Genomic DNA, 53,253 nt, shown 5'->3' on the forward strand with positions numbered 1-53,253 from the left:
GAGCATCCACTGGACCGCAGCCGCACCAGCAACCTCACCCGCCTCAGCTACCGACTCACAGCCTGACCACCCACCCGGAATTGCGCACCAGAGTCGAAGACCGCAGCAAAGTCGATGTCCAGCTCCGTGAAGCCGACGGACGGCTTCGAGACTTCCCCCGAGTGCAGCACCTGTTCGCCCTGCCGCCCGGCCACGAGGGCCCCCGGCAGTGCGGCTCGCCCCCGGCCAGTGGGCGCGCCGGCAGCTCAACTACCGATTCAGCAGCGCAGCCGGGAGGCAGGACTGGTCGTACTGGCTGGACACGTTCAACATCGCCTACGGCCCGGCGAACGCCGATGTGCTCCTGTCCACGCTCACCCTGTTCGTGGACGAGCAAGGGCCACTGCGATAACGCCGTCCCGGCTGTCACCGACGAAGCCGCCAGAAACACCCTGGAGAGCCCGTCTCACGCAACATAGTCCACGCAGGTCAGCGGGACCCAGCCGACTAACTTCGCTGCGACAGGTCACGGAGGCCGCGCCCGGACCTTACGGCCTCCCCCACGACAGGGAGTGGGGGAGGCCGTTACGCGAAGCCGTCCGCGCGACAGGCTCGACAGCGGGCATGGGCGCACCGGGGCCGGCCGTGGAGAAGCAGTCAGGATGTGTTCAGGTTCGCCGTGCCAGCCTCACCGTTCATGACGAACGAAACAGTTGCGTATCCGGCACGTGCCGGGGCTCGGCAGATGCTGAACAAGGTCCCCGAAGTCACGGTCTACTTCTGGGTGATCAAGGTGCTGTGCACGACGGTGGGCGAGACCGCCGCCGATCTCCTCAACGAGAACCTCGGTCTGGGGCTGACGAACACGTCGCTGGTCATGGCTGTGCTGCTGATCGGCACGCTCTGGTTCCAGTTCCGGGCCAAGAGGTACGTCCCCGGGCTCTACTGGCTCGCCGTGGTGCTGATCAGCGTGGTCGGCACGCTGGTGAGCGACAACCTCACGGACAATTTCGGGGTCGCGCTGGAGACGACGACAGCCGTCTTCGCCGTGGCGCTCGTCGCGGTGTTCGCCGCCTGGTACGCGAGCGAGCGGACGCTGTCCATCCACTCCATTCACACGGTCCGCCGTGAGGCGTTCTACTGGGCGGCGATCCTCTTCACGTTCGCTCTCGGCACCTCGGCGGGCGACCTCACGGCGGAGCGGATGGACCTCGGGTACTGGGTGTCCGCAGTGCTGTTCGCCGTGCTCATCGCCGCCGTGGCCGCCGCCCACTACGGGCTCGGCCTCGCCGCCGTCCCGGCATTCTGGATCGCGTACATCCTCACCCGCCCGCTGGGAGCCTCGTTCGGCGACTACCTCTCCCAGGCGCGCGCCGACGGCGGTCTTGGCCTCGGTACGGTCGGCACCAGCGCGATCTTCCTCGTCCTGATCCTGGCCCTCGTCAGCTATCTGACGGTGACCCGGCGGGACGCGACCCCCGCTCCCGTCAGCCCGTCGGAAGGCTGACCACGAACCGTGCTCCGGCGGCCGGGTCCCACTCGATGTCGCCGCCGGAGGCGCGGGCCAGCCGCCGGGCCAGGGCCAGCCCGAGACCGGCCCCGTCATGACCGTCGTCCGGGTCGGCGCGGCGGCCCGGCTCGAAGACGTCCGCCCCGGTCTCCGGGGGCACACCCGGGCCGTCGTCGGTCACGGCGAGCTCGACACCGGCCGGGGTCTGCGCGTACGTCAGGGTGACGGCCGTGGCGGCGTAGCGGCGGGCATTGTCGAGCAGCGGCATGAGCATGCGTTCCACGAGCGCGGGGGAGACCCCTGCGGTGACGTCGGCGCCGCCCCGTACGGACAGCGGCGGGGCGTCGGGGTGCTGCTGCGCGTACTGCTCGGCCACGTGATGGACCAATGCGGGCAGTCGGCAGCGGCCGGGCGGCTGCCCGGTGCGCGCGCGGGCTTCGGACAGCAGGGTGTCGCAGATGTGCCGCATGCTCGTGGCGGCGGCAGCGATCGCCTCGTGGGAGGCGTGCTGTCCGGCCGCGTCCCGTGGCCGGGCGGTGAGCCAGTCGGTCTCGGCCACGATCCGGGCCAGCGGGGTGCGCAGCTCGTGCGAGAGCTCGGCGGTCCGCAGCTGTTCGTGGCGCAGTACGGCGGCCAGCCGGTCCAGGAGTTCGTCAAGGTTGGTGGCGAGCGAGGCGAGCTCGTCCGGGCGGTGGCCGGCACCGAAGCGTTCCGCGGCGCCGAGCTCACTCCAGCGGGCCGCCTGGGTGCTCATCTCGGCGACCGGGCGCAGGGCCCGCTCGACGATGGTGCGGGTGAGCAGATACACCCCGGCCAGGAGCAGCAGCCCGAGAACCGCCGAACCGGCGAGGGCGGCGCGGGCGGTGCTGCGGTATGGGTCGAGGGAGACGGCGACGACGACGGTGCCGGTCTGCCGGTTGCCGGCGCGCACCGGCAGGGCATAAAGCCGGGAGGCATTCCTGCCGCCCGACTCCTGGTACCTGATGCCCTGGCCGGCGAGCCCGTCCGCCTGCCGCTGGAGCGCGGCGGGCGCGCTCGGCCGTTCGACGGCCGTGCTGCCGCGGTAGATCCACGTGCCGACATCCAGGGCACGGTCGTCGGCCGGTTCATGGACGACGATCCCGCCGTCCGGGCGCGCCTCGACGGTGGCGGCCACCGCCGCGGCACGGGTCTGCAGCAGGTCGGCAGCCTGGCTGTTCAGCCGTCCGGCGAGGACAATGTTGAACGCGACGGTGAGCGCGGCGACCCAGGCAGTGGCGGAGGCCAGGGCGAGCAGGGCGAGGCGGCCCCGCAGGGTGCGGGGCAGTGCGGCGCGGAGTCGTCCGATGACGCGGAACCGTCTCATATCAGTCGGTACCCGACGCCTCGTACGGTACTGATCTCCTGTGGGCTGTCCGCCTCGCGCAGCTTCCGGCGCAACCGGGTCAGGTACTGGTCGAGCGTGTTGTCGCTGACCTGAGCCCCGTCGGGCCAGGCCGCGCGCAGCAGTTCCCGTCTGCGTACGGTGGTTCCGGGCGCCGCCATCAGTGCGGCCAGCAGGCGGAACTCGGTGGGGGTGAGCGCCACCGGCTTGCCGCGCACCTCCAGGAGGTGGCGTACGGGATCGAGCCGCAGCTCCGCCAGCTCGACCACGGGGTCGGGTCCGGCGCGGCGCAGCGCCGCGCGGATCCGGGCGGCCAGCTCGGCCAGGTGGAAGGGTTTGGCGAGGTAGTCGTCGCCGCCCGCCGAGAAGCCCGAGAGCCGGTCGGTGAGCGTGTCGTGCGCGGTGAGGAAGACCACCGGGGCCTGCAGCCCCGCCGAACGCATGGCCTGGCACACGTCCCGGCCGTCCGAGTCGGGCAGCCCGATGTCGAGGACGACGGCATCCACTCGGTCGTCGAGGGTGCGCAGGGCGCCGGCTCCGCTGGCGGCGGTCACGACGGCGAAGTTCTCCTCGCGCAGTCCGCGGGCGAGCACGTCGCGCAGCCCGTGGTCGTCCTCGACGACCAGGACGCGGCGTTGCAGAAGTTCCGTCACGGCAGTCGAGTCCTTCGTCGGGGGCCCGCAGCCCGGTCGCAGCACTTTCGTCTACAGGACTGTAGACGAAAGTGGCGGCTCATGCTCCGCCGTGATCGTGACCGGCACCGTCGGCCTCCAGACGGTAGCCGTGTGCTCCAGCTCGCCCGCACACAGCAGCCCGCACCCGTTCCGGCAGCCCCTGAGCCGCTCGGGCGGTTGCTCGACGATCTGGAGAACCGGCGGCACGGACTCTTCGCCCGCGACGGCCGGCGCCTCGACTTCCCCGTCGCCCCTGAGCTCCGCAGCGTTCCGGTACCGGGACGGCCCCTCGCTCAGATCCTGGACATTCTGCTCGACAACGCGCGCGGCCACGGCAACGGCCACGGCTCGGTCGAGGTGAGCGCGCGGGACCTCGCGGACGCGGTCGCCCTCGACGTCCGCGACGAGGGGGCGATCCGTACCGACCCGACGGCGCTGTTCGCCCGCGGGCACACGACCGGCACCGGAGCGGGTATCGGCCTCGCACCGGCCAGGGAAATCGCCGAAGCGGCGGGCGGCCGGCTTGTCCTGGCGAACCACGAACCCACGACGTTCACCCTGTTGATCCCGCTGTGCGGATCCGAGTGACCGGGGTCGGACGAAGAGCGACAGCGAGTGAGGTATCCGTGGTAGCGCTGATCACCGGGTTCGCTGACTGTTGTGGGTCATGAGGCTGTTGACGGTGGGGTTGTGCCGGCCACCGGGGCGGGATCGGCCGTAGACGGTCTCGCGCGGACGACTGCTCGGTCGCCTCGTGGCCCGAACAGGTGCAGGATTTCCACGGCGCTCGTGCTCGCCGGACCGAACCAGTGGGGTTCTCCGGTGTCGAACTCGGCCACTTCGCCGGGGCCGAGGGTGAATTCGTGTTCTCCGAGAATGAGGCGCAGCTCGCCTGCGAGGACGTAGAGCCACTCGTAGCCGTCATGAGTGACCGGCTTCGGTTCGCGGGGAGCCAGTACCTGCTTGAACACCTGCACCCGGCCTGGGTACTGCGTCAGGGGCACGAGGGTGCTGCCGTGCCCCTTGCGCAAGGGGGTGAGATGCACCCGTGGGTCACCGCTGGCCGGTGCGGCCACCAGTTGGTCGAGTGCGATGCGGTGCGCACGCGCGAGCGGGATGAGCAGTTCCAGGGTCGGGCGCCGTTTGCCTGACTCAAGACGGGACAGCGTGCTCACCGAGAACCCGGTCGTAGCGGCAAGCGCCTCCAGCGTGAGTCGACGGTCCCGGCGCAGCGCGCGCAGGCGGGGCCCGATGCCGTCGAGTATCTGCTCCAGTTCCTCGTCCATGGAGACCATTTTGCAGTCTTCGCAAATCTGCTGGGCAGTGGTCGTCCTCCGGCCCGAGCATGGCCGGACAGATGCTTCCGGACTTGAGAGGTAGGCCGTGACCGCGACGATTCACGCTGTTCAGCCCGTTCTGAGCGCACGTAGACGCTGGACGGTGCTGGCCGTCTGCTGCTTGAGCATGTTCCTGGTGGGTCTGGACACCACCATCATCAACGTGGGCCTGCCGGCCATCGGGCGCGGCCTGGATGCCGGGACTCGCCGGCTCGAGTGGACCGTGGACGCCTACACCCTGGTCCTGGCCAGTCTCCTGATCTCCTCCGGTGCGCTGGCGGACCGCTTCGGACGCCGACGGGTGTTCCAGTTCGGGTTGGTCGTGTTCGGGGTGGCCTCGCTGGTCTGCGCGATCGCCCCTTCGGTGGGCGTGCTCATCGCGGCCCGTGCTCTCCAGGGAATCGGCGCCTCGATGCTCAGTCCCGTGGCTCTCGCGATCGTGGTGAACGCGATGCCCGACCCTAGGGAGCGAGCGCAGGCGATCGGCGTCTGGGCGTCGGTCTTCGGGCTCAGCATGGCCGCTGGTCCTGTTGCGGGCGGCGCTCTCATCGCGGGTATCGGCTGGCGCTCGGTGTTCTGGGTCAACGCGCCGGTCATCGTAGTCGCCCTGGCGCTGAGCGCGGTGTTCGTGCCGGAGTCCCGGGCGAAGCGGGCGCAGCGGCTCGACATGCCAGGTCAGGTCCTGCTGACAGCGGTCATTGGGGTCTCGGTCGGTGTCCTCATCGAGGGGCCGCACATCGGTTGGACGTCGCTCGCGGCGCTTTCCGCGTACGCGTTCGCCGCCGTGGCGGCGGTCGGATTCGTGTGGGTCGAGTCCCGCCGACGCGAGCCGCTGATGGATCCGGGGCTCTTCCGGAGCCCGGTCTTCAGCGGTGCGGTCCTGGGCGCCGTGGCGGTCTTCGTCGCCTTGAACGTGACGCTGCTGCTCAACACCCTCTACCTGCAGCACACCCGGGGATGGACGCCACTCGCCGCCGGGGTGGCGACCTTGCCCATGGCTGCCGGAGCGACCGTCTGCGCACCCCTGTCCGGTCGGCTGGTCGGTCGTCTTGGAGCGCGGCCGCCGCTTGTCCTGGCCGGCGGCTTCATCACGGCAGGCGGACTCTGCCTGGTCAGGCTCGACGTGCACACGAGCGTGCCACTGCTCCTGCTTGCCTACTTGCTCATCGGCATCGGGTTCGGGTTCGCCAACGCTCCGATCACCAACACCGCAGTGAGCGGACTGCCTGCGACCCGTGCCGGCGTGGCCGGAGCGATCACGTCCACCGCACGGCAGTTCGGCTCTGCGGTCGGCATCGCCATCGCCGGCGGACTGGTCGCCGGTACAGGCCCGGCAGGGCTGGCACACGCATCCCGTCCGGGCTGGATCCTGGTCGCCACCTGCGGACTGTTCCTGTTCCTCGTGGCCCATGCATCGCGGCTGCCATCACGCTCGTGACCCTGCGCCTCACCCGGCGAACCACCCACCTGCCAGCAGTGGTTCTCTGGCCGACCGCCGACCGCCGACCGCCGACCGCCGACCGCCGACCGCCGACCGCCGACCGCCGACCGCCGACCGCCGACCGCCGACCGTGGAACACCGGGAGGAGTCCGAAGGCGCCTCAGCGGGGGCCGCTACTGAACGTGGTCGGAACGCTTGCCAGCCGGTCGTCGGTGCCGCGCCGCAGTCGTATCGATCTCCTGACGTTCCGTCATCAGTGTTGCGTCCGTGTCGTATGCACCGTCCGCCTCTGGGGGCTCAGTCACGGCGGTCGCCCGGCGGCTGTCGACGAGCCCCTCTTGAAAGCAGGTGGGATGCAGATCCGGCAACGCGCAGGACGGAGGAGGGGGTGGCCCGGTCGGGGCCGTCCCCTGAGCCCCTCCCGCTATCGGCCCTTCGCGGCGAGGAACCGGGCCGGCACCTCGCCGCCGCCGTGCACCGCCAGATCGGCGCCGTTGACATACGCCGCGAGATCGCCGGCCAGGTACAGGCAGGCGCGCGCGACATCGTCCGGCACCGCCATCCGCCGCATCGCAATGACATCCGCCACCACCGCAGCGCCGTCCTCGCCGTACACCGACGCCGCGCTCTCGGTGCGGATCAGTCCGGTCGTGATGTGGTTGACGCGCACCTTCGGCGCCCATTCCAGGGCCAGCGCCCGGGTCAGTGCCAGTAGCCCCGCCTTCGCCGCCGAGTAGGCGGCGGTGCCCGGCTGCGGGGTGTGTGCGGAGACATTGCCGATGTTGATCACCGAGCCGCCGCCGTCCTGTCGCTGCATGACCCGGTTCGCCGCCTGCGCCACATAGAACGGCGCCAGCAGATTCAGCGCGACGACCTTTTCGACGAACCGCGGCGACACGGTCGCCGCGTCGGCGTCGGGGGAGCCGCCTGCATTGTTGACGAGCACATCCAGCCGTCCGTACCGCTCCACCGCGGCGTCGACGAGTGCGGCGGACGCCCCCGGGTCGCGGACGTCGACCGACCGGAAGCGAGCGGTCCGCCCACCGGCCGCCGGCAGCTCCGACGGTTCATTGCGTCCGCAGACCAGCACTTCCGCGCCCGCGGCGAGGAACGCCTCGGCGATCGCGGCGCCGATGCCCTTCGTGCCGCCGGTGACGATCGCCGTTCGCCCGGTGAAGTCGATGGGGCTGCCGATGCCCATGGTCCTCCTCTGCTGGTGCCGAACTCGTCGCCGAAATGAATCTACCAATCGTTTGTTTGATGGACTAGCCGGTGAGCGCCCCCGGAGCACGGGCGGCCGGTGACTCCCGAAGAAGTCACCGGCCGGCCGGAGGGTGCGCCGCCCCCGTCCCCACGGTGCGGCGCAGGCGGGCCCTCGCCATCCGCTTGGACGACGGCCCACGTTCATCAGGACCCGGTATCGGCCGGGCCCAGTCCCAGTGCGGGCAAGATGGCGCTCTCCACGAAGCGGGTGAGATATGCCTCATCCGCGATCTTCGCCTCCAGTAGCGGCCTGGCCCGCATCACGCCCAGCAGCTGTGCGGAGACGAACTCCGCCGCGGGGTTGTCCATGGGGATCTCGCCACGCTCCATGGCCTGTCGGACCATGGCGTCGATCGCTGCGATCTCCGGCAGGATCAGCGCCTCGCGCAGCGCGCAGAGCAGCTCCGGGCTCTGCAGCGCGGCATGGCTGAGTGCGTGCATCAGCCGGGTGTCCCGTCCGGAACCCGCGCCGATGGCCCGGGCCGCCTCGCGCAGGTCACCGGCGAGCGAGCCCGTGTCGATGTGCGAGAGCGGCATTCGCCGGGTGCTGTGCAGCGCCGCGACGACCAGCTCCGTCTTGGAGCCCCACTGCCGGTAGAGCGTGGACTTCCCGCACCGGGTGCGGGAGGCGACCCCCTCCATGGTGAGCGATTCGTATCCGCTCTCCCTGAGTATGTCGAGCACAGCCGTGTAGAACTCTTGCGCCCGCTCTGGCGTGATCTTCGAGCGACGCGAGGTGTGGGTCTGTTCCTGCACGGAATTGTGCGACGACATGTGCTTTCCCTCTCTGCGACTGTGCGACGAGGTCTTCCGATACGCCAGTGTACCGAAACGCGCGTGTACCGATACGTGAACGTATCGGTACACTGGCGTATCGATATGGCACGGACTGGACCATGCCGCCGTAACACCGCTTCGTCAGCAAAGGGGCACCGGGTGATGTACGCCCGTAGCGAGCCCGCAGATCGGGAGCCGGACACTTCTGCCCGACCGCCCCTCGTCCGCGAGCTCCTTCTCGTCGTAGGGCTCTTCGTGGTCTACAAGTTCGGCCGGCAGGCCGCGAACGGTCACGTCGAGGAGGCGTACCGCAACGCCGGACACGTCTGGGACTTCGAACGCGCGGTGCATCTGCCGAACGAGGGCGCCGTGCAGGGCGCGCTGCTGCACAGCGAGACGCTGATCCGCCTCGCGAACACCTACTACGCGACCGTGCACTTCCCGGCCACGCTGCTCTTCCTGGCCTGGCTGTACTGGCGCCGCCCGCGCCACTACGTCTGGTCGCGCCGGATCCTCGCCGCGCTCACCGGTGCCGCTCTCGCACTCCACCTGCTGTTCCCGCTTGCCCCGCCGCGGATGCTGGACGCCGCCGGACTCGTCGACACCGGCCAGGTGTACGGGCCGACGGTGTACGGAGACACTCCGGCGACCGACTCGATGGCGAACCAGTTCGCCGCGATGCCCTCGCTGCACTTCGGCTGGGCGCTGATGGTCGCCGTCGGACTGATCGTCGCGACGCGTTCGCGGTGGCGCTGGCTGTGGCTGCTGCACCCGCTCGTCACCCTGCTGGTGATAGTCGGAACCGCCAACCACTACTGGCTCGACTCGATCGTCGTCAGCGCGCTGCTCGCCGTGGCGCTCGCGACGCTGCGGCTCCAGCGGACGGAGCCGGTCCGAGGGCATCTGCCGTGGCCTTCCGGTGCAGGGAGCGAGCCCGCGCCCGCCCGTACCGCGCTGCCGGAGTCCCGTGTTCCCGACCCGGCCGCCTCCCAGGCGTACGCCTCGTCGTCCGGGGGCCGGCCATGAACGCCACGCTGATCGCTGTCGCCCTCTCCCTGGTCTCCGCCGTCGCGTACGCCTCGGCTGCGGTGGCTCAGTCCCGGCTCGCCGGACGCACCGATCCGGGCACCGGAGTGCTCCGGATGCTCGGGCGCGGGGCGTGGTGGTCGGCGGTCGGACTCAACGCCGGTGGCGCGCTGCTGCATGTCGCGGCGCTGAAATACGGGCCCCTCACCCTCGTCCAGCCGCTCGGCGCGCTGACGCTGGTCGCCGCCGTACCGCTGGGTGCGCGCGCCGCCGGGCGCCGGGTGACCGGGACCGAGTGGCGCGGCACGATCCTCACCCTGCTCGGCCTGGGTGCCCTGCTGCTGACGGCGGGCGGCTCCGCACCGCACGAGACGCTGAGCCTGGTCGAGGCGCTCGCGGTCGGTGCGGCGACCATGGCGGTCGTCGCCGGACTCAGCCGGCCGGGGGCCCGCCCCGGACTGAGGCACGCTGCGGCATCCGGTATCACGTCGGGCGTCGCCTCGGCACTCACCCAGACACTGACGGTGGCGGTCACAGACCACACGGGCCCGCTGTTCAGCTGGCGCCTGGTGACAGTGGCGCTGCTCGTCTCGGCCTTCGCGATGGGAGGCCTGCTGCTCTCGCAGACCGCCTACCAGGGGGGGCTCGGCGCGCCGCTCGCGGTCGTGACCCTCGCCAATCCCGTTGCCGCCGCGGTGATAGGCCTGTCGCTGCTCGGCGAACGCCCCCAGGGTGGGACGATCGCGCTGGTCCCGGCGCTGCTGGGGTCGGCGGCGGCGGTGCGGGGAGTCATTCTGCTCAGCCGGGCGCAGGACAGTACGACGCCGTCGGCGTACCGGGCCAGGGTCGAGGCGGGGCCGGCGCCGAGTGTGCCGTCCCGGGTTGTGACCGGCAGCCCCCGGGCGACGGATCAGCTGACGCTGCGACCGGAACTCGGCAGGACGCCGGTCGGCGGGCCATAAGGGGACCGGCGCCGGGGCATCCGGTGGCTGTTTCCTCCTTGATCTCCCCAACACCCCAAGGACATGGGGGAGATCCCCTACCCCGCCGACAAGCCCGACCCGGTGGCCGGGGTCCCGTCCAGAGCGCGTGTCAGCCAGCCGATCCAGAAGTTCTCCAGATCGATGCCGCCGCGGAGTACGAGATGCCGCAGCCGGTCCTCCTTCGAGTTCCGCTCCGGCGGGAAGTCCCGCTCCTCGATGGCCAGATACTCGGCCAGCTGCTTCCGGTGCAGCTCCAGGTGGCGGCGTAGTTCCGCGTCCAGGCCCGGTGCGCCGACCACCGCCGCCGCGCGCATCCGCAGCAGCAGCGGATCACGGATCTGCTTCGGGTCCTCCCGGAGCGCCACCCATGCGGACAGTGCCGCGCGGCCGGCGGGCAGGACCTCGTACTCCTTCTTCTGCCCACGGGCCGGCTGTGCCGACGGCAGGGCCCGGATCTGCCCGGCCTGCTCCAGCTTTCCCAGCTCGCGATAGATCTGCTGGTGCGTGGACGACCAGAAGTAGCCGATCGACCGGTCGAACCTGCGGGTCAGCTCCAGCCCCGACGACGGCTTTTCGAGCAGGGCGGTGAGGATCGCGTGCGGGAGTGACATGGAGAGCATCCTAGGGACGGCCCGGGCGTCACAGGGCTGCCGCGAGCTCCGTTCCCTGGCGGATGGCCCGCTTGGCATCCAGTTCGGCGGCCACGTCGGCGCCGCCGATCAGGTGCGGCGTACGGCCCGCGGCGATCAGCTCCTCGTGCAGTTCGCGCCGTGGCTCCTGACCGGCGCAGAGCACCACCGTGTCCACCGGCAGGAGGTGCTGCTCGCCGTCGACCGTCAGGTGCAGACCGTCGTCGTCGATGCGGTCGTACGTGGCGCCCGCGATCATCGTGACGCCTCGGTGCCGTAGTTCCGTGCGGTGGATCCAGCCGGTCGTCCTGCCCAGCCCCGCGCCCACCTTGCTCGTCCTGCGCTGCAGGAGATGTACGGTGCGCGGCGGCTTCGGGCGCTCGGGGAGGCGCAGGCCGCCACGCTCCTGGTACGCGGTGTCGACCCCCCAGTGCCGGAAGAACACCTCCGGGTCGAGGCTCGCCGCATCGCCGCCGTCCGTCAGGAATTCGGCGACGTCGAAGCCGATCCCGCCCGCACCGATGATCGCGACCCGCTGTCCGACGGGCGCGCCGTCGCGCAGGACGTCGAGGTATCCGACCACGCTGGGGTGGTCCAGGCCCGGGATCGCGGGGGAGCGGGGTGTGACGCCGGTGGCGAGGACGATCTCGTCGAAGCCGTCGAGCGTGTCCGGCGTCGCCTTCGTACCGAGCCGGAGCTCGACCTGCTGCTCCGTGAGCCGGGTGCGGAAGTAGCGCAGCGTCTCGTCGAACTCCTCCTTGCCGGGGATCCGGCGCGCCATATTCAGCTGGCCGCCGATCTCGTCGGCCGCGTCGAACAGCGTCACCTCGTGCCCGCGCTCGGAAGCCGATACGGCGCACGCGAGTCCGGCGGGACCCGCGCCGACGACCGCGACGCGCTTACGGGTCCGGGTCGGCGACAACGTGAGTTCGGTCTCGTGGCAGGCGCGCGGATTGACCAGGCAGGAGGTGATCTTTCCGCTGAACGTGTGGTCGAGGCACGCCTGGTTGCAGCCGATGCAGGTGTTGATCGCGTCGGCACGCCCCGCGCTCGCCTTGGCGACGAAGTCCGGGTCGGCGAGGAACGGCCGGGCCATGGACACCATGTCCGCCCGCCCCGAAGCGAGGATCTCCTCGGCGACCTCGGGGGTGTTGATCCGGTTGCTGGTCACCAGCGGTACGGAGACGGCTCCGCGCACCTTCTCGGTGACCCAGGTGTACGCACCGCGCGGCACGGACGTCGCGATGGTGGGGATGCGGGCCTCGTGCCAGCCGATTCCGGTGTTGATGATCGTGGCCCCGGCCTCCTCGATCTCCCGGGCGAGCTGCACGACCTCCTCCAGCGAGGAGCCGCCGGGCACCAGGTCCAGCATCGAGAGCCGGTAGATCAGGATGAAGTCGCTGCCGACCCGCTCGCGGACCCGGCGCACGATCTCCACGGGGAACCGGATGCGGTTCTCGTACGAGCCGCCCCAGCGGTCGGTGCGGTGGTTGGTCCCGGCTGCGATGAACTCATTGATCAGATACCCCTCGGAGCCCATGATCTCGACACCGTCGTAGCCTGCCTGCCGTGCCAGCTCGGCGGTCCGCACGAAGTCCTCGATGGTCTCCTCGACCTCGTCGTCCGTCAGGGCGTGCGGGGTGAAGGGGCTGATCGGGGCCTGGATCGCGCTCGGCGCCACCAGATCCGGATGGTGCGCGTACCGGCCGAAGTGGAGGATCTGCATCGCGATCCGGCCGCCCGCCGCATGCACGGCGGCGGTGACCCGGGCGTGCTGCTCGGCCTCCGCCTCGGTGGTCAGCTTGGCACCGCCGGGATAGGGACGGGCTCGGTCGTTCGGCGCGATGCCCCCGGTGACCATGAGCCCGACTCCGCCGCGGGCGCGGGCGGCGTAGAACGCCGCCATCCGCTCGAAGCCGCGCTGGGCCTCTTCCAGGCCGACATGCATCGACCCCATCAGCACCCGGTTGGGAAGGGTGGTGAACCCGAGGTCGAGCGGGCTCAGCAGATTCGGGTACGGGGTCATCCGGCGGCTCCTCACGCAGTGTCGTTGCGCCAGTTGTAGACCACCGGAACCCCATTATGCAACAAGTTGCATAAAGGCGTTCGCCGCACCGGGCCGACCACCCGGCACCATCCCCCGGACGGAGTAGTACCGGGGTACGTCCACCCGTCGAGGCGCGGAGAGTGGATCCGTAACCCGGATCACCCCCACTACCCCGCGGAGACCCCCCATGACCTGCGTCAACCGGCGTGACCTCGGCCTTCTTGTCCTGCGCGTCGGCACCGGCGCGGTCCTGGCCGCGCACGGCACCCAGAAGCTGTTCGGCTGGTTCGGCGGCCAGGGCATCGAAGGAACCACCGCCAGCATGGAGGCCATGGGCTTCCACCCGCCCAAGCACAGCGCCGTGGCCGCAGGACTCGGCGAGGCGGGCAGCGGTGCCCTGCTGGCCCTCGGCCTCGCCACCCCCGCCGCCGGTGCGGCGGCGGCGGGCGCCATGGCGGGCGCCGTCGCCGTGCACGCGCCCGCGGGCTTCTTCGCGCATCGCGGCGGGTACGAGTACCCGGCGTTCCTCGGTTTCACCGCCGCAGCGATCGGACTGGCCGGCCCCGGCCGTTACTCCCTCGACCATGCCACCTGGTATGTGTTCAACCAGCCGTGGATGGTCGCGCTCGCCTTCGCGGGCAGCGCCGCCGCGGCCGCCGCGGTGGTCGGGAAGCGGGTCAGGAGGCAGAGAAAGGGCGCCGACGAGACCTGAGCCGACAGGCCGGGCGGGCGGGCCCCGATGCACTGCCCCCCGATGCACTGCCGCTCCCACGGCCCGTGTTGCGGCCGTCGAGTGGCCGCAGGACGTTCCCTTTCGAGTGACTCCGCCGCCCCGGCGCCCACGGAGCCCGTTCCGCGTGTCCGAGGCTTGCAGCCGGCCGGACCTGCTCCGGCCGGGAGCCGCAGAACCGCTGGGAGTCCGCCGTGCACATCCTGCTCGTCGCGAGTGCGTTCAACAGCCTCACTCAGCGCGTCCACGCCGAACTGCGGGACCGCGGCCACAGCGTGGCGGTCGAACTCGCGCTCTCCGACGGCCATCTGCGGGACGCGGTCCGACGGTTCGCACCCGAACTGATGGTGGCTCCGATGCTCAGGACGGCCATCCCGCGGGACGTGTGGTCGGCGCACACGTGCCTCATCGTCCATCCGGGACCTGTCGGCGACCGTGGTCCGTCCTCGCTCGACTGGGCGATCCATGAGGGCGTCACCCGTTGGGGTGTGACGGTTCTGCAGGCCGATGAGGAGATGGACGCCGGAGACGTCTGGGCGTCGGTCGGGTTCTCCGTACCACGGGTCGGCAAGAGCGACCTGTACCGCAACGAGGTCTCCGACGCGGCGCTCACGGCCGTGCTGCTCGCCGTCGACCGGTTCGCCTCGGGGACGTACAGACCCCGGCCCCAGGACGGCACACGGGCCGCGGGCGGCACCCGGCCGTACTTCCGCCAGGACCTCCGGCGGATCGACTGGCGGTCCGACTCCACGGAGACCGTGCTGCGCAAGCTGCGGGCAGCCGACTCGCACCCCGGTGTCCTGGACGAACTGCTCGGCGGTGAATGGTTCCTGCACGGGGGACACCCCGAGGACCGGCTGCGCGGCCGCCCCGGAGAGCTGCTCGCCACGCGGGCCGGCGCGGTCTGCCGGGCGACCCCCGACGGCGCCGTATGGATCCCGGAGCTGCGGGCCAGGCGGCGGCCGGGAGAGCCCGCCCCGCTCAAACTCCCCGCCGTCCTGGCACTCGGCGACCGATTGCCTCCGCTGCCCGAGGACCCGGTCCCGCCGGACGCACCCGGGCGCCGCGGAACCTGGACCGACATCCGCTACGACGAGACAGGCGCCGTCGGACATCTCACCCTCTCGTTCCCCGGCGGGGCGATGAGCACCACGCACTGCGCGCGCCTCCTCGACGCCTACCGGACCGCCTGCTCCCGGCCCACCTCGGTTCTGGTGCTGGGCGGCGGCCGGGACTTCTTCTCCAACGGCATCCACCTGGGCGTCATCGAGGCGGCGGCCGACCCCGCCGAGGAGTCCTGGGCCAACATCAACGCCATGAACGACCTGGTGCAGGCCGTGCTGACCACCACCGACCGGCTGGTGATCGCCGCCGTGGGCGGCAACGCCGCCGCCGGAGGAGCAATGCTCGCCCTGGCCGCCGACGAGGTCTGGTGCCGCAAGGGATCGGTCCTGAACCCGCACTACCGGCTGATGGGCCTGTCCGGCTCGGAGTACTGGACCCGCACTCTGCCGCACCGAGTGGGCCCCGAGCTCGCCGAACGGCTCGTCCACGAAGCGCTGCCGCTCGGCGCCGAAGCCGCCGAACGGCTCGGCCTGGTGGACCGGACGGTCGCCTGCCCGCCCCAGGACTTCCCGGGCGAGGCCCTCCGACTGGCCGTCCGGCTGGCCTCGTCGACCGACGTACAGGCCCGGATCGCCCGGAAGAAGCCGACGCTGGAGCGTCAGGAGGCGGTCAAGCCGCTGGCCGTCCACCGGCAGGAGGAACTGGCCGCGATGCGGTCCATCTTCTTCGACCCGGACGCGCCCTACCACTCGCTGCGCCGCGCCTTCGTGCGCAAGGAACCCCCGGCGCGGACTCCGCACCACCTCGTCACCGGCGTTCCCGGCACGCGCACGGCGGATCCTTCCGCCGGCCGGGACCGCAATGTCACCGCAACGGCCGCGCTCGCCGTCGCACCCGGACCGGCGGACTGTTAGCTGGACATGAACGCCGAAATGCGGGCATTCATCGCAGAGCTCTCCAAGGAGGCATCCCCATGGGTGCAGCAACAGCGAACACGGTCGGCGCCCAGGCAGCCGGTGCGGCCGCCGACGAGGAGTCCCCGATCCACATCCTCTGGATCAATGCCGGGCTGAGCTGTGACGGCGACTCGGTGTCGCTGACCGCGGCGATGCAGCCCAGCATCGAGGAGATCGTGCTCGGTGTGCTGCCCGGGCTGCCCAAGATCCAGGTCCACTGGCCCCTGATCGACTTCGACAGCGGTCCGGTAGGCGGTGCGGACACCTTCATCGAGTGGTTCTTCAAGGGCGAACGCGGCGAGATCGATCCCTTCGTGCTGGTCGTCGAGGGGTCCATCCCCAACGAATCGATCAAGCAGGAGGGTTACTGGTGCGGCTTCGGCGACAACCCCGAGACCGGCCAGCCGATCACCACCAGTGAGTGGATCGACCGGCTGGCGCCCAAGGCCCTGGCGGTCGTCGCCATCGGCACCTGCGCCACCTACGGCGGCATCCATGCGATGGCCGGCAACCCGACCGGTGCCATGGGCGTACCCGACTACCTGGGCTGGGACTGGACCTCGAAGGCCGGCATCCCGATCGTCTGCGTGCCCGGCTGCCCGATCCAGCCGGACAACTTCTCGGAGACCCTCACCTACCTGCTCTACCAGGCGGTGGGATCCGCGCCGATGATTCCGCTGGACGACAAGCTGCGCCCGGCCTGGCTCTTCGGGGCCACCGTGCACGAGGGGTGCGACCGGGCCGGCTACTACGAGCAGGGCCAGTTCGCCACCACGTACGACTCGCCCAAATGCCTGGTCAAGCTCGGCTGCTGGGGTCCCGTCGTCAAGTGCAACGTACCCAAGCGCGGCTGGATGAACGGCATCGGTGGCTGCCCGAACGTCGGCGGCATCTGTATCGCCTGCACCATGCCCGGATTCCCCGACAAGTTCATGCCGTTCATGGACGAACCGCCCGGCGGCAAGGTCTCCAGCGCCGCCAGCGGAGCGTACGGGGCGGTGGTCCGCAGGCTCCGGTCGATCACGGCGAAGACCGTGGACAAGGAACCGAGGTGGCGTCACAAGGGCTCCAAGCTGACCACCGGTTACCGATCACCCCGATGACGGGCGCGGCGTCTGCGGGGTGCCCCGCACCCCGCGATCGGTGAACGTCCCGTTTCCGCTCCGCTCCCTCCTCCATCAACTCCCACTCCCCAGAAGGGTCATGGCACACACAATGGCACCCACGACGAAGGCGGCCGGCGACGGCAGTGGCCTCGTCGAGATGGCCTGGGATCCGATCACCCGGATCGTAGGCAGTCTCGGCATCCACACGAAGATCGACTTCAAGCAGAAGCAGGTCGCGGAGTGCTACAGCACCTCGTCGGTCTTCCGTGGCTACAGCGTCTTCATGCGGGGCAAGGACCCCCGGGACGCCCACTTCATCACCAGCCGCATCTGCGGGATCTGCGGCGACAACCACGCCACATGTTCCGTGTACACGCAGAACATGGCCTACGGGGTGAAGCCGCCGAACCTCGGTGAGTGGATCATCAACCTGGGCGAGTCGGCGGAGTACATGTTCGACCACAACATCTTCCAGGAGAACCTGGTCGGGGTCGACTACTGCGAGAAGATGGTCCGCGAGACCAACCCCGGAGTCCTGGAGCTCGCCGAGCGCACCGAGGCGCCGCACGCCGGGGAGCACGGCTACCGCACGATCGCCGACATCATGCGCTCCCTCAACCCCATCGAGGGAGAGTTCTACCGCGAGGCTCTTCAAGTGAGCCGCTACACACGGGAGATGTTCTGCCTGATGGAAGGGCGCCATGTGCACCCCTCCACGCTCTACCCGGGCGGCGTCGGAACGGTCGCGTCCGTCCAGCTGTTCACGGACTACCTCAGCCGCCTCATGCGGTACGTGGAGTTCATGAAGCGGGTCGTTCCCCTGCACGACGACCTGTTCGACTTCTTCTACGAGGCGCTGCCCGGGTACGAGGAGGTCGGCCGCCGGCGGGTGCTGCTCGGCTGCTGGGGAGCGCTCAACGACCCCGAACACTGTGACTTCACGTACGCCAACATGACCGACTGGGGACGGAAGATGTTCGTCACCCCCGGCGTGATCGTGGACGGCAAACTGGTCACCAACGACCTCACCGAGATCAACCTCGGCATCCGGATCCTGCTCGGCAGTTCGTACTACGACGACTGGGAGGGCAAGGAACAGTTCGTCACCCACGACCCGCTCGGCAACCCGGTGGACCCCCGCCACCCGTGGAACCAGCACACGATCCCCGCCCCGCAGAAGCGGAACTTCGACGACAAGTACAGCTGGGTGATGTCGCCCCGCTGGTTCGACGGCAAGGACCACCTGGCACTGGACACCGGTGGCGGCCCCATCGCCCGCCTCTGGTCCACCGCACTGTCCGGGCTCGTCGACGTCGGCTATGTGAAGGCGACCGGTCACAGCGTCGTCATCAACCTGCCGCGCACGATGACCAAGCCCGAGACCACCTTCGAGTGGAAGATCCCGAAGTGGAGCAACGCGCTGGAACGCAACCGCGCCCGCACCTACTTCCAGGCGTACGCCGCCGCGATCGCGCTGCACTGTGCCGAGAAGGGGCTCGAGGAGGTCCGCGCCGGACGCACCCAGACCTGGGAGAAGTTCGAGGTGCCGGACGAGAGCATCGGCGTCGGCTTCACGGAGGCCGTACGCGGCCTGCTCTCCCATCACATGGTGATCAGGGACGGCAAGATCGCCAACTACCACCCCTACCCGCCCACCCCGTGGAACGCCAGCACGCGGGACTCGTTCGGCACCCCCGGCCCCTACGAGGACGCGGTGCAGAACACACCGATCTTCGAGGAGAACACCCCGGAGAACTTCAAGGGCATCGACATCATGCGGACCGTCCGCAGCTTCGACCCCTGCCTGCCGTGCGGCGTCCACATGTACGTGGGCGGCGGCAAGACCGTCAAGCAGATGCATGTGCCCACCGGGCTGAGCGGACTGGCCGGATGAGCGCCGCAGCGACGGTCGTCGCACCGCCGAGGGCCCTGGACGCCGTGGAGGCCGGGCAGCGGGTCGAGGACCTGCTCGACCGCCTGAGTACCACTGGCGACCAGGAAGTGTGCGCCGCGGCAGAGGAGTTGGTTCGGGTCCTGATGGACTTCTACGGCGCCGGCCTGGCCCGGATCGTCGGCCGTCTCGGCACCCCCGCGGACCGCGGAACCGGCGACGGACCGCTCGCCGCGCTGCTCGACGACGAACTCGTGTCGAGCCTGCTGGCCCTGCACGATCTGCACCCGGAGGACATCGGCACGCGTATCGCGCGCGCCCTGGACTCCGTTCACGACCCCGTCGAGGTCGTCGGCTTCGACGAGGAGACCGGCATCCTGCGGCTGCGCTCCTCGGCCGGGGCCGGGGCCGGGGCCGGTGACGGCGGTGGCTGCGGCTGCCCGAGCACGGGCGCGGCGACGCAGCGCAGCGTCGAGGACGCGCTGGCCTGCTTCGTACCGGAAGTGGAGCAGGTGGTGATGGAGTCGGTGACCGTCGAGCCACCCCTGCTCCAGATCGCTACCCGCCCGCCGGCCGGAACTGCCGGAGCCGGCACGACCGTTGCCGCGACGGCACCGTGAACGCCCCCCCGACCAGGGCCGAGCGTCGCCCGGCGCCCGTTGCCCGCGCCCGAGGCCTGCGCAGATTCGCCGCGCCGCCGGAACCCCGGCAGGAACGGTGCGAGCTGTGCGGCGTGCCCGTGACCGAGGGCGGTCATCGGCATCTCGTGGACACCGAGAAGCGTGCGCTGGCCTGTGCGTGCACCCCGTGCTCCCTGCTGTTCGAGCGGCCCGGCGCAGCCCACGGACGCTTCAGAACGGTCCCGGACCGCTATCTGTCCGATGCGGACCACCATCTCGACGACGGTGCGTGGGAGCTGCTCCAGATCCCGGTCGGTGTCGCGTTCTTCTTCCGCAACGCGGCGCTGGACCGGCTGGTCGCGCTCTATCCGAGCCCGGCCGGAGCGACCGAGAGCGAGCTCGCCCCGGAGACCTGGCAGACCGTGCTCGGCGCCAGTCGCCTCGCCGCCCTCCTCGAACCCGACGTCGAGGCACTGCTGATGCGTCGCACGGAGGGCCGGGCCGAGTGCTATCTCGTACCGATCGACATCTGTTACGAGCTGGTGGGGCGCATGCGCCTGCTGTGGCAGGGCTTCGACGGCGGCGCCGAGGCGAGAGCCGATCTCCAGGCGTTCTTCGCACACGTCGAGGGACGCGCCCGGACCCAGGAGAAGGGGCAGCGGCGGTGACGGAATTCGCCTTCACCTGCACCGGAGTCCGCGCCGACCCGTACGCGGCGGGCCCCACGTTGGTCTTCCGGCTGCGCATCACCGCGTCCCCGGAAGCCCGGGTGCACGCCCTCGCGCTGCGCTGCCAGATCCGTATCGAACCGGCCCGGCGGGGCTACGAGCAGGGCGAGGCGGACGGACTGCACGACCTCTTCGGCGACCGCTCACGCTGGGGAAACACGCTCCAGCCGCTGCAGTTCGCCCAGGTCGCCCTCACGGTTGCGTCGTTCACCGCGGAGACCGAGGTGGACCTCGTCGTGCCCTGCACCTACGACCTGGACATCGCCGCGACCCGGTACTTCGACGCGCTCCAGGACGGCGAGGTGCCGCTCCTCCTGCTCTTCTCCGGCACCGCCTTCACCGGGGACGGCGGCTTCCACGTCGAGCCGATTCCCTGGGACCGCGAGGCGCCCTTCCGGATGCCGGTGGCGGTGTGGAAGGACATGATCGAGCAGCACTTCCCGGGCTGCGGCTGGATCCGGCTGCCGCGCGACACCATGAACGCGCTGCTCGCCTTCCGCTCGCGGCAGGCCCTGCCGTCCTGGGAGGCGACCGTCCAGGCCCTGATCGACCTGGCCGGAGCCGCAGGTAATCCACCCTCGCAGTCACCTGAGCGTCCGGTGCACCGGGCCGTACTGCCCCGCGTCACCGAGAGGACGGCGCCGTGACCTCATCCCTCCTCACGCCCGCACTGGAGTCCCGGTTCGCCACCGCACGGCAGGTGGCCGACACCGTCCTCTTCGAGGGCTATGTGCTCTACCCGTACCGTGCCTCCGCGGCCAAGAACCGGCTCCGCTGGCAGTTCGGGGTGCTCGTGCCGCCCGGCTGGGGCGCCGACCGCGAGGAGCACGAATTCCAGCACACCGAGTGCCTGATGGAGCCGAAGCCCGGCGCGACGCTCGCCGTCGAAGCACGGTTTCTGCACGCCCAGCGGCGCACGGTGCAACAGGCCCGCGACGACGGCACGTTCGAGGACGTGGCTGAACTCGACCTCGCCGACCGGGTGCTGGTCCCCTGGGACGAGGGCGCCGAGGAACGCGTCGAAGTGGTCGTGGACGTCGCCGAACTGGCCGGGGACGGTGTCACCGTCCCCTTCGCCACGCCCGCCCGCGAGGAGACCGAACCCGTCCTGGACACGGACGGGCGGACGGTGGGACGCCTGGTCCGCCGCTGCGAGAAGATCAGCGGCGTGGTGCGGCTGTCCGCCCGCGAACTCGACGGACCCTACCGGGTCGTGCGGCTCACCGCCGTGGTCGAGAACACCAGCACCTGGACGCCCGACTCCGCCGAGGCCGACCGGGACGCCGCGCTCCCACGGTCGCTGGTCGCCGCCCACCTCCTGATGGGACTCAGCGCGGGCTCGTTCCTGTCGATGACGGACCCGCCCGAGTGGGCGAAGGGCGCGGTCGCGGCCTGCCGCAACCTGCACACCTGGCCGGTGCTCGCCGGGGAACCCGGGCGCGCGGACCTGATGCTGTCGTCCCCGATTATCCTGGAGGACCATCCGGCCATCGCCCCCGAGAGCCCCGGAGCGCTGTACGACGCCACCGAGATCGACGAGATCCTCGCCCTGCGCACGGCGGCCCTGACCGACCAGGAGAAGCGCGAGGCCCGCGGTACCGACGCCCGGGCGGCCGCGGTCGTCAACCTGGCCGAATCGATGCCCCCCGAGGTCCTGGAGCGGTTGCACGGCGCGGTGCGGGCCCTGCGCGAGATCACCGGACCCGACCCGTCGCCGCCCGCCGCCCGGGACCCCCTCCCGGACGGCGCCGACCTCATCGACGCCCGCGGCGTGCTCCGCCCCGACACCCCGTGGTGGGACCCCGCGAGCGACGACACCGCCGACCCGGCCCGGGACCGGATCCTGGTGGACGGCCGGTCCGTGGGCGTGGGCAGCCGCGTCCTTCTGCGACCGGGACTGCGGCGCACCGACGCCCAGGACCTGTTCCTCAAGGGCCGCAGCGCACAGGTCGAAGCAGTGCTCCACGACGTCGACGGCGGCGTGCACCTCGCGGTCACCGTCGAAGGCGACCCGGGCGCGGACATCCGCCGTGAGCAGGGGCGCTTCCTGTACTTCCAGCCGGACGAGATCGCCCCCCTGGAGGATGCGTGAACACCCCCGCGCAGGAACGTCCGAGAACCCTGGTCGCCGGGATCGGGAACATCTTCCTCGGCGACGACGGCTTCGGCGTAGAGGCGGTGCGCGCACTGTCCTCGCACCGTCTCCCGGACCACCTCGAGGTGGTCGACATCGGCGTACGGGGCGTCCACCTCGCCTACCAGCTCCTCGACGGATACGACACGCTCGTCCTGATCGACGCCACCGAGCGCGGCGGCGTCCCCGGAACCCTGTACCTGATCGAGGTCGACGAACCCGGCGCCGTCGAGCCGCAGAACGCACTGCTCGACGGCCATCGGATGTCCCCCGACGCCGTCCTGGCACTGCTCGGCACCCTGTGCGCGGGCACCGGAGCCGTACCGCCGAGGCGCACGCTCGTCGTCGGCTGCGAACCCGACAACGTCGACGAAGGGATCGGACTGAGCGCACCCGTGGCCGCAGCAGTGCCACAGGCCGTACGGATGGTCCTGGACCTCGTACAGGACGAAGACCACGAGGCCGCCGCCCAGCGGACGGCGGCCGGCCCCGCCATGAACTGAGCAGAAGGAACCCACCCCCATGAAGAAGACCCTCATCTGCGGCCTGACCGCCGCCGCTCTCGTCGCCCTCGCCGCGCAGATCCTGCCCGACGTCAAGCGCTATCTGCGGATGCGCTGCATGTGACGGCGCCCGCCGCCCGGTCCCGGCCCCTGGCTGCACCGAATGGTGTATGTGCCGTACGGGCACCGGCGAGCCGGTCCGCCGGCCCCCGTCACCCGCCGCTGTAATGACGCACGGCAGGACGGAGACGCAATGCACGAGATGTCGATCGCCATGGCCGTCGTCGACCAGGTGGAGGAGGTGGCTCAGGCAGGCGGAGCCGCCTCGGTCGGGTCCGTCCGGCTCCAGGTCGGCGAACTGGCCGGGGTCGTTCCCGACGCCCTGTCCTTCTGCTTCGGACTCGCCTGCGCCGGGACCGTTCTGGAAGGCGCCGAACTCGTCGTCGAACCCGTGGCGGCCCGCGCGCGGTGCGAGCCCTGCGCGGCCGAATGGGCGGTTGGCATGCCACCCCGGCTGTGCTGTCCGGTCTGCGGCGAGCCGACCGCCGAACTCCTGTCGGGGCGCGAGCTGCAGATCGTCAGCGTGCACTGGCAGGACGGACCCGAACACGAACACACCCGCGAACCGATCTCCCAGGAGCGCTGAACGATGTGCCGTGAAGTCGACCTGCAGCAGGCGGTACTCGCCAAGAACGACGCGACGGCGCACAGCCTGCGAGCCGGGCTCACGGCGCGCGGCACCACCGTCGTCAACCTGCTCTCCAGCCCCGGCAGCGGCAAGACCGAACTGCTGGAACGCGAACTCTCCCGGGCCCGGGAGAGGGGAGTGCCGGTCGCCGCGCTCACCGCCGACCTCGCCACCGAGAACGACGCGGTCCGCCTGGCCCGGTCCGGAGCCCCGGTCAAACAGGTGCTGACCGACGGACTCTGCCATCTGGAGGCCGGGATGCTGGGCCGTCACATCGACGACTGGCTGCCCGACGGGACCCGGATCCTCTTCGTCGAGAACGTCGGCAACCTGGTCTGCCCCGCCTCGTACGACCTCGGGGAGACGCTCAGGGTCGTCCTCGCCTCCGTGACGGAAGGCGAGGACAAGCCGCTGAAGTACCCCACCGCGTTCGGACTGGCCCAGCTTGTCGTGGTCACCAAGACCGACATCGCGCAGGCCGTCGGATTCGACGAGGCCGCATTCCGTGCCCATGTCCAGCAGGTCAACCCCGGTGTGGACGTGGTGCTCACCGCCGCCCGCCGCGGTGAGGGGGTGGGCACGCTGCTCGACCGGGCCCTGGCCGCCGGGGAAGGCGCCCCGGTCCACACACCGGTGATGGCCCGGCAGCACGCGTCCCACCAGCACACGCACCCCCACGAGGACCACCGCACGCACGGGGGCCAGCACACCCACAGCCACACGCATACGGGCGTGCATACGCACACGCATCCGGACCTCGGAACCCACGATCACCCGCACACCGGCCCGCACGCCCACGCGCACCCCGACGAGCCGCTCGTCGTGACGACAGCACCCGCCTCCGCGGCGCAGCACCGCCCGTGACGACCCCACAGCCCGGGACCGCCGTCGCCGGAGCCGTGCAACGGAGACGGGTCGTGGTCCGCGGCGTCGTGCAGGGCGTGGGCTTCCGGCCTTACCTGTATGCCCGCGCCACCGGGCTCGGACTGGCCGGACACGTCACCAACACCACCGAAGGCGTCGTCGCCGAGGTCGAGGGCGCCCCCGCCGCCGTGGCCCTGTTCTGCGACCGGATCGCGGCGGACGCCCCACCGCTCGCCCTGGTGGACTCCGTCGACCACAGGGAAGTCCCCGCCGCGGGCGGATCCCGCTTCAGCATCGAGGACTCCAGGACCGGCGGACCGGCCCGCACACTGGTCTCCCCGGACGTGGCCACCTGCGCCGACTGCCTCACCGAACTGGCCGATCCGGCCGACCGGCGCCATCGCCACCCCTTCATCACCTGCACGCACTGTGGGCCCCGCTTCACCATCGTCACCGGAGTGCCGTACGACCGCGCACACACGACCATGGCCCGCTTCCCTATGTGCGCCGACTGCGCCCGTGAGTACGCCGACCCCGCTGACCGGCGCTTCCACGCGCAGCCGGTCGCCTGCCCCGACTGCGGCCCCCGGCTGCGACTGCTCGTCGGGCAGCCGGACCGCGCACTGCCCGCACAGCCCGTAACCGGACGCGACCCGGTCGCGGAGGCCCGCCGGCTGCTGTCCGACGGCGCTGTCCTCGCGATCAAGGGACTCGGCGGCTACCACCTCGCGTGCGATGCCGAGAACTCCGCCGCGGTGTCCCTGTTGCGCCGCCGCAAGGCCCGCGGCGACAAGCCGTTCGCCATGATGGCCCGCGGCATCGACGACATCGCGCACCTCGTGCAGCTGGGCGGCGAGGAGCGGGCCCTGCTCGTCGGCGCTGTCCGGCCCGTCGTCCTGCTGCGACGCCGCACCGACGCCCACCCGGGCCCCGGCACCCCATGGCCGTCCGACGCGGTTGCCCCGGGCAGCCCCGACCTCGGGGTCATGCTCCCGTACACCCCGTTGCACCACCTCCTGCTGGGCCTGCCCGGTGACCCGCCGGGACCGCGCCTTCTGGTCATGACCAGCGGCAACGTGGCCGGTGAACCGATCGTCACGGACGACGACGAGGCGCTGGAGCGACTGGCCCGCCTCGCCGACGCCTGGCTCACGCACGACCGCCCGATCCACGTGCCGTGCGACGACTCCGTCGTGCGCGTCTGCGACGGGGAGCGGCTGATCGTACGGCGCTCACGCGGCTACGCCCCGCTGCCGCTCGCCCTGCCGCATCCGGTACCTGCGACGCTCGCCACCGGAGGCGACCTGAAGAACACCTTCTGCCTCGCCGAGGACCACAGGGCCTGGCTGTCCGCCCACGTCGGCGACATGGACGACCTCGCCACCCAGCACGCCTTCGAACGCGCGGAACAGCACGTGGAGACCATCACCGGAGTGCGGCCCGGCATCCTGGCCACCGACCGGCATCCCCGCTACCGCACCGGCCAGTGGGCCCTGCGCCGGGCCGACGGCCGGCCGGTCGTCCGCGTACAGCACCACCACGCGCATATCGCGGCCGCGATGGCCGAGCACGGAAGGGACGGCAGCCGCCGGGTGATCGGCGTCGCGTTCGACGGCACCGGTTACGGGGACGACGGCGCGGTGTGGGGCGGCGAGATCATGCTGGCCGACTACGAGACGTACCACCGCTTCGCGCACCTCGCGTACGTTCCGCTGCCTGGCGGCGACGCCGCCGTGCACCGGCCCTACCGGATGGCGCTCGCTCATCTGTACGCGGCAGGCATCGGCCCGACGGACGACCTGCCCTGCACGGCAGCCTGCCCGCCGGACGAACGACGCGTGCTGCTGCGGCAGTTGGAGCGAGACCTCAACTGCGTCCCCACCTCCAGCATGGGCCGGCTGTTCGACGCCGTCTCCTCGCTGGCGGGCCTCTGCCACCGGGCCGGGTACGAAGCCCAGGCCGCCGTCGAACTGGAGGCCGCCGCGGTCGGCGCCGCCGCGGACCTCGGACCCGGTTACGGCTTCGCGCTGTGCCCGGCGGGCACGGCCGACGGGCAGCGGTTGATCATGGACCCGTCGCCGGTACTGGCGGCCGTCGTCGACGACGTGCGCGCCGGCACGGCGCCGACGCTTGTCGCCGCACGCTTCCACGGGGCCGTCGCGGACCTCGTGCTCCAGGTGTGCACGTCGGCCCGCGAACGACACGGCCTGCACGAAGTCGCCCTGACCGGCGGCGTGTTCGCCAACACCCTTCTCTCCTCCCTGTGCGCAAGGATGCTGAGCGAGAACGACTTCACCGTCCTGCGCCACCGGGAGGTCCCCCCGAACGACGGCGGGCTGGCGCTCGGCCAGCTCATGGTGGCCGCCCGCACCGGAGCGGCACACGCGAGCGCCGCCGACTGACGTCCTGCCCGGCAGAGCCGGGCAACGCCCCCACAGCAAGGAGCAGCCATGTGCCTGGCGGTACCCGGCAGAGTGATGGACATCGAGGAACGCGACGGTACCCGGATGGCCACCGTCGACTTCGGTGGTGTGGTCAAGGAAGTGTGTCTGGAATATCTGCCGGACCTCCAGGTCGGTGAATACGCCATCGTCCATGTGGGGTTCGCCCTGCAGCGACTCGACGAGGAGTCGGCACGGAAGACGCTCGACCTCTTCGCCGAACTCGGCCTGCTCCAGGAGGAGTTCGGAGATCCGTGGGAACTGGCCGCGGAGGCCGGCGGAATGTCCCCGACCGGTGGTGCCGAGGCGCCACAGGAGGTTCAGCAGTGAAGTACATCGAAGAGTTCCAGAACCCGGACCTGGCGCGCCGACTGCTGGACGACATCCACTCCATTGTGACTCGTCCGTGGGCGCTGATGGAGGTCTGCGGCGGACAGACGCACACCATCATCCGGCACGGAATTGACCAACTCCTGCCGGACCAGGTCGAACTGATCCATGGTCCGGGCTGCCCAGTCTGTGTCACACCGCTGGAGGTCATCGACAAGGCGCTGGAGATCGCCTCCCGCCCCGAGGTGATCTTCTGCTCGTTCGGGGACATGCTCCGGGTCCCCGGAACCGGCCGTGACCTGTTCCGGGTCCGCAGCGAGGGCGGCGACGTGCGGATCGTGTACTCGCCGCTCGACGCTCTGAAGGTCGCCCAGCAGAACCCCGACCGTGAGGTGGTCTTCTTCGGGATCGGATTCGAGACCACCGCACCGCCCAACGCCATGACGGTGTATCAGGCGCGCAGGCTCGGCATCCCGAACTTCAGCCTGCTGGTGTCCCATGTGCGGGTCCCCCCGGCCATCGAGGCGATCATGCAGTCGCCGAGCTGCCGGGTGCAGGGGTTCCTCGCCGCCGGCCACGTGTGCAGTGTGATGGGCATGCGGGAGTACCCGGAGCTGGCCGAACGGTTCCAGGTCCCCATTGTGGTCACCGGTTTCGAGCCGCTGGACATCCTCGAAGGCGTACGGCGGACCGTCCTGCAGCTGGAGCGCGGTGAGCACACCGTGGAAAACGCGTACCCGCGCGCTGTGCACCCGGACGGGAACCCCGCGGCGCTCACCATGCTGGAGGACGTCTTCGAAGTCACCGACCGCGCCTGGCGCGGCATCGGCACCATCCCCGACAGCGGCTGGCGGCTCTCCACCCGCTACCGGGACTACGACGCCGAGTATCGCTTCTCCGTCACCGACATCGACACCAAGGAGCCCGCCGAATGCCGCAGCGGTGAGGTCCTGCAAGGACTGCTGAAGCCCCACGAGTGCGAGGCGTTCGGCACCACCTGCACCCCGCGCAACCCGCTCGGGGCCACCATGGTCTCCAGCGAGGGTGCCTGTGCCGCGTACTACCTCTACCGGCGCCTGGACATCAGGACCGCACCCAGGGAGACGAGCCCCGTTGCCTGAGACCACCGAAGCACTGAACACCGCCGTCACCGCGACCGCGGGCGTCCCCGGCGAGGAACCCGTACTCGACCTCACGGCATGGACCTGCCCCGCCCCGCTGCGCGATCAGCCGAGGGTGGTGATGGGCCACGGCGGCGGCGGCGCACTCTCGGCCGAACTGGTCCAGCACGTCTTCGCGCCCGCCTACGGGGGCGACGTGCTCGCGCAACTGGCCGACTCCGCCGTGGTGTCGCTGGGCGGCGCTCGGCTGGCCTTCTCCACGGACTCGTACGTCGTGCGGCCGCTGTTCTTCCCCGGCGGCAGCATCGGCGACCTCGCGGTCAACGGCACGGTCAACGACCTGGCCATGAGCGGTGCCAGGGCCGCCTACCTCTCCTGCGGTTTCATTCTGGAGGAGGGCGTTGAGCTCTCGGTCGTCGCACGCGTGGCCGATGCGCTGGGCGCAGCGGCGCGCACGGCGGGCGTCGAGGTGGCGACCGGCGACACCAAGGTCGTGGACGCCGGTCATGGCGACGGCATCTTCATCAACACCGCCGGGATCGGCCTTGTCCCGGCCGGCGTCGATCTGCGTCCCCAGCGAGTGGTCCCGGGCGACGTCGTGATCGCGAGCGGTGCGATCGGCGTGCACGGCGTGGCGATCATGAGTGTGCGCGAGGGCCTCGAGTTCGGGGTGGAGATCGAGAGCGACTGCGCGGCGCTGGGCGGGCTGGTGGAGACCATGCTCGCGGTCACCCCCGACCTCCATGTCCTGCGCGACCCCACACGTGGCGGACTGGCCGCGGCGCTCAATGAGATCGCGGTGGCATCGGGCACCGGTGTCGTCATTCAGGAGCGAAACGTTCCGGTCCCGCCGGCCGTGGCCAACGCCTGCGCCGTCCTGGGCCTGGACCCGATGTACGTGGCCAACGAGGGCAAACTCGTCGCGTTCGTCCCCCGTGGGCACGCCGAAGCCGTTCTGGAGGCGATGCGGGCGCATCCGCTGGGAGCGGAGGCGACCGTGATCGGCGAGGCCGTGGAGGCGCATCCCGGCATGGTCGTGGCCCGCACCGGGCTCGGCGGGACGCGCGTGGTCGACCTGCCGATCGGGGAGCAGCTGCCCCGGATCTGCTGATCCGACGGTCCTGCGGACCGCTCGCGCGGATGCGGGAGCGGCGCTGTGTGGCGACCCTGGAGAGGTGGGGGTGACTCGCTGAGGAGGACCCATGTCCATGATGGACAAGATCAAGCACATGCTGAAGGGCCATGAGGACAAGGCGGGAAAGGGCATCGACAAGGCGGGCGACGCCATCGACACCAAGACGCAGGGAAAGTACACCGGCCAGGTCGACACGGCCCAGGACAAGCTCAAGGACGAGTTCGGTTCGGAGGAGGGGCAGGACCGGCCGCCGCAGCCCTGACCACGCTGCCGTGCTCCTGCGGATCGCGCGGACGCCCGACGATCACCACTGTCCCTTGCATTCCCGTGCCCGCTGCCGCCGAGGATGCGTACGAGTCGTGCGCGGGCACCGGCTCCAGGGCGACGACGCCGCAGCGGGCTCGTACGAGCCCGCTGCGGCGCGCCGTCACGCGCCCGGACGCCGAGTGAAGCCGGTGGCCGGGCGTTCCATCCGCTCGCCGTCCACGGTGATGTCGACGGCTTCGTTGTAGAACGCGATGAGGTCCTTGACCGCACCCGCGGCCGGGACGGGGTCGGGGTAGCTCCACGCCACATGCGCCGGCGCGTCGCTGTCCGTGCCGGTCAGGGACCAGTACTCGGCCGTCCCCTTGTACGGGCATCCCGTACGCAGGTCGGTCGGGGTGAACAGATCGAGGCGGACGTCCTCGCGGGGGATGTAGTAGCGGACGGGCAGGCGCGTCTCGAAGAGAAGCACCGGGCTGCGGGTGTCCGCGACGAGCGTTCCGTCGATCTCGATCTGCACGTGCCGAGAGCTGCGGAGCGCGTCCACACGCGAGTACGGGTCGCGGGGATGGACAAAGATCTCTTCGTCCTCCTCGTACCAGTGATCGGGGCCCACGCCGACGCGTCCGAACCACTCGAAGGCGATGTGTCCGGCGAGCTCGGCGCCCGGAAAGGTCCATGCGGCGTTGGGCTCCGCGACGCCGTCCACGATGAGGTCGTAGAAGACCGTGGAGCCGGAGTGCGCACCCACGTCGGGGTCCGCCGCCGGGCGGAGCAGATCGGTGCGGACGTCGTTCCGGGGGAAGGCGTAGAGCGGTACGGCATGGCCGGGTTCCCACACGAGGACCGGTCGGCGGCTGTCGACGACGACGGTCGTCCCCTTCTTCCTTCCCGCGTACTCGGCGCTCGCTCGGCTCCCAGGTGAGGGCGGCGTCCCGTACCGGGTGACGGCGCTCGACGGCGGGGGCGGGTGGAATGGTCACGAAGTCCTCCTGCGCGAGAGTGCTGATCGAGGTGCCCATCGAGGTTCCTGCGGCGGTCCACCGGTCACGGGGCGCGTGAGCCGGCTCCATGCGCCCGGCCGGTCCGGTTCACCGGCCGGGGCCGGTGGCGGGACGTCCCCTTGCACCCGCAGCCCAGCGGTTACGGGACTTGGCTGTCTCAGCGTACGCACGTCCGCATGCGGCCGCCTGCGGCGTGAGAGATGCCATCCCGGGCTGCTGCGGAGATACCGGCAGGGACGCGGAGCGAGCCTTTCGGCGCGTCACGGAGAAGCCGGACCCCTGTCCGGGGAGACTTTCGTCATGACGAATGCAACGAAGGCAGTCCTCGAGGGCGGCCCCGACGACCTTCCCGAGCGGATTGTTCCCCTCACCACACCCGTGCCGGACCTCAAGATCCCGTTCCGTGGCGGGTACGAGCACTTCAAGGCGACGACGCGTCACCAGGAGACCGCCGAGGGCCAATTGCCCATCTACGAATGGTGGGAACGCACGGAGATCCCGGGGTAGACGCCCCGGTACGGGCTTCCCGCTCGCCGGATACGTACGCACTGTCCGCCCGACCGACGCGTACGCATGTCGTGGACCGCCGTCCCGAGGGCAGGCAGCCCGTCCCGGCAGACTTCCCGGACCCGTCGCTGCCGACCCACGGGCCGACCGTCACCCTCAGCGGCTACTCGCTGACCGACCGAGGGCTGGGGCATTTTGCCGATGGCCCGGACGGGGCTGCGTCGTGAGGCGGGGCTGGTGACCGCGGCGTCGGCGGGCCGGGTGGTGAGAGGGCTGCGGTGGCCGGCGCCGGCAGGACGTGCTCGGCGTGCTGCCGCGGTCATGGCGCGGGAGGGGATGTGATCGGTCGCCGCAGGAGTCCACACGGCGCGGTGGGTGCTGATGGCGGTCGTTCAGGGCGCTGGGGGCGTGGTTTTCGGTGTGCTGGAGTCCAGCGGCATGCTGCCGACAGGGTGAGCAGGCGTCAACATGTCGCCCGAAAAGCCTAATCAGGTGCCGGATTGGCATCCCCTGCTCAGGGACGTCGGCTTGTGGCCTTGACCCGGACCAGTACCTCGCCGGGACCGGCGACGGGCTTGGCGATCTCGCTCAGCACCAGAGGGGCGCCGAACTCTTCCAGGATCGTTGCGCGCAGGCTGTGGCTGCTTTCGTCTGTCACTCAAGAGGAAGGGCATGGTGTCGTACGGATCGGCTGGTCCTTCTGGTCGTCGTCCGTGCGTTGCAATGACGGCCTTGCCGCGGAGGGGGGCACGACCGGACCGGTCGGGGCGCGATGCTGTTGGCATCCGGCGCCTCCGGTGTTGAGCATCGTCACGAGGAGAGGTACCCATGTCGACGTATCTGGTCAATCACCTGCGCATCCCCGGCGTGCCGCAGGAGGAGAACCTGGCCTATCTGGAGCAGGTCGAGGCCACCACGGCGCTCTACGGAGGCAAGTGGCTCGCGATTGGCGGCGAGGTGCAGGTCCTCGAGGGCGCATGGCCGGGCTCGGTGGTGCTGATCGAGTTCCCCGACATGGAGACGGCACAGGCGTGGTACAACTCGCCGGAGTATCAGAAGATCATTCACCTGCGCACGGATCGGACCATCAATGATCTGGTCCTGGTCGACGGCGTAAGCTCGGACTTCACGGCTGCCGGCTACGCGCAGCAGCTCCGTGCCACGATTGCGGCCGCCGAGTGCGGCAGTTGATCCGGCCGGTGCCGTACCGAGTTGAGGGACAGGTGGGTCCACCTGCGGTACCCCGGCCTCACGCCGATCTCGATCGTCTCGGCACGTGTGCGTCGACGGACCGATTCGGCTCCATGTCGGGCGGGCCCGTCGGTCCGGGGCGACGCGTCGGTCCAGGGCGGACCTCGCGTCACCGCCCGGGCGCTCTGGTCTTGACTTCCTGCATCAGCCAACCGTTGCCATCCGGGTCGACGAAGGCGGCGAACGGCGCGTAGCTGCCACGTCCTGGATCCGGGCCGCTCACACGTCCCTTCTCTCCGGCGTGGTGGAACGACCGCGTCGGCCCATCGTCGGCAACGCTGACACCGCTCGTGCCCCGCTCTCGGAAGAGACGGGAGGCGGCGGCGACCACTCGCTCCCGGTTCTCCTGCGCCTGCGCCTTCGGGCCCGTCCGGCGGGTCGCGTGACGGGGCGGTCATGGGCCGATCGTTCCGCTCGGTGTGGGCGGGGCGATCTTACGGGTGCGAGTGGGCTCGGCCGGAGTCGTGCCTTCCGAGGGACGCTGGGTTCCACCGGAGCTGGACGTTGCTCTGCCGGACGGCTCGTAAGCGAAACGTGGACCCACGTCGATTCCTGTCTGAATTGACGACATCCCTGCCTGCGGGGTGCGCTGCATTGGGAGCGCGAAATATGGCGACTTGAGTGCGACGATGGACATGTGGTGCCGGATTTCAAGGTCCCGCGTAGCTCGCCGCCTGCTGCCCGGCCTGCGGGCTTGCCGGAAGCGGCGGCTTGTTCGGCGCCGTCGCCGCCGTCTGAGGGGTTTGCTTGGAAGGTGTGCCGCTTCACCGCTGTAGCGATCCGTGACGCGCCGATGAGGTGAGCAGCGATCCCCGGTGAGGAGTGGGTGAAATGACGACCCTGCTGGAGTGCTTTCTCGCAATCTGCGGCAGGCGTGATCGCTGCAGCAGCAATTTCCGTATGAGAAATTCCAGGGCGACTCAAGCAGATGGAGAGGGCGAGATTTTCTCCGGAGCGGAGCATCGGTGGTGGACCGGTGGGGGAGGGGATTATTGGGGATTTGCTCGAGCCGCCTATGCCGGCAGCCATGAAACCTGGGGCTACTTGGCTGAGCCATATCTCTTCGCGTGGCCTGGCATCGTTTTTTCCGTTCCTCTGCCTCAAGGTTCTGGGATTCTGGACAAACATCACCTTGCCGGTTCACCAGAGCGTTCCGGAACGGTCCATCTGCCTGGTCCGCGGCGGGGACGGGAGGGCTGGCGTTAAAGGATGTCCCGTCCATCCCCGGCGGGCACACGACGACAGCTACGGCACCTCGCCGCGTGGTCGGAACGCCCGAATACATCCAGTGTCCGGACGCCCCTCCGCCTTGCGATGCACCGCATCCGACGCGGCGCGCTGATTCACCACGCCGACGCGGTGCGCGACGGCATACGCGCCTACGTGGTGGAGCACCTGCACGACCCCGCGGCGGTGCTGATGCTCGACCGAGCTGGTGTGCGTGGCCGGGCGGTGCCGGACGGTCGAGGAGACCTGCCGAGCCGGCAAGGGCCTGGCCGGACTGGACGAGCACCAGGTCCGCCGCTGGACCTCCTGGCACCGCTGGTGCACCCTCGCGATGCTCGCCCACGCCTTCCTGTTCGTTGCCGCCGCCACCGAACGCCACCGCTCTGGTACAGAAATCGGCGGACGTGGTGCATCGGTGCCCCGAGCGCCCGCCCCATCAAGCTGAACGACTGTCCCTCACGCCAGCGTCTCCAGATCTCATCCTGCTGAGCCGGCGAAAACCCGTAGTCACGCACCTGTGCCTCCACGACAACATGATCATCCGTGGGTGGTGCGTTGATCACTTGAGGGTGCCGTCGTTATCGGATACCAAGTGGGGTGAGTTCAAACAGATGAGAGAACTCGTCTCAGGGCGTCCCCGAGGGCCTCGGTCAGGTGCCGACGTAGGCCGCGAGGTGCTCGCCGGTGAGGGTGGAGCGGTCGGCGACGAGGTCGGCGGGTGTGCCCTCGAAGACGATCCGGCCGCCGTCGTGACCGGCGCCGGGGCCGAGGTCGATGATCCAGTCGGCGTGCGCCATGACCGCCTGGTGGTGCTCGACGACGATGACCGACTTGCCGGAGTCGACGAGCCGGTCGAGCAGGCCGAGCAAGTGCTCGACGTCGGCGAGGTGCAGGCCGGTGGTCGGCTCGTCGAGGACGTAGACACCGTCCTTCTCGGCCATGTGGGTGGCCAGCTTGAGCCGCTGCCGCTCGCCGCCGGACAGCGTAGTGAGCGGCTGGCCGAGGCTGAGGTAGCCGAGCCCGACGTCGGCGAGCCGGCCGAGGATGCGGTGCGCGGCCGGCGTGTGCGCCTCGCCGGCGCCGAAGAACTCCTCGGTCTCGGTCACCGACATTGCCAGCACCTCGCTGATGTCGCGGCCGCCAAGGTGGTAGTCCAGCACCGATGCCTGGTACCGCTTCCCCTCGCACTCCTCGCAGGTGGTGGCGACGCCGGCCATCATCGCCAGGTCGGTGTAGATGACGCCGACGCCGTTGCAGTTCGGGCAGGCGCCCTCGGAGTTGGCGCTGAACAGCGCCGGCTTCACGCCGTTGGCCTTCGCGAACGCCTTGCGGATCGGGTCGAGCAGTCCGGTGTACGTCGCCGGGTTGCTCCGTCGCGAGCCGCGGATCGCGCTCTGGTCGATCGACACCACACCCGCGCCGGCGGGGATCGACCCGTGCACGAGCGAGCTCTTTCCGGAGCCGGCGACGCCGGTGACGACGGCGAGCACCCCGAGCGGGATGTCGACGTCGACGTCGCGCAGGTTGTGCGCTGTCGCGCCGCGGATCTCCAGCGTGCCGGAGGGCGTCCGCACCGTGTCCTTGAGGGCGGCCCGGTCGTCGAGATGGCGGCCGGTGATGGTGCCGCCGGCCCGCAGCCCCTCGACGGTGCCCTCGAAGCAGACGCTGCCGCCCCCAGTACCGGCGCCGGGGCCGAGGTCGACAACGTGGTCGGCGATCGCGATCGTCTCCGGCTTGTGCTCCACGACGAGCACCGTGTTGCCCTTGTCCCGCAGCCGCAGCAGCAGGTTGTTCATCCGCTGGATGTCATGGGGGTGCAGACCAATGGTGGGCTCGTCGAAGACGTAGGTGACGTCGGTCAGCGAGGAGCCGAGGTGGCGGACCATCTTGACGCGCTGCGCCTCGCCCCCCGACAGCGTGCCCGACGGCCGGTCGAGCGAGAGGTAGCCGAGGCCGATCTCCACGAACGAGTCGAGACTGTGCCGCAGCGCGGCGAGCAGCGGCGCCACCGACGGCTCGTCGAGGTCGCTGACCCATTCGGCCAGGTCGCTGATCTGCATCGCGCAGGCATCGGCGATGTTGGTCCGCTTGATCTTCGACGACCGGGCCCCCTCGCTGAGCCGGGTGCCGTCGCACTCGGGACAGGTGGTGAAAGTGACCGCGCGCTCCACGAACGCCCGGATGTGCGGCTGCAGAGCCTCCTTGTCCTTGGACAGGAACGACTTCTGGATCTTGGGGATCAGCCCCTCGTAGGTGAGGTTCACACCCTCGACCTTCACCTTGGTCGGCTCCCGGTAGAGGAAGTCGTGCATCTCCTTCTTGGTGTACTTGCAGATCGGCTTGTTCGGGTCGAGGAGGCCCGACTCGGCGTAGACCCGCACGGTCCAGAAGCTGTCCGACTTCCAGCCGGGGATGGTGAACGCACCCTCGGCGATCGACTTGGAGTCGTCGTAGAGCTGGGTGAGGTCGATGTCGGAGACCGTGCCCCGGCCTTCGCACCGCGTACACATGCCGCCGGTGCGGCTGAAGGTCGCTTTCACCGCCTTCTTGGCGCCGCGCTCGACGGTGATCGCACCGCTCGCCCGGACCGAGGGGACGTTGAAGGCGTACGCGCTGGGTGGGCCGATGTGCGGTGTGCCGAGTCGGCTGAAGAGGATGCGCAGCATCGCGTTGGCGTCGGTGGCGGTGCCGACCGTGGAGCGGGGGTCGGCACCCATCCGCTGCTGGTCGACGACGATCGCGGTCGTCAGCCCTTCGAGTACGTCGACCTCGGGCCGCGCCAGCGTCGGCATGAAGCCTTGCACGAAGGCGCTGTATGTCTCGTTGATCAGCCGCTGCGACTCCGCGGCGATCGTGTCGAACACCAGAGAACTCTTGCCCGAGCCGGAGACGCCGGTGAACACCGTCAACCGGCGCTTCGGGATCTCGATGCTGACGTCCTTGAGGTTGTTCTCGCGCGCGCCGTGCACGTGGATCAGATCGTGGCTGTCCGCACCGTGCAGCGCAGTCGACCGCGTGTCCGTCCTCTTGGCCATGCTTATCGTGTCTCCATCTGTTGGGTGGGGCCGCCATAGCGGTCTCCGTCGGCGTCGCCTGGCTCGATCTGACCAGCTTCGAGGAGTACTTCTGGTTCTCCTCCGTCGGTGCGGTTGCGGCAACGGTCCGCTGTCTACCAGATCGGCGGCGTCGGCCGGGGTCGCTCTTTGCGCAAGAACCAAGGAATCCACGCCGCTTCGGCCCGTGGCGTCACTGGGCCTCGGCCACGCGGCGCCCGGCCGAGGTGTCAGACCAACCAGCGGCCGTCGCGCATCACCTCGCGTTCGGGCATCTCGTTCACCTCGCGCCCAACGGTTGTCCCGTCATCCCTGGCGGAACAGCGCGCGCCGTCGGATGCGGTGCATCGCAAGGCGGAGGGCGTCCGCATACTGGGTGTATTCGGATGTTCCGACAATGCGGAGAGGCGCCGTAGCTGTCGTCGTGGGCAAGTCAGGGATCACGGGACAGCCCTTCGCCCGGATGCGGCGCGCAGTTTGCCTGCAGGGTAGCGCCCGGCTCGCGGGACCGGAGCTCACTGCCTGCGAGGCTGGCTGAAGCGCAGCATGTTGCCGGAGGGATCGCGGAAGGCGCAGTCGCGGACGCCGTACGGCTGGTCGATCGGCTCCTGCAGCACCTCGCCACCCGCGGCGCGGATGCGCTCGAAGGTGGCGTCGCAGTCGTCGGTCCTGAAGATGACACCGCGCAGCAGACCCTTCGCCAGCAGTTCCGCCATGGCCCCCTTGTCGGCGGGCGAGGCGTTCGGGTCCGCGAGCGGCGGTTCGAGGACGATCTCCACGTCCGGCTGTGCGGGTGAGCCGACGGTCACCCAGCGCATCCCCTCGAACCCGACGTCGTTGCGTACCTCCAGGCCGAGAACGTCCCGGTAGAAGGCGAGTGCCTTGTCGTGGTCGTCGACGGCGACGAAGCACTGTGAAAGCTTGATGTCCATGCGTTTCACGCTACGGACAGGGTGCAGGTTTCGCTTCTCCATTCCTGACCGGTCGCATGGGGATCTAGTGCCCCTCCCGGCAAGCTTTGCCCCGTCGCGCCGCCCAGCACGCCCGCTCGCCGCGTTGGTCAGAAGCCCTGGTGGCTCCTTCCCCAAGCTCTCAGCTTCGTTCGAGCAGGGGAGACCCCATCCAAGGACGTCCGGCCGCCTTGCGATCGCACGCACTGGACGACGCTCCTCACGGGGCAAACATTGCCGGTCACGGCACTAGGCGACGCAGGCCGGGATGGCGGCGGCCTCGTCATGGCGGCGGGCCCGGTATGAGCTCGGGCTCTCGCCGACCAGTCGGTGAACCGGGAGTTGAACACCCCAGCGATGTGCAGACGACCGCGAAGCAGACCTCCGTCACACTCAGGTCTCCCCACACCGTCATGCCGGCACGCAACCCGGACGTCACACCGGACGGCGCGTCCTCAATGACCAGGCAGTGCTCCGGCCCGGCCCCGATTCGCTCGGCAGCCAGGAGGTAGGGGGCCGGTGACGGCTTGCCTTCCTCGACTGCGGCGGCATCCACCAGCACGTCAGGAACCGGCAGACAGGTCCGGGCGAACCGCCCGCGCACCCGGTGCTCGTAGTTCGACGTCACCAGATCCCAGCAATCCGAGGGCAGAGTGGACAGCAACTCCGACGCACTGTCAAAGGCGGCATAGACACCGGACCGCACGTCCTCGTCCTCCAGCGTGTGCAAGGCCGCCAGGCACTCCAGCGGATCCTGATCCGGAGCGACCGCCGCGAAGGTCTCCATCGGCCGCGTCCGCGGCGCCACTCGGTAGACCTCATCAGGGTCCAGTCCGTATCGCGCCGCCCAAGCCCCCAGACCTTAGTGGGAAAGGGAGTCCGGAAATCAGCGGAGGAAGCCTTCGTAATCGTGCTGCTGGAGCTGGCTGTTGATCTGTTTTACCGTTTCCAGACCCACGCCCACGATGATGAGGATGCTTGTTCCGCTGAGGCTGCTGGCACCGCCATAACTTGAAAAGGCCACTGTTGGTACCAATGAGATCACCCCCAGATAAAGAGCTCCCGGCCACGTCATCCGGTTGAGGACATAGCCCAGATACTGGGCAGTGGGTCGGCCGGCTCGGATTCCTGGGATGAAGCCACCGTATTTCGTCATGTTATCCGCGACTTCCACGGGATTGAACGTGATCGACACGTAAAAGAAGGCGAAGAAGACCGTCAACAGAAAATAGGTGATTACGTAGTAGGGGTCGTCACCCTTGACGAAGTTATGTTCGATCCACACCCTCCACCCCGAGGTCGACCTGGAGAACTGCGCAATGAGCTGTGGAATGTAAAGCAGCGACGATGCGAAAATGACCGGGACTACACCCGCCTGGTTAACCTTTAGTGGGATGTATGTGGATGCGTGACCGTAGGACTTGCGGCCGATCACCCGCTTTGTGTACTGCACCGGGATACGGCGCTGGGCCTGCTCGACGAAGACGACCAAGCCCACCATGACGAATCCGACGGCAACGACGCTGCCGAAGTTGACCCAGCCTCCGGCGATCTTGCCGTTCTGTTTGATGGCCCACAGCGTGCCGGGCAAAGTGGCTGCGGTCGAGACGAATACCAGGATCGACATGCCGTTGCCTACACCGCGGTCCGTGATCAGTTCGCCGAGCCACATCACGCAGGCTGTCCCTGCGGCGATCGTGAGCACCATGGTGGCGGTGATGAAGATCGACTTGTCTGGCACGATGTCCGAGGCGACCGGACAGCCGCTGAACAGGGCGCCGCTCCGGGCGGTTGCGACCAGGCCTGTGCCCTGCAGTACGGCGAGCGCGACCGTGAGGTAGCGGGTGTACTGGGTGATCTTCGCCTGCCCCGCCGAGCCCTCTCTTTTGAGCGCCTCCAACTTCGGGATGACGACGGTCAGCAATTGAAGAATGATGCTGGCTGTGATGTACGGCAGGATGCCGAGTGCGAACACTGCGATATGTAGCAGTGCCCCGCCGCTGAACAGGTTCAACAGACCGAGTAGACGACTGTTGCTGGCCTGTGCCGCATTGACGCAGGTCTGGACGTTCCCGTAGTTCACCCCGGGGATCGGGACGTGTGCCCCGAAGCGGAACAGGAGGATCATGCCGAGCGTGAAGAGCAACTTGTTGCGCAGTTCGGGTGTCCGGAGAACGCGGACGATCGCGGTGGGCAAGGTGCCTCCTTCGCCTCTGCGCCGGCGAGTCAGAGATGACGGTGTTGAGGGATGACCGCATCAGCAAATCTGCGACCGGGGAACGCCTCGCCGGAATGGCAGACGGCTGCGTCAGTGCGAAGCGTGCCACGATCACAAACTCGGCACCACTTGAGTCGAATTCGACTTGCGTGAGCCAGTGACAGCCTCAAAGGCATGGGGTGGCAGCAGGAGGTTGCACATCACATCGCGCAACTCGAGGGTTCCGTCAGGGCAATGATGTGGGTTCCCCGCTCCGCTCCGTGATCTGCGCGCATGCGCCGGACCGGACGATGGGCGGCTGCAACCTCACGTGCGTCGTACCAGGAGCGTCTGACGGGCTCCGGCCACTGCGCGATCACCACGGAGCTGATCCCGGCCGACGCGCTCCTTCGTGATGCGCGACGGCACAGTCCGTTGCCCTCAACGATCGACTGATCCGTCTGTGCCCGGAACTCCTGCGAATGGCTCGTAGGCTTTGGTGCGAACGGCTGACACGCCGCGGTTCAGCAGTGAGGCGAGGCGGTCACTCCAGGTGGCGCGATCAAAAACCATCGACTTCGACGACCGTTTCGGCGAAGTCTTTCGGGGCTTCCTGCGGCACGTTGTGGCCGATGCCCTTCAGGGTCCGGTGGGCGTATGGGCCGGTGAAGTGGCTGCGATAACTGGCGCCACCCCCGGGAGGAGTGAAGGGATCCAGCAGCCACGTACCGGACGGCTTCGACCCCCAGGGGTGCGTCCGGTCGGGCGACCACGCAGGGCGGCATCGTGCGGGCCGCGCCGGCGCCGCGCGTAGTCGGGCCGGGAATCGCGCCCACCGAGCCGGAGCAACGTCGAGTGGCGGCGCCGTCACATGCGCGACTGGGCTGCTTCCGGAAGTCATTGGTCTGCCCGTCGGCCGTCCGGGGGAGGCCCCCGGGGCGACCGACGGTCTGCGATCCGGTCGCCGAGAAGCCGCCGTGCCGCTGGCCTCACAGTGACAGCACACGGGCACGGTCGACGCCGCCGCACGCGATCCAAACCCCTTACGCGCACCATACTTCCCAGTGGCGCGAGCAGGGATGTCGCATATATTCCGTTTTATGGATGGTCGTACGGCTGGCGGTTCTTCAGGCGCTGGTTGGGAACTGCCGTCTACGGTCGTGCCCTGCTGGGCGGGCCGGCTCGCGGAATCCGATCGCGGCAGAGCCGTACGGCTTGCCACCTGGCTCCTGTCTGAGGGGAACGATGACTGACGACATGTTCGCGACCCTGGATGAAGGGCGGAGCGGCGAAGGGTGTCCGGCGAGTGCGTTTGCCCGGCGGTCATTTCTTCACGGTGCCGCCGCGGGCCTGGCCGGAGCGGCGGGCGGGGTCGCCTTGGGCAGCGGTGCCGCGCGCGCCGACACGGTGGCTGTTCCCAAGACGGGACCGACATCTCGGGTGATTCCCTTCCACGGCTATCACCAGGCGGGCATCGCCACTCTGCCCCAGCAGGTCGCGATTCTCGTCTCGTTCGACGTGACCGCCTCCAACCGGGCAAAACTCACCGACCTGTTCCGCACGCTGACCTCGCGAGCCCGTTTCCTCACGGCGGGCGGCAAACCATCGAAGGTGGCCCCGACCGCACCGCCGACGGACAACGGCATCCTGGGACCCACGGTCGTGGCGGATGGTCTCACCCTGACAGTCGGAGTGGGCGCATCCCTCTTCGACGACCGCTACGGACTCAGCGCGCGCAAGCCGGTCCAGCTCGTCAAGATGACACCCTTCCGCCATGACGACCTGGACCCCACGCTGAGTCAGGGGGACCTGCTGATCCAGATCTGCGCCGATCATCGCGACACGACGGTGCACGCACTCCTCGACATCCTGACCCACACCAAGTCCGCGATGAAGCTGCGCTGGCGTATCGACGGCCAGCGCAATCCGGAGCGTCCGGTCGGTGTCCCGCGCGACTGGTTCGGCTTCAAGAACGGCACCTCCAACCCGTCCGTCTCCGACGACGCCCAGATGAATCAGGTGGTCTGGATCCAGCCGAAGAGCGCCGAACCGGCCTGGGCCGCGGGTGGCACGTACCACGTGGTGCGTATCGTGCATTTCGCTATCGAGGCGTGGCAGAAGGTGCCCGTTGCCCAACAAGAGCGGATCTTCGGCCGCCGTAAGGCGAGCGGCGCCCCCATGTACGCAGTGGGCGAGAACGCCCCGGATCCTTTCGACCCCATCTACACCAACGACCCGCTGGGCCTGATCACCCCGCTGAACTCTCACATCCGCCTGGCCAATCCCCAGACTCCGCAGACCGCGGCCACCAGCACCATTCTGCGTCGCAGTTACGACTACGACCGGAGCCCCAACCTGCCGGAACTCGACATGGGGCATGCGTTCGTCTGCTTCCAGCAAGAACTCAATACCTACATCGCCATGCAGACCCGGCTGGAAGGCGAAGCACTGGTGCCGTACATCAGCCCACGTGGCGGGGGCTACTTCTTCGCACTTCCGGGCGTCCAGGACGAGAAGGACTACTACGCCCGCCGGCTCCTGACCTGATCCGACCTCGCTGCCGGGCAGCCGTCGGCGGGATGTCGCCCGGGCCCGGACCGAACCATCGCAATGCGCACAGGAGGCGAGATGTTCTCTGCCCTGCGGACCCGAGCCGGCAGCGGCCGCCGACGACCCGGCAGGATGCTCCGGCCGGCACTCGCCGCGGGCATGGGGATCCTGTTGATCTCCTGTACGCCCAGCCCCTCGATCCAAAAGGAATCGGCTCCTGCGCCGGCTGCGCCGACGACGCCGACTGCGCCCGTTGCCGGCGCCAGTGGCCGCGTGTATGTCACGAACCAGCAGGACAACACACTCTCGGTGGTCGACGCCCGTACCTACAAGGTCGTCGCAACCGTGCCGGCCGGTGCGGCGCCGGAAGGCGTCGCGGTCACCAAGGACGGCAGGCACGTGTACATCGCCAACAGCGGCTCTGCCAGGGTCTCGGTCCTCGACACCCGGAACAACAAGATCGTCAAAACCGTGCCGGTCGGGAAGAGCCCCACCGGTGTCGGTCTCAGCCCCGATGACAAATCCCTGTATGTCACCAACGGCAAGTCCAGCACCGTCTCGGTGATCGACACCCGAACCAGCCGGGTGGCCGCGACCATCCGGGTCGGAAAATCACCGGTGAACGTGGCGTTCAGTCGTGACGGTGGCAGTGCCTATGTGGCGAACGCCGGGTCGGGCAACCTGTCGGTCATCGACACCCGCACGCGCCGGGTCGCGCGGCAACTTCCCGCGGGGCGCTACCCGGTGGGCGTCGCCCTCACACCGGACGGCGAGTCGGCCTACGTCGCCGACGAGGTGGGACAGCAAGTCCTTGCCGTCTCAACCCGTACCGGCAAGGCGACTGCCGTGTCCGTCGGCGAGGGCCCCTTTGACGTGGCCATCGGGCCCGACGGCCGCTTCGCCTACTCCGCCGATCTCGGCCCGGGCAACGTATCCGTGATCGACACCGGCAGCCATCGCGTCGCGGCGACCATTGCCGTGGGCCCTCCAGGCACCGACCCGTTCAACCTGGAAGTCACCAGCCGCGCTGTCTACGTCACGAACCAGGGAGCGGGCACCCTCACGGTCATCGACCCGACATCCCACAAGGTCGTCGCCACTGTCACCCTCGGTGCCAGCCCCTACGGCGTGGCAGTGAGCTGAACCCGCGGGGTCACTCTTGGTGTGCGGCTCCAGGGTGAGCCGCACGTCACGGAGAAGGACTGAGGGATATGCAGGCAATGTGGCACGCACTGTCGATCACCGGGTCCATGACCTGGGAGATCACTTGGGCCCTGATCCTCGGCTTCGCCCTGTCCGCCGTTGTCCAGGCCGTGGTCCGCAAGTCCACCGTCGCGCGGATGCTGGGCGACGACCGCCCGCGGACCCTGGCCGTCGCCGCCGGCCTGGGGGCTGCCTCCTCCTCCTGCTCCTACGCCGCCGTGGCCCTGGCCCGCTCTCTGTTCCGCAGGGGCGCCAACTTCACCGCCGCGATGGCCTTCGAGATCGCCTCGACCAACCTGGTGGTCGAACTCGGGGTGATCCTGGCGCTGCTCATGGGCTGGCAGTTCACCGCCGCGGAATTCGTCGGCGGCCCCATCATGATCATTCTCCTTGCGGTGCTGTTCCGGCTGTTCCTGCGCGACAAACTGCTGCGCGACGCACGCGAACAGGCCGACCGCGGTCTGGCGGGATCCATGGAGGGGCACGCGGCAATGGACATGTCCGTCCAGCGCGAAGGCTCCTTCGGACGGCGGCTGCTGTCTCGCGAGGGCTTCACCTCGGTCGCGCACGTCTTCGTCATGGAGTGGGCGGCGATCCTGCGCGACCTGATCATCGGGCTGCTCATCGCCGGCGCCGTGGCCGCCTGGGTGCCCGACTCCTTCTGGCGCACCTTCTTCTTCGACGGCCATCCCTTGGCGTCCAAGCTTTGGGGGCCGCTGATCGGCCCGCTGGTGGCCATCGCCTCGTTCGTCTGCTCCATCGGTAACGTGCCACTGGCCGTCGTGCTGTGGAAGGGCGGCATCAGCTTCGGCGGCGTCGTGGCGTTCGTCTTCGCGGACCTGTTGATCCTGCCGATCCTCAACATCTACCGGAAGTACTATGGCGCGAAGATGACCCTCTTCCTCCTCGGCACCTTCTACGCGGCCATGGCCACCGCCGGATACATCGTCGAGTTGGCCTTCAGCGGCCTCGACCTCATCCCCGACCGCGCCGACGCTACGATCCCCATGAACGGCGTCACCTGGAACTACACCACCTGGCTCAACATCGCCTTCCTCCTACTGGCCGCCGCCCTCCTGCTGAGGTTCTTCCGCACCGGTGGCCTGCGCATGCTCCGCATGATGGGGACTGGTTGCGGTGCGCGATCGACTCGGTGAACATGCGGGCGATGAAAAGGGGGACCTGACAGGAGGTGACCGCGCGTAGTGGAACCCGAAGCTGACCCGTCGCAGCTGTGACGCTCATTTGACGCTCCGGGTACCTCACACCCCGCCCGTGGGGCCGAGAAACTGGGTCTGACGTGCAGGTTCTCCGACCTCCGTCGAACGTGACGCGATTTCGATGACGCACCACGTGAAGCGCCCCGTCAAGTTCCGCTGCCTCCGGGCCTGCACCGCTACCGGCCACTGACACGCGGACTGGCCCCGCCCGCGGCCAGAACGACGGGTGATATTGCCTCATTCGTGCCGCAGTTCTCGTGCCATGCGTCATGATGGTCCGTGCATTTCGGCTTTCCACGCACTCGACCGCACCGCGGGTGGCACCGCCCTCCGCGCGGTGGGCCATGCCGTGGCGGGAGTCGCCCTGGCGGCCGGACTGCACCACGCGACGACTGGCTCCACCGTCCCCTGGCCCGCTCTGTTCGTCGCGGGAGCGGTGCTGGCCGTATGCTCCAGGAACGACGTGAGCGTGTGGTGCCCGTCGGTGAGATACAGCTTCCCGCCCGGTCGGAGCACTGCCGTCTTCATGGGGGCGATCGTGTCCTGGGTCTCCTGGCCGAGCGGCACCGTAAAGACGTCACCGGTGGTGGCGGGCGCGCCCCGGTGGGCGGCACCGCGGCGCGAAGCGGGGCGGACGCGCGGCCCTAGACTGGGACCCTTCGGGTGCGGAGACATGATCCAAGCGGGACGGGAGAGCGACGTGGCGGCAGGCGCAGGCGACTTCGAGGACCCGTCCGCCAGGGTGTTGGCTGAGGCTGCCGCGGCGTTCGGGCTCCTGGCGTCGCCCGCGCGGTTGCACATCCTGTGGGCGCTGGCGCAGGGCGAGAGCGATGTGACCGGGCTCGCGGAGCGGGTCGGCGGAGCACTGCCCGCGGTGAGCCAGCATCTGACGAAGCTGAAGCTGGCCGGCCTCGTACGCTCCCGGCGGGAGGGCCGACGGCAGGTTTACTACGTCGACGCCCCCGAGGTGGTCATGGTGGTGCGGCTGATGGTCAAGCAATTGGCCGACCGCGCTGCGCACACTCCGGACCCTCGCCTCCGTGACCTCGGTGCCTGAGACCGCATCGGCCCCCAGTACTGATCGCACAGTCCCCAGCGGGCAGTGGGTACAGAAGCTGGAAGGCACGGGCCTCGAAGCAGGCGACGCAGCGCCGTCCATGACCGCGTTCACCTCCCTTCAGGTGCTGCGGCACCTGGACAGCGGGCCCCGCGGGCTCGTTGAGGCGCAGGCCGAGGAGCGTCTGACCCGGTTCGGCGAGAACACGGTGCCGGTGTGGCGCGCAGTGTCCTGGCCGCGCCGCTTCGTGCGGAGTCTGCGGGATCCGTTCACCGCAGTGCTGCTGTGTCTCGGACTGGTATCGGCCGCCGTAGCCGCCTGGGGTACCGCAAGCGTGATCCTTTCGTTGGTGCTGGTCAGCTGTGTGCTGCGCTCGTCCGGGGAGCACCGGGCCGATCGGTCCACGGCCGCGCTGCGGGAGCTGGTCGCCACCACGGCCACCGTGCTGCGGCGCGCAGCTGAGGACGGGACAGCGCAGTCCCGGGAAATCCCCGTCGACGAGCTGGTGCCGGGCGATGTGATCCGCCTCGGCCCCGGTGACCTGGTCCCTGCCGACGTGCGGCTGCTGCGTGCGAGCGGTCTGACGGTGCACCAGGCACCGCTGACGGGCGAGTCGGCGCCGGTCGCCAAGTTCCCCGTCGATGCGCCAGGGCGGCTGGAGGGCGGGTTGTTCGAGCAGCCGCAGCTGTGCTTCCAGGGCAGCAGCGTGGCGTCCGGCAGCGGCACCGCGATCGTCGTCGCGACCGGGGCGCATACGCGGTTCGCCGCCGCCCAGACCGGGCCGGGACGGCGCGAAGTAAGTGCTTTCGACCGGTCGGTGCAGGGGATCTCCTGGGTCCTCATCCGGTTCATGCTGCTGACACCGCCGCTGGTGCTCATGGCCAATGCCGCGCTGCGTGGCCGAGGTCTTGAGACGCTGCCGTTCGCGGTGGCGGTGGCCGTCGGGCTCACCCCGGAGATGCTGCCGGTCATCGTCACCACCGCCCTGGCTCGTGGGGCGTCCCTCCTCGCCCGCGATCACGGGGTGATCGTCAAGCGGTTGCCCGCGCTGCACGACCTCGGCGCGGTCGATGTGCTGTGCCTGGACAAGACGGGCACTCTCACCCAGGACCGACCGGTGCTCGACCGCGCGCTGGACGCGCACGGCGGCCCGGACCCCGAAGTGCTGCACTGGGCGGCCGTCAATGCCTGGTGGACGCTCCAGCTCGCCGACCTGCCCGTCCCGGACGCCCTGGACGAGGCAATCCTGGACGCAACCGAGGAAGACGTTCTGTTGCGGTACGAAGGTGTGGCCGCGCTGCCCTTCGATCCGGTACGCCGCCTCGCCACCGCCGTTGTACGCCGCCCCGGCCGGCTCGGTACGCACACCCTCGTTGTCAAGGGCGCCGTGGAAGACGTACTCCAGCGATGCGCACTGGACGACCGCGAACGGGCACGGCTCCTCGCGGTCGCCGCCCGGGAAGCGCACAGCGGCCTGCGGCTCCTCGCGATCGCCACCGCGGAACGGCGCGCCCGGCACCGCGACTACACCCCGGCCGACGAACGCGGCCTGACTTTCCTCGGCTTCGTTGTCCTGCGCGACGCTCTTGCCTCAACAGCGGCCGACGCCCTCGACTTCCTCGCGGACCGAGGCGTCACCATCAAGATCCTCACTGGCGACCACCCGGGCACCGCGGCCCGCGCCTGCCGCGACCTCGGACTCGACCCGGGCGACGTACTCACCGCCGACCGCATCGAGGACCTCACCGACACCGAACTCGCCGACACTGCCCGCCGCGCCACCGTGTTCGCGCGCTGCACTCCCGAGCACAAGGCCCGCATCGTCGCCGCGCTGCGCGCCGACGGGCACACCACCGGATTCCTCGGCGACGGCGTCAACGACCTGCCCGCACTGCATGCCGCCGACGTCGGTATCTGCCCGCGCGACGCCGTCGCCGTCGCCCGCGAGAGCGCCGACGTGGTTCTCGCAGAGAAGGACCTCACGGCCATCGCCCACGCGATCACCACCGGCCGGAACAGCAGTGGCAACATCGCCACTTACCTGCGCATCACGCTCTCCTCCAACCTCGGCAACGTGATCGCCATGCTCGCGGCCGGCTTGCTGCTGCCGTTCCTGCCGATGCTCCCGGCACAGGTCCTGGTGCAGAACCTGTGCTTCGACACCGCCCAGCTCGCCTTCGCCTACGACCGGCTCCAACCGGCCGTGCTGCGCACGCCCACGGTGCTGCGGCCCCGCGACTTTCTGCGCTTCATCACCGGCTTCGGCCTGCTGGGCGCCGTCGCCGACCTGGCCACCTTCGCCGTCCTCGCGCTCGCCGTGCACACCTCCGCCGATTCCGGCAGCCAAGCGGCGTTCCACTCCGGGTGGTTCACCGAGAACCTGCTCACCCAGGCACTGGTGATGCTGCTGCTGCGCACCGGCCGCCGCTCCGCCGAGGGCCGTGCCCCGAGCCCGATCTGCTGGTCCGCCGCCGCATTGGCCGTCATCGGAGTCCTGCTGCCCCTTTCCCCGCTCGGGCCGTTGCTTGGCATGGCCGCGTTGCCGCCCTCGTACTACCTGATGCTTGCAGTCGTCCTCGCGCTGTATGCGGCGGCACTGGCAGCCATCATGTCCCGGTACAACAGGCACTGTGCAGAGCGGTGAAGCAGCCGAGGACACTGCTCCGTGGACTCGCGGGGAGGTGGTGATCAGACAGTATTGAGTGGACTTGCCACTGTGGGTTCAGCGGTATGCCCGGCGGTCTCGTTGCGTCCGATGCCGCAACGCGGATACACGGGCAATCGCTCCGATGCGCTGGACGACGAGGACGATCCGGAAGATGAGTTCGCTCTGGGCCTGGAACGCATCCCCGACGGGGTTGCCGACAACCGTTCGCGCCCGTGAGGCAACCGGGCTCCACCGCAGCGGCCTACCATGATCTCGCCCGCAGACCCCGGCTCGCAGCGTGGTAAGCCGAGGTACTCGCGCGGCTTCTGCCACTCGGCGAGAGGACGGGCTCCAGGTGTAGCCATGGGCCAGGGGGGTGTGAAGTTCTGCGCCGGTCACCAGTCTCCGCCGCCGAAGTCACCGCCGGGGTCTCCGGCGTCGAAGCCTGACCCGAAGTCGGCCGGGTTGAAATCGGCGCCGGAGAATTCCCCGCCGTCCGGCAGGCTCGCGGCAGACGGGAAGTCCCCGGTGTCGGCGAAGGCTGCGGGCGCGCTGATCAGGCTGCCTAGCACGGTGCCCATGAGGAGGCCGCCGAGCATGCCGCCGCCCGCGCCGCCGAAGTAGCCGCCTGCCCAGGGGGTGTAGGCGGGGCCTGCGTTCCAATAGGGCTGCGTGCCGTGGTCGGTGTTGACCATTCGGGACTGCGGTTCTTCGCCGTCGGCCATGCGTGCGGCATCCGCGGCACATGCGGGAACGGGCCGCACGGTGCCGCCGTGCGGGGCCCACTGCATATCGGTGGCCGACGGGCCGTGCCGGGGATCGAAGAAACAGGGAAGCCGGTGTTCGGGCAGCGGGGCACCGGTGCGCCGGGCGGCGAGGGTGGCCAGGGCGAACCGCCCCTGTTCCAGGGTCTCGGTCACCGGCTGGACGTCGTGGGGCCGGGTGGCCCCGGCCATCTGCACCTTGGCCCTGTCGTATGCGTCCAGGGCGTGGGTGTAATCCTGACGCATGTCATCGGTGGCGCCGGGCTCGTCAGGAGAGAAATCGAGACGGTCCAGCTCCTCGCCGAAGGCGGTGATGTCCTCGTCCACCACCACACGCAGGGCCTCCAGTTCGGCGCGCCCGCGCTCCTCCCTCTTCCTCTTCGACCGGCGGTAGAGGGCGTATGCGCCCGCCCCGCCGGCTACGGCCACGCCACCGGCAACCAGCGGCCTGGTGGACCGCGAGCCGTCCTCGTCGCCGTCCGCCCAGGAGGTCGGCGCGTTGCCCTTGGCCTGCTGGAGCGCCTGGTCGACGAAGCTGTTCAGCTGGGCTTTGGTGTCCGCGGCCGCGGAGCGCTTCACCGCGCCCTTGAGGTTGTCGACGGCGTTTCGGGACATCACCTGCTGATCAGCACCCGCGTTGAAGCCGTCACCGAGGCGGATCGCATACACACCGGTGATGCCGGTCAGCGCCCGCACGTCGTTCAGCAGGGTCTCCTCGGGGAATGAGTCGGCCTTGGGCAGCACGGCGACGAAGACCGGCTTGTCAGCATTCTCGATCTTCTTCGCGAGGGCGTCGGCATCGGCTTTCGAAAGCTGTTTCTCGGCCCGTGGGTCGACGTAGACAGGACTCTTCTTCAGCGCCTCGGCCACTTCGCCGGTGCCGCTCGCGGCGTGCGCCGATCCAGGGGCGAGGGTCAGGAGGATCGCGGCCAGGGCTGTGGCCGGGCGGAGCCTGGATGTGGTTCCTGCAGTGGTGGGCATGGAGATTCTCCTGAAGGGGGCGGAGGGATGCATGCGATGTTCACTCAGCCGTACGAGAGTTTGGCGCAGAGGTCGTCATCCGCGGAGCGGGCGCCGTCGGCGACTTCGGAAGGCACCGCGGTCGGCTCGCTGGAGGCGGGGGCTGAGGGGGTGTCCGCGTATGACCGCCCGAGTATCACGTTGATGCCCGCGGTGGTGGTGGAGCGGAGATCCGCAGCGGCGAAGAGCCGGGCGACGGTCTTGGCCTCGTCCTTCTGGCCAGGGCCGTACTCGATCACGGTGGTGCCGTAGTCCTGGGTGCTCGCTGTGGCCGTGCCGGTGACGGTGAAGTCCGCGGTCTTCAGGGTTGCCGCCGCGCGGGAGGCAAGGCCGGTAACGGTGGTGCCGTTGTAGACGGCGACGGAGATGCCCCCACCGGAGACCGGTTCGCCGGCGCTCGGCGAGGGAGAGGAATCTGCCGTCTTCTTGCTGTTCTTGCCGCTGGCGTCCTGGCCGTCGAGGGTGCGGTCGGCCTTGAGGGCTGCCCACAGGGCGCCGGCGTCCGGCTCGACGATCGCGACGCGTGCACCCTCGTACCGCCAGGGGACGGTGATGAACTTGGTGTTGTGCAGGTCGATGTTCTTCAGCGACATCGCGAAGGAGATCAGTTTGTCGGCGGACCCGAGGCCGGGATCGACGGTCATGGACCTCGTGGCGGCGTCCGCGAGCGGCAGCAGCTTTGTGGGGGTGAACCCATCGCTCTTGACCTTTTTGAGCAGGCTGGCGACGAAGGCTTGTTGGCGTTTGATGCGGCCTATGTCGGAGCCGTCGCCGATGCCGTGCCGGAGACGTACGTAGTCCAGGGCTTTCTGGCCGGAGACGGTCTGCTCGCCCTTGGCGAAGATGCGTTTGCCGCGGGTGCTGCGGCCCGGGTTGAGGTCCTTTTGGTAGACGTCCTGCGGCACGCACACCTTGACACCGTCGACGACCTTCGTCAGCTCCGAGAAGCCTTTGAAGTCGACGACGACCGTGTGGTCGACGCGCAGCCCGGTGAGCTTCTCGACGGTGTTCTGAGTGCAGGCGGGGTTGCCTTTGGCGGTCCGGCCCACGGAATAGGCCGAGTTGAACATGACGTTGGTCTGCGGCTGGGTCCAACTTCCGTCGGGCAGTTTGCAGCGCGGGATGTCGACGAGGGTGTCGCGAGGGATGGATACGCCGACGGCGTGCTTGCCGTCGGCGTACACGTGCAGCAGGAACGCGGTGTCGGAGCGGCCGATGTCGCCCTTGTCCCCACCACCCAGTTCGCTGTTCCCGCCGGTCCGCGCATCCGAACCGATGACCAGGACGTTCTGCCCCTTCGAGGCGGCAGCGGGCCGACTGTCGGAGATCCCGTCCGCGCCGAACGTGTCGATGCTGCCACTGAGCTTGAGATAGGCCCAGCCGGCACCGGCGGTCACGAGCACGAGCAGCGACAGGGATATCGCGAGCACGAGCCGCACCCGGCTGCGCTTGCGCCGTCGGCCGCGGGCGGCGGGCCGAGCGCCGCCGCGGCGCGGCGGCGCCATCTGGTGGCTGCCTGTCATGTGTGGGCCCTCATTCGTCCGGCTCGTGTAGAGGGGACGATTGCCCCCACCCTAGGGTTGTACAGTTGCGCAATCTAGCAATCTTCACGGCGGTTGCGACCTCTGCGGCCGCACGCCGGAACGGGCGAGAGAAAGGACGGGGTGGCAATGCTCCGCAACGGACTGGAACCCTGGCACCTGCTGATCGTGGCGATCGTGGTCATCGTGTTGTTCGGGTCGAAGAAGCTGCCGGACACCGCCCGCGCGCTGGGGAAGTCGCTACGGATCCTCAAGAGCGAGACCAGGGCGATGAAGGACGACGGCGCGCCACCGGCCGCCACACCCGAGCCCGCACCGGCCGAACCGGCGTCGTCCCGGACGATCCATGCCGCCCCCGGCGACGCGGCCTCGGCCCGCCCGGTCCCGGAGAGCGGCACCACGACCCGCTGAACTTCCGCCCGGCGGGCGCATCAGGGGCTGGCCCTGTCGAAGCCGTATCGCAGAGGCTCACTGTGTATGCCGGGGTCGCGGCGGTAGACGTACAACGCGCCCACCTGAACGCCGCCCGACGGGGTGTCCAATGGGCAGGGGTAGGTAACTTGCAGCACTCCCGGCCGGTCGGCGACCCGCATCCGCAGCCCGTCCGCGGGGCCCCCGTCGAGCACCGCGGCCTCCCAACCTGTCGCGTCATCTGTGTTCATGGCGACACTTTAATGGTTGCGCAATCTATAAATTATCGTGAAGTCCGTCACGCCGGAGCAGCCCACGGCAGACCCGGCGGCGTCTCAGGAGAAGCAGCACACATGGGCGTCAGCCTTGCCAAGGGCCAGAACGTCGTCCTCAACCAGGACGGCACCCCGCTCGCGGACGTCACTATTGGCCTGGGCTGGGATGCTCAGCCAGTCGGTGGTACGGACTTCGACCTCGACGCGTCCGCGATTGTCTGTGGCCCCGACATGAAGGTCATCTCCGACGAGCACTTCGTCTTCTACAACAACCTCACCAGCCCCGACGGCGCGGTGCGGCACACCGGAGACAACCTCACGGGTGACGGAGACGGCGATGACGAACAGATCCTTATCGACCTCGACCGCCTCGACGAGAAGACAGGCCAGGTCGTCTTTGCCGTCTCCATCCACGGCGCCGAGCAGCGCGGCCAGAACTTCGGCCAGGTCAGCGACGCGAAGGGCACCCCGGCGTCGATGGCGCGTTGCACCATCTGGCGGAAGTGCTCGTTCTTGGTGGCGAAGGGCGTCTCGTCGGCGATGCCGGCGGCCCGGCAGCGGTCCCGGTCGTCGGTCCAGGAGGCCGGGAGGTAGAGCTCGCGGTCGATCAACGCCCGTCCCCGGGCCGAGGCGTAGGCCAGGAAGGTGCCGATCTGGCAGTTCTCTGTGCGTCCTGGGGCTTGTATTTCAATTAGTGCTTGTTCAGGGGGTGTTGGTGGGAGGGTGGGCTATGACTGTGCGTCCGCCCGTTGCCGTGTTACGCGCAAAGTT

At 69.5% G+C, this 53,253-nt stretch carries 46 protein-coding genes and 8 pseudogenes; 34 read left to right on the top strand and 20 right to left on the bottom strand.

Translation table 11 applies throughout. The features are described 5' to 3' along the window. The first annotated feature begins 208 nt into the window (after nucleotides 1-208). Both ACGFSA_RS27445 and ACGFSA_RS27450 read left to right on the top strand, forming a co-directional pair. On the top strand, nucleotides 209-391 hold the full coding sequence (locus ACGFSA_RS27445) for a hypothetical protein (RefSeq protein WP_393308628.1): 183 nt from the start codon (nucleotides 209-211) through the stop codon (nucleotides 389-391). Nucleotides 392-676: 285 nt separating this feature from the next. Beyond that, nucleotides 677-1,486 (top strand): hypothetical protein, encoded by an 810-nt coding sequence (locus ACGFSA_RS27450; protein WP_393308630.1) that lies wholly within the window; start codon nucleotides 677-679, stop codon nucleotides 1,484-1,486. On the opposite strand, the gene ACGFSA_RS27455 is transcribed toward ACGFSA_RS27450, so the two are convergent. Next, entirely contained in the window at nucleotides 1,467-2,834 is a 1,368-nt protein-coding gene (locus tag ACGFSA_RS27455; protein WP_393308632.1) for a sensor histidine kinase, read from the bottom strand. The two genes, ACGFSA_RS27450 and ACGFSA_RS27455, sit on opposite strands and share 20 nt — an antisense overlap. Beyond that, nucleotides 2,831-3,493: a response regulator transcription factor gene (locus tag ACGFSA_RS27460; protein ID WP_393308708.1), complete on the bottom strand. Its 663-nt coding sequence runs from the start codon at nucleotides 3,491-3,493 to the stop codon at nucleotides 2,831-2,833. Before ACGFSA_RS27460 ends, ACGFSA_RS27455 begins: the two co-directional genes overlap by 4 nt. A gap of 144 nt (nucleotides 3,494-3,637) precedes the next feature. On the opposite strand from ACGFSA_RS27460, the gene ACGFSA_RS27465 reads away from it, so the two are divergent. Then, nucleotides 3,638-4,114 (top strand): sensor histidine kinase, encoded by a 477-nt coding sequence (locus ACGFSA_RS27465; RefSeq protein WP_393308634.1) that lies wholly within the window; start codon nucleotides 3,638-3,640, stop codon nucleotides 4,112-4,114. Nucleotides 4,115-4,191: 77 nt separating this feature from the next. Here ACGFSA_RS27465 and ACGFSA_RS27470 read toward each other — a convergent pair whose 3' ends face one another. After that, nucleotides 4,192-4,821 carry a helix-turn-helix domain-containing protein gene (locus tag ACGFSA_RS27470; protein WP_393308636.1) on the bottom strand — a complete coding sequence of 210 codons (630 nt, stop codon included), beginning with the start codon at nucleotides 4,819-4,821 and terminating at the stop codon, nucleotides 4,192-4,194. A gap of 145 nt (nucleotides 4,822-4,966) precedes the next feature. Between ACGFSA_RS27470 and ACGFSA_RS27475 the strand changes: the two genes are divergently transcribed. Further along, nucleotides 4,967-6,301 (top strand): MFS transporter, encoded by a 1,335-nt coding sequence (locus ACGFSA_RS27475; protein WP_393308710.1) that lies wholly within the window; start codon nucleotides 4,967-4,969, stop codon nucleotides 6,299-6,301. Between the two features lie 427 nt (nucleotides 6,302-6,728). Here ACGFSA_RS27475 and ACGFSA_RS27480 read toward each other — a convergent pair whose 3' ends face one another. Continuing rightward, nucleotides 6,729-7,505: an SDR family oxidoreductase gene (locus ACGFSA_RS27480; RefSeq protein WP_393308637.1), complete on the bottom strand. Its 777-nt coding sequence runs from the start codon at nucleotides 7,503-7,505 to the stop codon at nucleotides 6,729-6,731. 206 nt (nucleotides 7,506-7,711) lie between these two features. Beyond that, the gene (locus ACGFSA_RS27485; protein ID WP_393308639.1) at nucleotides 7,712-8,341 is read right to left on the bottom strand and encodes a TetR/AcrR family transcriptional regulator; all 630 of its coding nucleotides are present in this window, start codon (nucleotides 8,339-8,341) and stop codon (nucleotides 7,712-7,714) included. 165 nt (nucleotides 8,342-8,506) lie between these two features. Between ACGFSA_RS27485 and ACGFSA_RS27490 the strand changes: the two genes are divergently transcribed. Both ACGFSA_RS27490 and ACGFSA_RS27495 read left to right on the top strand, forming a co-directional pair. After that, nucleotides 8,507-9,370, top strand: coding sequence for a phosphatase PAP2 family protein (locus tag ACGFSA_RS27490; RefSeq protein WP_393308641.1), 864 nt, complete (start codon nucleotides 8,507-8,509; stop codon nucleotides 9,368-9,370). Then, nucleotides 9,367-10,332, top strand: coding sequence for a hypothetical protein (locus ACGFSA_RS27495; protein WP_393308643.1), 966 nt, complete (start codon nucleotides 9,367-9,369; stop codon nucleotides 10,330-10,332). Before ACGFSA_RS27490 ends, ACGFSA_RS27495 begins: the two co-directional genes overlap by 4 nt. A gap of 77 nt (nucleotides 10,333-10,409) precedes the next feature. Here the strand turns inward: ACGFSA_RS27495 and ACGFSA_RS27500 are convergent, their stop codons facing one another. Next, entirely contained in the window at nucleotides 10,410-10,964 is a 555-nt protein-coding gene (locus ACGFSA_RS27500) for a PadR family transcriptional regulator (RefSeq protein WP_393308645.1), read from the bottom strand. 28 nt (nucleotides 10,965-10,992) lie between these two features. Beyond that, nucleotides 10,993-13,008, bottom strand: a complete 2,016-nt coding sequence (locus ACGFSA_RS27505) for an FAD-dependent oxidoreductase (protein WP_393308647.1) — start codon at nucleotides 13,006-13,008, stop codon at nucleotides 10,993-10,995. Between the two features lie 208 nt (nucleotides 13,009-13,216). Between ACGFSA_RS27505 and ACGFSA_RS27510 the strand changes: the two genes are divergently transcribed. From ACGFSA_RS27510 to ACGFSA_RS27590, 17 genes are all read left to right on the top strand, one after another. Beyond that, nucleotides 13,217-13,741: a DoxX family protein gene (locus tag ACGFSA_RS27510; protein WP_393308649.1), complete on the top strand. Its 525-nt coding sequence runs from the start codon at nucleotides 13,217-13,219 to the stop codon at nucleotides 13,739-13,741. A 212-nt stretch (nucleotides 13,742-13,953) separates the two neighbouring features. Beyond that, complete coding sequence (locus tag ACGFSA_RS27515; RefSeq protein WP_393308651.1) at nucleotides 13,954-15,738, top strand: enoyl-CoA hydratase-related protein; 1,785 nt, start codon at nucleotides 13,954-13,956, stop codon at nucleotides 15,736-15,738. A 59-nt stretch (nucleotides 15,739-15,797) separates the two neighbouring features. Then, nucleotides 15,798-16,883 (top strand): hydrogenase expression protein HypE, encoded by a 1,086-nt coding sequence (locus ACGFSA_RS27520; protein WP_393308653.1) that lies wholly within the window; start codon nucleotides 15,798-15,800, stop codon nucleotides 16,881-16,883. Between the two features lie 112 nt (nucleotides 16,884-16,995). After that, nucleotides 16,996-18,780: a nickel-dependent hydrogenase large subunit gene (locus tag ACGFSA_RS27525; protein WP_393308712.1), complete on the top strand. Its 1,785-nt coding sequence runs from the start codon at nucleotides 16,996-16,998 to the stop codon at nucleotides 18,778-18,780. Then, nucleotides 18,777-19,397: a hypothetical protein gene (locus ACGFSA_RS27530; RefSeq protein ID WP_393308655.1), complete on the top strand. Its 621-nt coding sequence runs from the start codon at nucleotides 18,777-18,779 to the stop codon at nucleotides 19,395-19,397. Before ACGFSA_RS27525 ends, ACGFSA_RS27530 begins: the two co-directional genes overlap by 4 nt. Beyond that, nucleotides 19,394-20,065 (top strand): DUF5947 family protein, encoded by a 672-nt coding sequence (locus tag ACGFSA_RS27535; RefSeq protein ID WP_393308656.1) that lies wholly within the window; start codon nucleotides 19,394-19,396, stop codon nucleotides 20,063-20,065. The genes ACGFSA_RS27530 and ACGFSA_RS27535 overlap by 4 nt, the downstream gene beginning before the upstream one ends. Further along, nucleotides 20,062-20,772: a DUF6084 family protein gene (locus tag ACGFSA_RS27540; protein WP_393308658.1), complete on the top strand. Its 711-nt coding sequence runs from the start codon at nucleotides 20,062-20,064 to the stop codon at nucleotides 20,770-20,772. The genes ACGFSA_RS27535 and ACGFSA_RS27540 overlap by 4 nt, the downstream gene beginning before the upstream one ends. Then, on the top strand, nucleotides 20,769-22,217 hold the full coding sequence (locus ACGFSA_RS27545; protein ID WP_393308660.1) for a hypothetical protein: 1,449 nt from the start codon (nucleotides 20,769-20,771) through the stop codon (nucleotides 22,215-22,217). Before ACGFSA_RS27540 ends, ACGFSA_RS27545 begins: the two co-directional genes overlap by 4 nt. Next, entirely contained in the window at nucleotides 22,214-22,762 is a 549-nt protein-coding gene (locus ACGFSA_RS27550; protein WP_393308662.1) for a hydrogenase maturation protease, read from the top strand. The genes ACGFSA_RS27545 and ACGFSA_RS27550 overlap by 4 nt, the downstream gene beginning before the upstream one ends. 19 nt (nucleotides 22,763-22,781) lie before the next feature. Then, complete coding sequence (locus ACGFSA_RS27555) at nucleotides 22,782-22,886, top strand: DUF6893 family small protein (RefSeq protein ID WP_393308664.1); 105 nt, start codon at nucleotides 22,782-22,784, stop codon at nucleotides 22,884-22,886. 129 nt (nucleotides 22,887-23,015) lie between these two features. After that, nucleotides 23,016-23,408, top strand: a complete 393-nt coding sequence (locus tag ACGFSA_RS27560; protein ID WP_393308666.1) for a hydrogenase maturation nickel metallochaperone HypA — start codon at nucleotides 23,016-23,018, stop codon at nucleotides 23,406-23,408. A gap of 3 nt (nucleotides 23,409-23,411) precedes the next feature. After that, nucleotides 23,412-24,314: a hydrogenase nickel incorporation protein HypB gene (gene hypB / locus ACGFSA_RS27565; protein ID WP_393308668.1), complete on the top strand. Its 903-nt coding sequence runs from the start codon at nucleotides 23,412-23,414 to the stop codon at nucleotides 24,312-24,314. Next, complete coding sequence (gene hypF, locus ACGFSA_RS27570; protein WP_393308670.1) at nucleotides 24,311-26,716, top strand: carbamoyltransferase HypF; 2,406 nt, start codon at nucleotides 24,311-24,313, stop codon at nucleotides 26,714-26,716. Before hypB ends, hypF begins: the two co-directional genes overlap by 4 nt. Nucleotides 26,717-26,764: 48 nt before the next feature. After that, nucleotides 26,765-27,085, top strand: a complete 321-nt coding sequence (locus ACGFSA_RS27575; protein ID WP_393308672.1) for a HypC/HybG/HupF family hydrogenase formation chaperone — start codon at nucleotides 26,765-26,767, stop codon at nucleotides 27,083-27,085. Then, on the top strand, nucleotides 27,082-28,206 hold the full coding sequence (hypD, locus tag ACGFSA_RS27580) for a hydrogenase formation protein HypD (RefSeq protein WP_393308674.1): 1,125 nt from the start codon (nucleotides 27,082-27,084) through the stop codon (nucleotides 28,204-28,206). The genes ACGFSA_RS27575 and hypD overlap by 4 nt, the downstream gene beginning before the upstream one ends. A gap of 13 nt (nucleotides 28,207-28,219) precedes the next feature. Further along, on the top strand, nucleotides 28,220-29,317 hold the full coding sequence (gene hypE / locus ACGFSA_RS27585; protein WP_393308714.1) for a hydrogenase expression/formation protein HypE: 1,098 nt from the start codon (nucleotides 28,220-28,222) through the stop codon (nucleotides 29,315-29,317). A 91-nt stretch (nucleotides 29,318-29,408) separates the two neighbouring features. Next, nucleotides 29,409-29,603: an antitoxin gene (locus ACGFSA_RS27590; RefSeq protein WP_393308676.1), complete on the top strand. Its 195-nt coding sequence runs from the start codon at nucleotides 29,409-29,411 to the stop codon at nucleotides 29,601-29,603. A 165-nt stretch (nucleotides 29,604-29,768) separates the two neighbouring features. Here ACGFSA_RS27590 and ACGFSA_RS27595 read toward each other — a convergent pair. After that, a pseudogene (locus ACGFSA_RS27595) lies at nucleotides 29,769-30,627 on the bottom strand (DUF427 domain-containing protein). Nucleotides 30,628-30,909: 282 nt separating this feature from the next. Between ACGFSA_RS27595 and ACGFSA_RS27600 the strand changes: the two are divergent. After that, nucleotides 30,910-31,116 carry a DUF5988 family protein gene (locus ACGFSA_RS27600; RefSeq protein ID WP_393308678.1) on the top strand — a complete coding sequence of 69 codons (207 nt, stop codon included), beginning with the start codon at nucleotides 30,910-30,912 and terminating at the stop codon, nucleotides 31,114-31,116. A gap of 514 nt (nucleotides 31,117-31,630) precedes the next feature. Here the strand turns inward: ACGFSA_RS27600 and ACGFSA_RS27605 are convergent. Beyond that, nucleotides 31,631-31,774, bottom strand: coding sequence for a hypothetical protein (locus ACGFSA_RS27605; RefSeq protein WP_393308680.1), 144 nt, complete (start codon nucleotides 31,772-31,774; stop codon nucleotides 31,631-31,633). A 170-nt stretch (nucleotides 31,775-31,944) separates the two neighbouring features. Between ACGFSA_RS27605 and ACGFSA_RS27610 the strand changes: the two genes are divergently transcribed. Continuing rightward, nucleotides 31,945-32,307 (top strand): DUF1330 domain-containing protein, encoded by a 363-nt coding sequence (locus ACGFSA_RS27610; RefSeq protein WP_393308682.1) that lies wholly within the window; start codon nucleotides 31,945-31,947, stop codon nucleotides 32,305-32,307. 1,486 nt (nucleotides 32,308-33,793) lie between these two features. Beyond that, a pseudogene (locus ACGFSA_RS27615) lies at nucleotides 33,794-33,991 on the top strand (IS701 family transposase); the annotation flags it as partial. A 253-nt stretch (nucleotides 33,992-34,244) separates the two neighbouring features. Here the strand turns inward: ACGFSA_RS27615 and ACGFSA_RS27620 are convergent. The 6 genes and pseudogenes from ACGFSA_RS27620 to ACGFSA_RS27645 all read right to left on the bottom strand — a co-directional run. Next, the gene (locus ACGFSA_RS27620; protein ID WP_393308716.1) at nucleotides 34,245-36,635 is read right to left on the bottom strand and encodes an ATP-binding cassette domain-containing protein; all 2,391 of its coding nucleotides are present in this window, start codon (nucleotides 36,633-36,635) and stop codon (nucleotides 34,245-34,247) included. A gap of 527 nt (nucleotides 36,636-37,162) precedes the next feature. Then, nucleotides 37,163-37,579, bottom strand: coding sequence for a VOC family protein (locus ACGFSA_RS27625; protein ID WP_393308684.1), 417 nt, complete (start codon nucleotides 37,577-37,579; stop codon nucleotides 37,163-37,165). A 267-nt stretch (nucleotides 37,580-37,846) separates the two neighbouring features. Then, nucleotides 37,847-38,000: pseudogene (locus tag ACGFSA_RS27630) on the bottom strand (AraC family transcriptional regulator); the annotation flags it as partial. Beyond that, nucleotides 37,998-38,456 (bottom strand): annotated as a pseudogene (locus ACGFSA_RS27635) (HAD-IA family hydrolase); the annotation flags it as partial. The pseudogenes ACGFSA_RS27635 and ACGFSA_RS27630, both read right to left, overlap by 3 nt. Before the next feature lie 27 nt (nucleotides 38,457-38,483). Beyond that, a complete protein-coding gene (gene secY / locus ACGFSA_RS27640) occupies nucleotides 38,484-39,794 on the bottom strand; it encodes a preprotein translocase subunit SecY (RefSeq protein WP_393308686.1) in 1,311 nt (436 codons plus the stop codon). A 562-nt stretch (nucleotides 39,795-40,356) separates the two neighbouring features. After that, nucleotides 40,357-40,512: pseudogene (locus ACGFSA_RS27645) on the bottom strand (alpha/beta hydrolase); the annotation flags it as partial. A 527-nt stretch (nucleotides 40,513-41,039) separates the two neighbouring features. On the opposite strand from ACGFSA_RS27645, the gene ACGFSA_RS27650 reads away from it, so the two are divergent. The 3 genes from ACGFSA_RS27650 (at nucleotide 41,040) to ACGFSA_RS27660 (ending at nucleotide 44,704) form a co-directional block, all read left to right on the top strand. Beyond that, complete coding sequence (locus tag ACGFSA_RS27650; RefSeq protein ID WP_393308688.1) at nucleotides 41,040-42,341, top strand: Dyp-type peroxidase; 1,302 nt, start codon at nucleotides 41,040-41,042, stop codon at nucleotides 42,339-42,341. A 276-nt stretch (nucleotides 42,342-42,617) separates the two neighbouring features. Next, the gene (locus ACGFSA_RS27655; RefSeq protein ID WP_393308690.1) at nucleotides 42,618-43,487 is read left to right on the top strand and encodes a cytochrome D1 domain-containing protein; all 870 of its coding nucleotides are present in this window, start codon (nucleotides 42,618-42,620) and stop codon (nucleotides 43,485-43,487) included. A gap of 68 nt (nucleotides 43,488-43,555) precedes the next feature. After that, nucleotides 43,556-44,704: a permease gene (locus tag ACGFSA_RS27660; RefSeq protein ID WP_393308692.1), complete on the top strand. Its 1,149-nt coding sequence runs from the start codon at nucleotides 43,556-43,558 to the stop codon at nucleotides 44,702-44,704. A gap of 513 nt (nucleotides 44,705-45,217) precedes the next feature. On the opposite strand, the pseudogene ACGFSA_RS27665 reads toward ACGFSA_RS27660, so the two are convergent. Next, a pseudogene (locus tag ACGFSA_RS27665) lies at nucleotides 45,218-45,337 on the bottom strand (chromosome partitioning protein ParB); the annotation flags it as partial. A 103-nt stretch (nucleotides 45,338-45,440) separates the two neighbouring features. Between ACGFSA_RS27665 and ACGFSA_RS27670 the strand changes: the two are divergent. From ACGFSA_RS27670 to ACGFSA_RS27680, 3 genes are all read left to right on the top strand, one after another. After that, entirely contained in the window at nucleotides 45,441-45,824 is a 384-nt protein-coding gene (locus ACGFSA_RS27670; RefSeq protein WP_393308694.1) for an ArsR/SmtB family transcription factor, read from the top strand. After that, nucleotides 45,808-48,468 carry a magnesium-translocating P-type ATPase gene (gene mgtA, locus ACGFSA_RS27675; protein WP_393308696.1) on the top strand — a complete coding sequence of 887 codons (2,661 nt, stop codon included), beginning with the start codon at nucleotides 45,808-45,810 and terminating at the stop codon, nucleotides 48,466-48,468. Before ACGFSA_RS27670 ends, mgtA begins: the two co-directional genes overlap by 17 nt. A gap of 111 nt (nucleotides 48,469-48,579) precedes the next feature. After that, nucleotides 48,580-48,708: a hypothetical protein gene (locus tag ACGFSA_RS27680; protein WP_393308698.1), complete on the top strand. Its 129-nt coding sequence runs from the start codon at nucleotides 48,580-48,582 to the stop codon at nucleotides 48,706-48,708. Nucleotides 48,709-48,866: 158 nt separating this feature from the next. Here ACGFSA_RS27680 and ACGFSA_RS27685 read toward each other — a convergent pair whose 3' ends face one another. Together ACGFSA_RS27685 and ACGFSA_RS27690 are read right to left on the bottom strand one after the other, a co-directional pair. Further along, nucleotides 48,867-50,216: a hypothetical protein gene (locus tag ACGFSA_RS27685; RefSeq protein WP_393308700.1), complete on the bottom strand. Its 1,350-nt coding sequence runs from the start codon at nucleotides 50,214-50,216 to the stop codon at nucleotides 48,867-48,869. A gap of 44 nt (nucleotides 50,217-50,260) precedes the next feature. Then, nucleotides 50,261-51,778 carry an LCP family protein gene (locus ACGFSA_RS27690; protein WP_393308702.1) on the bottom strand — a complete coding sequence of 506 codons (1,518 nt, stop codon included), beginning with the start codon at nucleotides 51,776-51,778 and terminating at the stop codon, nucleotides 50,261-50,263. 147 nt (nucleotides 51,779-51,925) lie between these two features. Here ACGFSA_RS27690 and tatA point away from each other — a divergent pair, with 147 nt between their 5' ends. Then, nucleotides 51,926-52,207, top strand: coding sequence for a Sec-independent protein translocase subunit TatA (tatA, locus tag ACGFSA_RS27695; protein ID WP_393308704.1), 282 nt, complete (start codon nucleotides 51,926-51,928; stop codon nucleotides 52,205-52,207). 20 nt (nucleotides 52,208-52,227) lie between these two features. Here tatA and ACGFSA_RS27700 read toward each other — a convergent pair whose 3' ends face one another. Beyond that, nucleotides 52,228-52,458, bottom strand: a complete 231-nt coding sequence (locus tag ACGFSA_RS27700; RefSeq protein ID WP_393308706.1) for a hypothetical protein — start codon at nucleotides 52,456-52,458, stop codon at nucleotides 52,228-52,230. Between the two features lie 102 nt (nucleotides 52,459-52,560). Between ACGFSA_RS27700 and ACGFSA_RS27705 the strand changes: the two are divergent. Beyond that, nucleotides 52,561-52,881: pseudogene (locus tag ACGFSA_RS27705) on the top strand (TerD family protein); the annotation flags it as partial. 47 nt (nucleotides 52,882-52,928) lie between these two features. Here the strand turns inward: ACGFSA_RS27705 and ACGFSA_RS27710 are convergent. Continuing rightward, a pseudogene (locus ACGFSA_RS27710) lies at nucleotides 52,929-53,156 on the bottom strand (transposase); the annotation flags it as partial. Between the last annotated feature and the right edge of the window lie 97 nt (nucleotides 53,157-53,253).

This window comes from Streptomyces sp. NPDC048496, from assembly GCF_043200055.1.
Lineage (GTDB): Bacteria > Actinomycetota > Actinomycetes > Streptomycetales > Streptomycetaceae > Streptomyces.

Excerpts from the sequence above, each read along its gene's own strand:
- ACGFSA_RS27450 (WP_393308630.1), top strand. The coding sequence starts at position 677 with ATGACGAACGAAACAGTTGCGTATCCGGCACGTGCCGGGGCTCGGCAG.
- ACGFSA_RS27455 (WP_393308632.1), bottom strand. The coding sequence starts at position 2,834 with ATGAGACGGTTCCGCGTCATCGGACGACTCCGCGCCGCACTGCCCCGC.
- ACGFSA_RS27470 (WP_393308636.1), bottom strand. The coding sequence starts at position 4,821 with ATGGTCTCCATGGACGAGGAACTGGAGCAGATACTCGACGGCATCGGG.
- ACGFSA_RS27480 (WP_393308637.1), bottom strand. The coding sequence starts at position 7,505 with ATGGGCATCGGCAGCCCCATCGACTTCACCGGGCGAACGGCGATCGTC.
- ACGFSA_RS27485 (WP_393308639.1), bottom strand. The coding sequence starts at position 8,341 with ATGTCGTCGCACAATTCCGTGCAGGAACAGACCCACACCTCGCGTCGC.
- ACGFSA_RS27490 (WP_393308641.1), top strand. The coding sequence starts at position 8,507 with ATGTACGCCCGTAGCGAGCCCGCAGATCGGGAGCCGGACACTTCTGCC.
- ACGFSA_RS27495 (WP_393308643.1), top strand. The coding sequence starts at position 9,367 with ATGAACGCCACGCTGATCGCTGTCGCCCTCTCCCTGGTCTCCGCCGTC.
- ACGFSA_RS27500 (WP_393308645.1), bottom strand. The coding sequence starts at position 10,964 with ATGTCACTCCCGCACGCGATCCTCACCGCCCTGCTCGAAAAGCCGTCG.
- ACGFSA_RS27505 (WP_393308647.1), bottom strand. The coding sequence starts at position 13,008 with ATGACCCCGTACCCGAATCTGCTGAGCCCGCTCGACCTCGGGTTCACC.
- ACGFSA_RS27510 (WP_393308649.1), top strand. The coding sequence starts at position 13,217 with ATGACCTGCGTCAACCGGCGTGACCTCGGCCTTCTTGTCCTGCGCGTC.
- ACGFSA_RS27520 (WP_393308653.1), top strand. The coding sequence starts at position 15,798 with ATGGGTGCAGCAACAGCGAACACGGTCGGCGCCCAGGCAGCCGGTGCG.
- ACGFSA_RS27525 (WP_393308712.1), top strand. The coding sequence starts at position 16,996 with ATGGCACCCACGACGAAGGCGGCCGGCGACGGCAGTGGCCTCGTCGAG.
- ACGFSA_RS27530 (WP_393308655.1), top strand. The coding sequence starts at position 18,777 with ATGAGCGCCGCAGCGACGGTCGTCGCACCGCCGAGGGCCCTGGACGCC.
- ACGFSA_RS27555 (WP_393308664.1), top strand. The coding sequence starts at position 22,782 with ATGAAGAAGACCCTCATCTGCGGCCTGACCGCCGCCGCTCTCGTCGCC.
- ACGFSA_RS27560 (WP_393308666.1), top strand. The coding sequence starts at position 23,016 with ATGCACGAGATGTCGATCGCCATGGCCGTCGTCGACCAGGTGGAGGAG.
- hypB (WP_393308668.1), top strand. The coding sequence starts at position 23,412 with ATGTGCCGTGAAGTCGACCTGCAGCAGGCGGTACTCGCCAAGAACGAC.
- ACGFSA_RS27575 (WP_393308672.1), top strand. The coding sequence starts at position 26,765 with ATGTGCCTGGCGGTACCCGGCAGAGTGATGGACATCGAGGAACGCGAC.
- ACGFSA_RS27590 (WP_393308676.1), top strand. The coding sequence starts at position 29,409 with ATGTCCATGATGGACAAGATCAAGCACATGCTGAAGGGCCATGAGGAC.
- ACGFSA_RS27600 (WP_393308678.1), top strand. The coding sequence starts at position 30,910 with ATGACGAATGCAACGAAGGCAGTCCTCGAGGGCGGCCCCGACGACCTT.
- ACGFSA_RS27610 (WP_393308682.1), top strand. The coding sequence starts at position 31,945 with ATGTCGACGTATCTGGTCAATCACCTGCGCATCCCCGGCGTGCCGCAG.
- ACGFSA_RS27625 (WP_393308684.1), bottom strand. The coding sequence starts at position 37,579 with ATGGACATCAAGCTTTCACAGTGCTTCGTCGCCGTCGACGACCACGAC.
- ACGFSA_RS27650 (WP_393308688.1), top strand. The coding sequence starts at position 41,040 with ATGACTGACGACATGTTCGCGACCCTGGATGAAGGGCGGAGCGGCGAA.
- ACGFSA_RS27660 (WP_393308692.1), top strand. The coding sequence starts at position 43,556 with ATGCAGGCAATGTGGCACGCACTGTCGATCACCGGGTCCATGACCTGG.
- ACGFSA_RS27670 (WP_393308694.1), top strand. The coding sequence starts at position 45,441 with ATGATCCAAGCGGGACGGGAGAGCGACGTGGCGGCAGGCGCAGGCGAC.
- ACGFSA_RS27680 (WP_393308698.1), top strand. The coding sequence starts at position 48,580 with ATGCCGCAACGCGGATACACGGGCAATCGCTCCGATGCGCTGGACGAC.
- ACGFSA_RS27685 (WP_393308700.1), bottom strand. The coding sequence starts at position 50,216 with ATGCCCACCACTGCAGGAACCACATCCAGGCTCCGCCCGGCCACAGCC.
- ACGFSA_RS27690 (WP_393308702.1), bottom strand. The coding sequence starts at position 51,778 with ATGACAGGCAGCCACCAGATGGCGCCGCCGCGCCGCGGCGGCGCTCGG.
- tatA (WP_393308704.1), top strand. The coding sequence starts at position 51,926 with ATGCTCCGCAACGGACTGGAACCCTGGCACCTGCTGATCGTGGCGATC.
- ACGFSA_RS27700 (WP_393308706.1), bottom strand. The coding sequence starts at position 52,458 with ATGAACACAGATGACGCGACAGGTTGGGAGGCCGCGGTGCTCGACGGG.